Source organism: Pseudomonas sp. P1_F1_2 (assembly GCF_056405815.1).
On record NZ_JBFUBK010000034.1, the window covers coordinates 1 to 55732 of the forward strand.

Consider the following 55732-nt stretch of genomic DNA (forward strand, 5'->3'; position numbering starts at 1 on the left):
TTGCTGACCTGGTGGAGCCGTTTGACTCAGCAACGCTTTTGGTAATCGACATCTCATCATCGTTTTAAACAAAAAAACCGGGGCTCAAGTCCCGGTTTTTTTTTGCTTCAGATCCGTGCAAATTCCTTCCTGAGGTGACGAAATCTCCTAAGCCGGCTGTCGACTTGCTCCTGCATCCGATTGATTGAAGGCTGGGTAGGGTGGTGTTCCAAATGATTGCAACGGATTGCACATGACCGACCACCCTGACCAAAACGATGCTGGCCCGAGCCCGTCGCCAATGTTACGAATGCGTGGCGAACTCGCCGCCGCCGTGAACATCGCACTGCCGCAAACCCCTGATCAATTTGGCGCACACTTGATCAAGGAAAAGTGGGGAGCGGACATTGATCCGCAGACAGCCTTGCTGGTTACGCTCGATTACAACTACAAGGGGCATCCTGCCCAGGACGGTATTCAACAGGGGCAAGTGGCGCATTCGCAGACGCTGTTACAGGCGCTGCTGTCCAATTATCAGACCGTGGGTGACGGACGTTTCGCGGAAACCGCGTTCGGCCTATACACACCACCGGACATCGGGCCGTCTGTCCGGATCGTGCAGAATGTCGATGAGTTCGCTGACCACGGCAGCGGCAATCACCAGACTTATGAAGGCATTTATCGCCAAACAAAGGCGCAAACCTATGGGCCGGCAACGCAAATCCGCTTAAAACCCGCCGACTTCAAACAGTGGGTTTGGGAGCTGGATTTGCCGGGTTTGTACAAGGCCTATCTCGATAAGGCCTGGCCGTCCGACGAGACGCTCTTTGCGCCGAAACCCTATGCGTTGAGGACATCGGTCAAAGCCGCATTTCTCATGTGCGCCTGGCTGCAGCGGCATGAACAACGCCTGAGTGAAAAAGGCCTGGCGCTCGCTTTTCAGGCCGCAGGTTTGCCGGTGGATCAGGCGTGGGAAACGCTGACAATCGAAGCGCTTCGAGCGCCGACCCGAATTCCACCTCGGGTCACGGCCAGCCGATTAACACTCTATCGCTACACCGCAATCGACATCTGGACCTTTCGTGTCGCCGCCAGCCCCCGGGTGTTGATGTACATCCCGGGCAACTCTTCACCCTTGCATGACTTCGCCGACGTTTCGCAGTTGCACCAATGGGTGGTGAAACAGAGCCATGCCGGTAACACGAAGCAGGCGCTGGCTGCCCATTTTGCCGACGATGACCGACAGGACGGCACGTTCCACGCCGGCGTACTGACGGCGCTGGACGGCATGGGGATTTACCCCCGAAAGCACTGGCTGACCAGCAATGCCGGGTTCTTCAACAATGATGGTTATTGGGATCCCGCCGAGTACATCGGTTTCGACGATCAGCCACCCGCGACCGATCCGTTTGCACAGCTGGTTTTGACCATGAAGCAGGCCGCCCGGGAAAGCGTCAAAACCATCCGGGACGACGCGCAAGTCAACCGCGACAATTTGAGCGCGGTTGTCGAACCGGTGGTGCAATGGATAAACCGGTTCGGGCCTTTGGCCCTGTTTGTGCCGGGGGGAGAGGGGTTACTGGCGCTGGCCGGGCTCATAGACGCCGGTTATGGGCTGGATCAGGCCGTGAACGGTGAGACGTCGAGCCAGCGCAAAGAGGGCATCACCCGCACGGTATTTGGCTTGCTCAATGCGCTGCCGCTGGCAGGCGCGGGGCGGGATGCCCGAGTTGAAGGCGCAGCGTCCGAGACGCTTTCACGAGGTGAACACATCGTCGTCACCTCGACGCAGGAAAGTGTGGCAGCGCCTTCCGGTCTGTCGCGGCTGGAACTGATCCGCGGCATCGGCCCCTCGGTGGCGTCATTCAGCGATGAAGTGCTGACGCAGATCGGCAAGGTCAGTGCGGTCGATGACGACCTGCTGCGCTTGATACACACCGGTCGGCCCCCGACGCCATTGCTGGCCGACACGATCAGTCGCTTCAAACTCGATCAGGAATTGGCTGGGGCCGGGAAAACCGGGTTATTCAGCAGTCGTTATGCCTCACTGCAGCAATCGGAGCATGAGTGGGTCCGGCTGTTTCAGCGGGAGTATCCAGGGCTGCCAAAAAGCGCCATTGAGCAAATGCTCGACCGCTACGGCGTAGATGTCCGCAAGGCGCCAGATGCTGTCGAGGTCAGGCAGGTGATCAAGCGTCTGGACAGCAAGGCCCGGCAGTATCAACAACATGTCCGGCTCAATCGTGCCTACGAAGGCTTTTACCTTCGCTCGTTCCACAATCCCGAGACAGACACGCTGGCACTGCATTCGCTCCAGCATCTGCCGGGATGGCCCAGAGATCTTCGAATAGACATTCTTGACCGTTCGCCTGCCGGCCAGGTGCTGGATCGCAGTGGTTCGCTCGATGACGCTCACTGTCGAAGCATCATCAGGGATGGAGATCGCTATCAGCAGCAAGGCAGGCAATCTGACCTCTATGAGGCGATCCTCGGAGCCCTGTCAGAAGACGAACGCTCGTCCCTGCACCTGATATCCGATGACCCCGCCAATGAGCTACGACTCAAGATCGGCGCGGTGGCGCTGCCTCGGTCGCAAACCCTGCTCGGGTTGCAACGCATGGACAGCGGGCTGTCGTTCGAGGCTCGGGGGCTGAGGGGTGGAGGTTATCCGTCGACCTCCCAAGGCACCGCCCTGACCCACGAGATGATGAGGTTGCAACTCATGGATATTTATCCCGACTTCACCGTTGCGCAGGCCGATGAAGCCCTGCAACGAGAGGGTAATGCTGCGCAAGCCTACATCGATGGGTTAAACCAGCAATYACAGCAACTCAACACGGATTTGAGCGGTTGGATAGATCAGGTTCCCCAGGATGTCGATGACATGGACCTTCCTTTTCTGGTTGCTGGCGATGAGGCGGCGCAGGGCTTTAGCCCTGCACAAATCTCGACCTACAACGTCCAGCTGCTGATGGACGAAATGGAGGACGAGCGAACCCTGAGGACGGAACTCTCTGAAGAACTGGTCGCCGTATGGCAAAAGCGTGGTGGCTCCCCAAATACCACGCTGGATATGAACTTTGAAAATTATCACCGATTGCCTGCGTTGAATGTGCGGTTCGACGACGTGACCGAGTTGTTGATGAAGGGCTTCCATCTGACCGAGGAAGACAGCTTGAACGGGTTTCTCGAGGGCTTTCCAAACCTTGAGATATTGAATCTGGAAAACGTGGACTTGCGTCACTACTTCGTGGCGGGAGATACAGGTCACTCGCTGCCGCCCGCCATCGAACAATTGAAACACCTTCGCTCGCTGAACCTGAGTGCTACACAGTTGGTTTTCAGTGAAAGCGCCGCGTCCCGGCTGCGTAACCTGACTCGCCTGCAATCGCTGGACTTGAGCGACAACCCGCTGGGTGTGCCCCCTTTGGTGTTGGGCTTGAACGATCTACGTCAGCTCAACCTGAGAAATACCTACATCAGCCGATGCCCGATCGGTATCAAGGATGAGCCTTATCTGACGTCCCTGGATTTACGTGACAACCAGATCACCCGAGTTCCTCCCGCGGTCATAAACCAGGCGGTTGCAGACGATCGCGTGCTGCTATGGGGGAATCCGCTGACCGACGAAGACACGCTTCGCCGGCTGATCAGTCATCGAGAGGCAACAGGAATCAATTTATGGCTGGGCGCGCCCGGTGCCGACTATGGATCGCCGACAGTATGGCTACGAGACTGTGACGCAGCGTTGCAACAGTCCCGGCTTGCGCTTTGGCAGCAACTGGCGGGCAAGCCTTCTGGCACTCGGTTTTTAGCCGTCATGGACAGATTGAGTCTGACGGCCGACTTTCAAATCAGTTACTTGTCGCTACAGACAAGGGTCTGGCGATTGTTGGAGGAGGCGGGTACTTCGGACGAAATGTGGAGTCGACTAAGTCGCAGCAGCGGGCGGTTCGATCATCCGATGGCAGCTTTCAACGCGCTGGAGGAGCGGGCCAGTCTTTGACTCATTACAGGAAGGAGCCTTGAACCCCTGAAAGGGGTTCAAGGTTTGACCATCAGCGGCGACGGAACAGCGGCAGCGGTTCGTCGGTGGCGGCCTGATAGGTCACCGAGAAGTCCTTGAGACCTTCAAGGGCTTCGTACGGATCTTTGTCGGGACGAATTGCAAACGCATCAAAACCGCAGCGATGCAGGTAGAACAACTGGTCGCGCAGTACATCACCAATCGCCCGCAGTTCGCCTTTGAAACCGTAACGGTCACGCAGCAGGCGGGCGTTGGAGTAGTTGCGGCCGTCGGTGAAGGCCGGGAAGTTCAAGGCGATGACCTTGAACTGCTCCACGTCTTCACCAATTTCTTCGGCTTCTTCATCGGCATCCAGCCAGACGCCCAGGCCGCCATCGCGGGCCTTGAGCATGCGGCTGTGTTCGCGCCACAGCTGCAGGGGGACGATGAGGTCGTCGCAGTTGCTGATCTCGTCGATGTTGAAATCCTTGGGCAGCAGGTGCCAGGTTTCGTCGACGACCTCGTTGTTCTTAATGATTCGCTGCATAGACGCGCTCCTTGAAGAGGTCGATGCCAATACGCTGATAGGTGTCGATGAAACGCTCGTCTTCGGTACGTTGTTCGATGTACACGTCGATCAGTTTTTCGATCACGTCAGGCATGGCTTCCTGGGCAAAGGACGGGCCAAGGATTTTACCCAGGCTGGCGTCACGGCTGGCACTGCCACCAAGGGACACCTGGTAGAACTCTTCGCCTTTCTTGTCCACCCCGAGGATGCCGATGTGGCCGACGTGGTGGTGACCACAGGCGTTCATGCAACCGGAGATGTTCAGGTCCAGTTCACCGATGTCGAACAGGTAGTCCAGGTCGTCGAAGCGGCGCTGGATCGATTCGGCAATCGGGATCGACTTGGCGTTGGCCAGCGAGCAGAAGTCGCCACCCGGGCAGCAGATGATGTCGGTCAGCAAGCCAATGTTCGGCGTGGCGAAACCTTGCTCGCGCAACTCGCCCCACATCGCGAACAGTCGGGACTGTTCCACGTCGGCCAGAATGATGTTTTGTTCGTGCGAGGTACGCAGCTGACCGAAGCTGTAACGGTCGGCCAGGTCGGCCACAGCGTCGAGCTGCTTGTCGGTGATGTCGCCCGGTGCAACACCGGTTGGCTTCAGGGACAGGGTCACGGCGACATAACCCGGCTTCTTGTGCGCCAGGGTGTTGCGGGTGCGCCAGCGTGCGAAACCAGGGTGCTGCTGGTCGAGTTCGGCCAGTTCGGCGGCCTGGTTGTCCAGGGCCTTGTAGTCCGGGTCGACGAAGTGTTTGGCAACACGATGTACTTCGGCTTCGGTCAGCGTGGTCTGGCCACCGCGAAGGTGTTCCATTTCCGCATCGACTTTCTGTGCGAAGACTTCAGGTGTCAGTGCCTTCACCAGAATCTTGATCCGCGCCTTGTACTTGTTGTCGCGACGGCCATAACGGTTGTAGACCCGCAGGATGGCGTCGAGGTAGCTCAACAGGTCTTGCCACGGCAGGAACTCATTGATGAACGCGCCCACCACCGGCGTACGGCCCAGGCCACCGCCGACCAGCACACGGAAACCCAGCTCGCCAGCGGCGTTGTGTACCGGCTCAAGGCCGATGTCATGGACTTCGATGGCGGCACGGTCGGACGTCGAACCGTTGACAGCGATCTTGAATTTACGCGGCAGGTAGGCAAATTCCGGGTGGAACGTGGTCCACTGACGGACGATCTCGCACCATGGACGCGGATCGATCAATTCATCGGCGGCAACACCGGCGAACTGGTCGGTGGTGACGTTGCGCAGGCAGTTGCCGCTGGTCTGGATCGCGTGCATCTGCACGGTCGCCAGTTCAGCCAGAATGTCCGGAATGTCTTCCACGGCCGGCCAGTTGAACTGAACGTTCTGCCGGGTACTGATGTGGGCATAGCCCTTGTCATAGTCGCGGGCAATCTTGGCCATCATGCGGATCTGACGCGAAGTCAGTTGGCCGTAAGGCACCGCCACTCGCAACATCGGCGCGAATCGCTGGATGTAAAGCCCATTTTGCAGGCGCAGGGGGCGGAACTCTTCTTCGCTCAGCTCGCCTGCCAGATAGCGTCGGGTCTGATCACGGAACTGCTTGACGCGGTCCTCGATGATCCGCTGATCGTATTCGTCGTATACGTACATATAGGTCCTGTTCTCAGGCTTGGGTCGCTCGGATACAGCTGCGTTTTTGTGCTTGCCGGAGTCCGAAAGAGCCTCTGCAATTCTGCGCGCACGGCCGCGCACTCCCCACGGAGCCGGGGCAAGATACCAGTTTGCAGTTATGCGCAAAAGTGATGTTTAAGTATATGTAAAGAACCAAATCGCCTAATGAGAATCGTTGTTGCAAAACCCTTATTTGTGGTGCGGGCAATCGTCGTCTTTACTGTGGTCGAGTCTTTGTGCAATCACCGATAAAACCGACAAGAGGCGATGCAATGAGCAACCCTACCAAAGCTACAAAGCCTGACAGTACGGTCGATGCTTGGGCGATCTTGTTTCTGATCATCCTGGTCGTGGGCACGGCGGTATTCTGGGTCAGTCATCAATAAACGACCCCGTCCGGGCCCCAACCCGACGATTGTCGGACAAAAGCCGTAATAAACCCCGTTTTACGGAACTTCACTGGCTATAATGCGCGGCGAATTTCCGGGGGCTCGGACGTTAAATGTTGAAGTTTTTTTACACCTTTCTGCTGGCGTTTGGCGCGATTTACGGTCCGACTGCGCGTGCAGAGTCGGTGCTGTTCCTGAGCCCCGGCACCACCCAGGAAGCCTTCTGGATCAGCTACGTTCAATTCATGCAAGCCGCCGCCAAAGACTTGGGCATTGACCTGAAAATTCTGTATGCCCAGCGCATGCCTGAACTCACGGTGGCGCAAGCCCGGCTGGCCCTCCAGGGGCCTGATCGCCCGGACTACCTGGTTTTCGCCAATGAACAGTACGTCGCCCCGCAAATCCTGYGCCTGGCCCAAGGCAGCGGGGTAAAGCTGTTCATGGTTAATGCGTCGCTGACGGCCAATCAGCAGAGCCTGCTGGGTGAGCGTGAGGACCAAGTGGGCAGTCTGGTGCCTAACGACGAGGAGGGCGGTTACCTGATGCTCAAGGAACTGATCCGCCAGCACCCGCGGGCAGTGCCCGGCCAGCCCATCGAGTTGCTGGCGTTCTCGGGGCTGAAAATTACCCCCTCGGCGCAACTGCGCGAGCAAGGGATGATGCGCGCCTTGGCCGAACACCCTGAAGTGCGTTTGCGCCAATTGGTTTACAGCGGCTGGAACCGGGAGCGGGCCTATGAGCAGGCGAAGCTGTTGTTCCGGCGTTACCCCAAGGTATCCCTGGTGTGGTCAGCCAATGACGAGATGGCGTTTGGCGCGATGCAGGCGTTCGAGGAAACCGGTGGAAAACCCGGCAAAGATGCGTTGTTCAGCGCAATCTCTGCGTCTCCCGTCGCGTTGCAGGCGATGATTGACGGTCGTCTGAGCGTGCTGTTGGGCGGTCACTTCACGTTGGGTGGCTGGGCGTTGGTGCAGTTGCATGATTATGACAGGGGCGTCGACCTCGACCGGTACGGCGGCCGTGACCGACAGATACCGTTGTTGCAACTGATCGACAAGGCGCAAGCCAAGCGAATGCTGGCCATGGGGGCAACGCCGGACTACGGCGTGAACTTCCGTCGACTCTCAGCCAAAGGGCGGCCGACGTCCTACCGCTACCCGTTCACCCTGCAAACACTGATGCGCTAGACCCCGGCCAGATGCACCACCAGTTGCACGATGCCGTACAGGATCAGCGCGAACACCGTTGTGAACAAAATCCCCAGAATCACGAAATGACTCGGTTTGCCGTGAGCGAAATCCCGGGCCCGGTTCTTCCCGCTCTGCACCCCGAACGCTGCTGCCATGACGCTGTGCAGCATTTGCCAGAAGGTTGGCGGCTTGTTGTCGACTGGATCGTCCATACATCCCCCGTCATTTATGTTTGAGCCATAAGCATAGACCTACGGCGGACACAAACAACTGTGGGAGCGAGCAGGCTCGCTCCCACAAGGGAATCACTGCTGGCCACAGTATTGTGGCCAGGTAGCTGACTTAGTTGTCGTAACCGAGGTTAGGTGCCAACCAGCGTTCGGTGACGCTCAATTCCTGGCCTTTGCGCGAGGTGTAGCTCTGCACCTGATCCTTGTCGATCTTGCCCACGGCAAAGTACTGCGCCTGCGGGTGAGCGAAGTACCAGCCACTGACCGCCGCTGCCGGGAACATCGCGTAGTGCTCGGTCAGGAACACACCGCTGCGACCGGCCTTCAGCTCTTCGGCTTCCGGGTCCAGCAGTTTGAACAACGTGGATTTTTCGGTGTGATCCGGGCAGGCCGGGTAGCCCGGAGCAGGGCGGATGCCGGTGTATTGCTCTTTGATCAGCGCCTCGTTGTCGAGCGTCTCGTCCTTGGCATAACCCCAATAGTCTTTACGGACCTGTTGGTGCAGCCATTCGGCGCAGGCCTCGGCCAACCGGTCGGCCAGTGCCTTGACCATGATCGAATTGTAATCGTCGCCCGCGTCTTGATAAGCCTTGGCCACTTCTTCGGCGCCAATGCCCGCGGTGGTGATGAAACCGCCCACGTAGTCGGTCACTTCATTGTCTTTGGGCGCGACAAAGTCGGCCAGCGAGAAGTTCGGTTTGCCGTCGGTCTTGATGATTTGCTGGCGCAGGTGATGCAGCTTGGCAATCGCCTTGCCGTCATCGCCGTAGACTTCAATGTCATCTTCACGCACCTGGTTGGCCGGCCAGAAGCCAAACACTGCGCGGGCACTGATCAGCTTTTCGTCAATCAACTTGGCGAGCATTTCCTGGGCATCGGCGTACAGCGAGGTAGCGGCTTCGCCAACCACTTCGTCTTCGAGAATGCGCGGGAATTTGCCGGCCAGGTCCCAGGAGATGAAGAACGGCGTCCAGTCGATGTATTCGGCCAGGACTTTGAGGTCGATATTGTCCAGCACTTTGGAGCCGGTGAACGTCGGTTTGACCGGCGCGTAAGTGCTCCAGTCGAACTGCGGCTTCTTGGCAATGGCTGCCGGGTAGCTCAGGCGTTCGGTGCGGGCACTGCGGTTGGCCGTGCGTTCGCGAACGTCGATGTATTCCAGGCGGGTTTTCTCGACGAATGCCGGTTTCAGTTCCTTGGACAGCAATTGTGTCGCCACGCCCACGGCGCGGGAGGCGTCCGTCACGTAGATCACCGCGTCGTTGCTGTACTTGGGTTCGATTTTTACCGCCGTGTGGGCTTTGGAGGTGGTCGCGCCACCGATCATCAACGGCAGGTAGAAGTCCTGGCGCTGCATTTCGCGCGCGACGTGGACCATTTCATCCAGCGAAGGCGTGATCAGGCCGGACAGGCCGATGATGTCGCACTTCTGCTCTTTGGCCACTTGCAGGATTTTTTCCGCTGGGACCATCACGCCGAGGTCGACGATGTCGTAGCCGTTACAGCCCAGCACCACGCCAACGATGTTCTTGCCGATGTCGTGCACGTCGCCTTTTACCGTGGCCATCAGGATCTTGCCCTTGGCTTCTGGCTTGTCGCCTTTTTCCAGTTCGATGAACGGGATCAAGTGCGCCACGGCCTGCTTCATGACACGGGCGGATTTCACCACCTGGGGCAGGAACATTTTGCCGGCGCCGAACAGGTCGCCGACGATGTTCATGCCGGACATCAGCGGGCCTTCGATCACTTCGATCGGACGGGCGAACGATTGGCGAGATTCTTCGGTGTCTTCCACGATGTGGGTAGTGATGCCCTTGACCAGCGCATGCTCCAGACGCTTGTTGACCGGCCAGCCGCGCCATTCTTCGGTCTCGGCTTCCTTGACGCTGCCGTCGCCTTTGTATTTGTCGGCGATGGCGAGGAGGGCGTCGGTGCCTTCCGGGGTGCGGTTGAGGATCACGTCTTCGACGGCATCGCGCAGCTCTTGCGGGATCTGGTCGTAGATCTCCAGCTGGCCGGCGTTGACGATACCCATGGTCAGGCCGTTGCGGATCGCATACAGCAGGAACACCGAGTGAATCGCCTCGCGCACCGGGTTGTTGCCACGGAACGAGAACGACACGTTGGACACGCCGCCCGAGGTCAGGGCATACGGCAGTTCGTCGCGGATGTAGGCGCAAGCATTGATGAAGTCCACAGCGTAGTTGTTGTGTTCTTCGATACCGGTGGCGACGGCGAAGATGTTCGGGTCGAAAATGATGTCTTCCGGCGGGAAGCCCACTTCGTTGACCAGAATGTCGTAGGAACGTTTGCAGATTTCCTTTTTACGCGCTTCGGTGTCGGCCTGGCCGGCTTCGTCGAACGCCATTACGACAACCGCGGCGCCGTAGCGCTTGCACAGCTTGGCGTGATGAATGAACTGCTCGACGCCTTCTTTCATGCTGATCGAGTTGACGATGCCCTTGCCCTGAATGCATTTCAGGCCGGCTTCGATCACTTCCCATTTGGAGGAGTCGATCATGATCGGTACGCGGGAGATGTCTGGCTCGCCGGCAATCAGATTGAGGAAGGTCACCATGGCCTTCTTCGAATCGAGCATCCCTTCGTCCATGTTGATGTCAATCACCTGCGCGCCGGCTTCGACCTGCTGCRGGGCAACTTCCAGGGCTTCGGTGTAGTTGTCTTCACGGATCAGGCGGGCGAACTTCGCGGAGCCGGTGATGTTGGTCCGCTCGCCGACGTTGACGAACAACGAGCTGCGATCGATGGTGAACGGTTCCAGGCCCGACAAACGGCAGGCCTTGGGGATTTCCGGGATTTGACGCGGTGCGTAACCGGCCACGGCTTTGGCGATGGCTTCGATGTGGCCCGGGGTGGTGCCGCAGCAGCCGCCGACGATATTCAGGAAGCCACTTTGAGCGAACTCTTCGATGACCTTGGCGGTGTCCACCGGCAACTCGTCGTACTCACCGAACTCGTTCGGCAGGCCGGCGTTCGGGTGCGCGGAAACGTGGGTGCTGGCCTTGTTCGACAGCTCTTCCAGGTACGGGCGCAGTTCGCGGGCGCCGAGGGCGCAGTTCAGACCGACCGAGATGGGCTTGGCGTGCGCCACGGAGTTCCAGAACGCTTCGGTGGTTTGCCCGGACAGGGTTCGGCCAGAAGCATCGGTAATGGTGCCGGAGATCATGATCGGCAACTCGATGCCCAACTCTTCGAACACACCTTGCACGGCGAAGATCGCGGCTTTGGCGTTCAGGGTGTCGAAGATGGTTTCGATCAGGATCAGGTCGGCGCCGCCTTCGATCAGGCCTTTGGTGGACTCGGTGTAGTTCACCACCAACTCATCAAAGGTCACGTTGCGGTAGCCAGGGTTGTTCACGTCTGGCGACAACGAACAGGTACGGCTGGTCGGGCCCAGTACGCCGGCGACGAAGCGCGGCTTGTCCGGGGTTTCGAGGGTCTTGGCGTCGGCCACCTTGCGGGCCAGGCGTGCGCCTTCTACGTTTAATTCGTACGCCAGGCCCTGCATGCCGTAGTCGGCCAGGGAAATCTGGGTGGCATTGAAGGTGTTGGTTTCCAGGATGTCGGCGCCGGCGTCCAGATAGGCTTTCTCGATGCCACCAATCACATCCGGGCGAGTCAGCACCAGAAGGTCGTTGTTGCCTTTGACATCGCTTGGCCAGTCAGCAAAACGTTTGCCACGGTAATCCTGCTCTTCGAGCTTGTAGCTCTGGATCATCGTGCCCATGCCGCCATCGAGAATCAGGATGCGCTCTTTGAGGGCGTGCTTGAGAGCTTGAAGGCGAACACTGCGATCGGACATTTGGACTACTCGGAAAGACCATGACGAAGGGGCCGGATCATAGCAAACCTGTGCGCTTTTAGAGCATGCCCCAATTTTGCATGAATATCGTTCATGTTGGACAGGGTGCCTGCCCGGTAGAATCGCGGCGATTTTTCAAGATTGGGACCAGGGATATGTCGTATCGCGTCATCACCAGCATTTTTATGCTGCTTCTAAGCTGGGACGCCGCGGCGCAAGGTCCGGCCATTTCCACCGCTATTTCCTACAGCCGGGACATTCAACCGATCTTTACTGAAAAGTGCGTGGCCTGCCATGCCTGCAACGATGCCGCCTGTCAGCTCAATCTGGGCAGTGGCGAAGGGGCGGCACGTGGCGCGACCAAAGTGCCGGTCTACGATGGCGATCGCCGAACGGCCGCAGCACCGACCCGCCTGTTTTACGATGCCTTTGGCAAGCATGCCTGGCAGCAGAAGGGCTTCTTCCCCGTGCTTGACGCTCAAGGCAGTCAGGCTGCGTTGATGGCGCGGATGCTTGAGCTGGGCCATAAAACCCCCTTGCAGCCCAATGCCAAATTGCCGGACGAGATCGTGCTGGGTCTGAACCGGGAAAACAGCTGCGCCATGCCAGCGGAGTTCGACGGCTATGCCCGTTCACATCCCAAAGAAGGCATGCCGCTGGCGGTCACCGGCCTGACCGACCAGCAATACCAGACGCTGCAGCGCTGGCTGGCCTCGGGTGCGCCGATTGATGAACAGGGGCTGGTGCCGAGCGCGAAAGAAGCGTTGCAGGTGGTGCAGTGGGAAAACCTGCTCAACGCCCCCGGCTCCCGGCAAAGTCTGGTGGCCCGCTGGTTGTTCGAGCACTGGTTTCTTGCCCATCTCTATTTCAAGGACGGCGAGCCAGGGCACTTTTTCCAGTGGGTGCGCTCGCGTACGCCCACCGGTCAGCCGATTGACCTGATCAACACACGCCGTCCGAATGATGACCCGGGTACTCAGGTGTATTACCGCTTGTGGCCGGTGCAGGGTGTGATTGTGCAGAAAACCCACATCACCTATCCGCTGAGTGCGGCGAAGATGGCGCGGGTCAAAAGCCTGTTCTATAGCGGCAACTGGCAGGTCAACGCCTTGCCAGGCTACGGGCCGGAACGGCGGGCCAATCCGTTCGATACCTTCGAAGCTATTCCGGCGCAGGCGCGCTACCAGTTCATGCTCGATAACGCCGAATACTTCGTGCGCACGTTCATTCGTGGCCCGGTTTGCCGTGGGCAGATCGCCACGGATGTGATTCGCGACAACTTCTGGGCGCTGTTCCAGGCCCCTGAGCACGACCTCTATATCACCGACCCGAATTACCGCGGCCAGGCCACACCGTTACTGGCCATGCCGGGTCAGAATGACGATGTCGGTAGCGTCTTGAGCCTGTGGCATGGCTACCGCGACAAGCGTAACGAATACGAAGCGCTGCGCCGGGACAATTACGCCGACGCACCGGCGCCTAGCTGGTCGACCTTGTGGGCGGGGAATGACAACGCGTTACTGACGATCTTCCGCCACTTCGACAGTGCGTCGGTGAACAAAGGCTTGATCGGCGATGTGCCGCAAACCATGTGGCTGTTCGATTTTCCGCTGCTGGAGCGCACCTACTACCAATTGGCGGTGAACTTCGACGTGTTCGGCAACGTTTCCCACCAGGCCCAGACCCGCCTGTACTTTGACCTGATCCGTAACGGCGCCGAACAGAACTTCCTGCGCCTGATGCCGGCCGACTCACGGGACGGCTACCTCGACGATTGGTACCAGAACAGCGGCAAGTTCAAGATGTGGCTGGACTATGAGTCCATCGATGACGACAAACCGACCGCGCTGAAACTCGACGAGAAAGACCCCAAGCGCGATTTCGCCATGCAGTTGCTGGCCCGTTACGGCGAACTCAATGCCAACCCCGATCCGATCAACCGGTGCAATGGTGCGTATTGCTCGCGGCCGAATATCGACCCGGACTTGCAGGACGCCGAACAAGTATTGAGTCGCCTGACTTCGCGCCCGGCAGCCGGCTTGAGGGTCATCGACCAGTTGCCGGAAGCAACGATGTTGCGTATCGAAACGACGAGCGGCAAACGCGTGGCCTACAGCCTGTTGCGCAACCGTGCGCACAGCAATGTGGCGTTCCTGCTCGGTGAATCTTTGCGCTACCAGCCGGGGCTCGACACGTTGACCATTTACCCGGGTGTACTCAGCAGTTACCCGAACTTTATGTTCAACATTCCGGCCGATCAGGTCCCGGCGTTCGTCGCTGCAATGGAAAACGCCAAAGACACGGATGATTTCGAGAAAGTCGTCGAACGGTGGGGGATTCGTCGCAGTCATCCGCAATTCTGGTTCTATTTCCACGACCTCAGCCGTTACGTCCACGAAACCGACCCGGTGGAAGAGGGCGTGCTGGATATGAATCGCTACGAAAACCTCTGAGCCACTGCAATTCCCTGTGGGAGCGGGCTTGCCCGCGAAGAGGTCGTCACATTCAGCATAAATGTTGAATGACCTGACGCGTTCGCGGGCAAGCCCGCTCCTGCAAGGGATCACCATTTCTTTCCTGACAAAAATACTAGGACTTTGTGCGGCGCGATGATTGGCGTAAACTGCGCCCAAGCCTGCGAGGAGTTTCCATGACCGCTATAACCATTACCGACGCCGCCCACGATTACCTGGCTGACCTGCTTTCCAAGCAGAACACCCCGGGTATCGGCATCCGCGTCTTTATCACCCAGCCTGGCACCCAGTACGCCGAAACCTGCATTGCCTACTGCAAGCCGGGCGAAGAAAAACTTGAAGACACGGCGCTGGGGCTCAAAAGCTTCACCGCTTACATCGATCACTTCAGTGAAGCCTTCCTGGACGATGCGGTGGTCGACTACGCCACCGACCGCATGGGCGGCCAACTGACCATCAAGGCGCCAAACGCCAAAGTGCCRATGGTCAATGCCGACAGCCCGGTTAACGAGCGTATCAATTACTACCTGCAAACCGAGATCAACCCGGGGCTGGCGAGCCACGGCGGTCAGGTCAGCCTGATCGATGTCGTTGAAGACGGTATCGCCGTTCTGAAATTCGGCGGTGGTTGCCAGGGCTGTGGCCAGGCGGACGTGACCCTGAAGGAAGGCATCGAGCGCACGTTGCTTGAGCGTATTCCTGAGCTCAAGGGTGTTCGTGACGTGACCGACCACACGCAGAAAGAAAACGCCTACTACTGAGTAAGGTGTTCACTGCGACATAAAAAAACGGCGCCCCGTGAGCGCCGTTTTTTTATGCCTGTGATCGTTCCCACGCTCCGCGTCCCAAAAGCGGACGCAGAGCGTCCAGTGAGGCATGCCCACCCGGAGTGTGGGAACAGTGCGATCATTCAGGGGCGATACAAATGCGCATGCCCCGCGCGATACAGCGACGAGGCGCTGAACTGGTCACTTCCCAATACTCGCCCGACCAAAATCAACGCCGTGCGCCGAAATCCCTTCGCTTCAACCTTCCCGGCAATGTCCTCAAGTGTCCCCACTACCCAATCCTGATCCGGCCAGGTCGCCCGGTGGATCACCGCGATCGGGCAGTCCGCGCCGTAATGCGGCAGCAGTTCAGCGAGGATTTTCTCCAGGTGATTGACGCCCAAATGAATGGCCATGGTCGCCCCATGTTGCGCCAGGCTGCCCAGTTCTTCGCCAGCCGGCATGGCTGTCTTGTCCGCGTAGCGGGTCAAAATTACGCTTTGCGAAATGTCCGGCAGGGTCAGTTCCGCCCCTAAAAGCGCCGCGCACGCCGCTGTCGCCGTTACGCCCGGTACGATTTCAAACGGAATGTCGAGCTCACGCAGGTAGCGAATCTGTTCGCCAATCGCGCCATACAGGCTCGGATCGCCGGAATGCACCCGTGCCACGTCCTGGCCGTTGGCGTGGGCGGTTTTGATCAGTTCGATGATCTGTTCCAGGTGTAATTCGGCGCTGTTGACCACCTGTTCGGCGCGATGGCCTTCCAGCACGGCCACGGGCACCAGGGAGCCGGCATAGATGATCACCGGGCAGCTGCGAATCAGCCGTTGGCCTTTGACCGTGATCAGTTCCGGGTCGCCGGGGCCTGCGCCAATGAAGTAGACGGTCATCGTCGGTTCCTGTGAGAAAAGGGGCAGGGCAACGGCTTCAGATGAAGATTGCTCATGATCGAATGCGCGATTACCAGGGATTTTACGCAGCGCCGGCCAATGCCAGGGTCGCCTGAGCGTATTTTTGTCGGGATATCAGCAACTTCGCCGGCGCCTGGGCCAATTGTTCGGCCAATGCCAGGGCAGCACTTTCCGCTACGCCATAACAGCCCGTGCGCTCGAAGGCGATGTCTGAATGATGGGTGAGTTTGGTGTGATAGCAGGCCAATTGTTCACTGCTGAAAAACAACAACGGCAACTCGAGTTGTGCGGCCAGCTCGACCAGACCCGACTCGTCGCGTTTCAGGTCGATGCTGGCCAGGGCCTTTATTTCGTGAAGTCCGACTTGATGAGCCTGTAACGCCTGATCAAGCAATGCCCGCAGCGTGCTGGCGGGGCAGCCGCGCTGGCAGCCCAGGCCGACCACTAACGTCGGCGCTGTGCGGGTCTCTGTCATGCGTGGTATTGGCCATCGTTTTTGCGTCGGAACAACCAGGCACTGATCAGGCCCAAGGCCAGCCAGAACGCCACGTTGGTCAGCTGCGAAGCGATTTTGAACTGCGCTTCCAGGGCTTCCGGCGCGAGCATCGAATGCACTTCCGGCTGAGGTGCGCCGATGACATGTGGAGTGGCCAGAATCGCCGCGCCCAGCACTTTCATCAGCCAATGACGGCTGAACACGATCAGGGCGATGCCGGCTGCTGTGGACGCCGCCGTGCCGATCCACCAGATCTGCCGCTGTGCCAGATCGGCTGCGGCAGTGCCCGGCAATTCAGGTGGCAGGCCGAGGGTCGGTGCGAGGACGAACGTCGCGTAACCGGCCAAGCCCCAGAGCAGACCTTGTACGGTGCTGTTTGGCGCCCGCAGGGTATAGAGACCGGCGAGCATCAGGGCAAAACCGACCGCGACCACCAGGTTGCCGCCGGTGGTCGACAGCACGCGCTGCCAGCCGTCTTCCGGCTCCCAGGCTTCGGCGTCGTGGGTATGAGCGGCCATGGCGCCGTCGGCGTGTTCATGGGGTTGAACCACTGCCGGCTCGGCTTYTTCGTAGGTTTCGGCTTGAAGGATCAGCGGTGCCACCCAGAAACTTTGCAGCAGGGTCAGCAACAGGGCGGCCAGCAGCCCGGTGAAACCTGCGGTTTGCGCAATACGCTTGATCATTTGGGCAGGTCTCAATGGCACGGGAACGCAGAGCTGTGACGGGTATCGTGCGCGGCGTTGTGCACCGCTTCTATGTGCGAGAAACCGGCGAAATAGACAAGACACGCGCCCAGGATCGACGCACACACGGCGGCGGTCAGGCGTTGGGTCAGGGTTGTGGTGCTGCTGGCGGTGCTGCTGGAGCCGGTGCTGGTGATGATCGACATGGCGCGCTTCCCTCTGGTCTGTCAGCGGGTGAATAGAGCGCATGGAAAACCCCTGCGATTCGGGCTCGCAGACGTTCAAACAGCGCCCGCCCACCGCGGGTTTGTTGTTCCGTGACCGTAAGGGTCACTGTGTGTTGCGGGCCGGTCTCCGGGCTCACGAGGGGCGTTGGCTTTCGCCGTGGCCTGCAAACATCACCTTCCCATGCCGAACTGCTGGCACAGTGGATTTGATGCTTCGCTCGCTTACCGTTGCGGGGGCAGCACCGGACTGACATGGCTTTGAGTAAAGCACATGATTCACCGGTTTCCCGTTTCACCCTGTGAAGGGCACCCGTAACAAAGCGTGTAGGAGAGCATGGGCGGGGGTTGGCCGTCAATTGGCAAGGGTTCTCAACACGCCATTGTGTCGACGCTATCGCGGGCAAGCCTTGCGCCTACAAGACCGCCCTAATCCTGTAGGAGCAAGGCTTGCCCGCGAAAGCGTCCTGATGGCCGCCACAAGACATTGACCCGCTCCCAAGCGATGCGTAGCCTTGCGCTTTCGAGGTTCTTCGGCGTTTGTCGAAGCTAAGAAGGGAACGCGGTCAATGCCGCGGCTGCCCCCGCAACTGTGAACGGTTCAGTTTCTGCCATGCCACTGCATGCGCCAGCCATGGCGCGAGCGGGAAGGCGCAGCAACCGCCAGTCAATCGACTGGCCAGCCGTCAGCCAGGAGACCTGCCTCGACACAGATTCTCACTTTCAACCGGGCGGGGTGATCCGGTGGCGAACTCTTCAGGCATGCGCGTGCGCGCTGCCGGTCGTCGTCCCGTATGCCCGCCACCAAAGCCAAAGGGCATCCGATGAAAACACTGGCCAAACTCCCCGTCACCATCGTTACCGGTTTCCTCGGCTCGGGCAAAACCACGCTGCTGCGGCACATGCTCGACAACGCTCAGGGCCGTCGCATCGCGGTGATCGTCAACGAGTTTGGCGAGCTGGGCATTGACGGCGAAATCCTCAAGCAATGCTCCATCGGCTGCACCGAAGAAGAAGCCAACGGTCGCGTTTATGAGTTGGCCAACGGCTGCCTGTGCTGCACGGTTCAGGAAGAATTCTTCCCGGTGATGCGCGAACTGGTTGCCCGTCGCGGCGACCTCGATCACATCCTCATCGAAACCTCGGGCCTGGCCCTGCCCAAACCGTTGGTTCAAGCCTTCCAATGGCCGGAAATCCGCAGTGCCTGCACCGTCGACGCGGTCATTACCGTCGTCGACAGCCCGGCCGTGGCCGCCGGCACCTTTGCCGCGTTCCCGGATCAGGTCGACGCCCAGCGTAAACTCGACCCGAACCTGGACCATGAATCGCCGCTGCACGAGCTGTTCGCCGACCAATTGGCCAGCGCCGACCTGGTGATCCTCAACAAGGCCGACCTGATCAGCCCTGAAGACCTGGCCCGCGTGCGCCTTGAAGTCGCTGAAGAATTGCCACCGGCGGTCAAAGTCATCGAAGCCAGCAGCGGTCGCCTACCGCTGGACGTGCTGATCGGCCTGGGTGCCGGTTCCGAAGAACACATCGACAGCCGTCACAGCCATCACGACCATCACCACGACGGTGATGACCATGACGACCACGATCACGATGCGTTTGACTCGATCTCCCTCGAACTGCCGCAAGCCGACGAAAGCCTGCTGCTGGATGCGCTGACCCAACTGGTGGTCAAGCACGGCATCCTGCGTGTGAAAGGCTTCGCCGCGATCCCCAACAAACCGATGCGTTTGCTGATTCAGGGCGTGGGCACGCGTTTCGACAAGCACTTTGACCGTCAGTGGGGCGCCGATGAGGCGCGGACCACGCGCTTGGTGTTGATCGGTCAAGACCTGGACGCCGCGCAACTCGAAGCGCAATTGCGCGCCGCGCTCAGCGTTTAAGCCATGCACCTGCTCAGGACCCAGCCCGGCGGTTTCGTGTCGGACGACAACATCGCCGACCTTGGACAAACCCCCGCCGAGCTGGTGATCCTGTGCAGCGGTGATTCCAGCCTGGCGCTGCTCGCAGAAGCCGCGCAGCAATTGCCCGATGATTATCCCAGCGTGCGCCTGGCCAACCCGATGCAGGTGCAAAACCATGCCTCGGTCGACCTGTATGTCGACGAAGTGCTGCGGCACGCCAAGGTGATTCTGATTTCGCTGCACGGCGGCATCGCCTATTGGCGTTACGGCATCGAGCGGCTGGTGGAGCTTTCCCAGCGGGGCGTGCAACTGATTCTGGTGCCGGGTGATGATCGCCCGGACCCGGAACTCAGCGACCTGAGCACCGTGGCGGCCGGCGATCGCGACCGGCTCTGGCAGTTTTTGCGTCAGGGCGGCATGGGCAATGCCCTGGATTTTTTCCGCTGCCTGGCCACTCAATGGCTTGGCCGCGATTACGCCTGGGCCGAGCCCCAAACCCTGCCGCGCACGGCGATTTACCATCCGAAAAAAAGCCCCGCAGCCCTGAAAGACTGGCAAGCCGATTGGCACGCCGATCAACCGGTGGCGGCGGTGTTGTTTTACCGCTCGCATTTGCAGGCGGCCAATACCGGATTTATCGATGTTTTCTGCCAGCGTTTGCAGGCGGCGGGGTTAAATCCCTTGCCGATTGCCGTGGCCAGTTTGAAAGAGCCCGGCTGCCTGACGGTGGTCGAGGATTGGCTGGATGAAGTCGAGGCGGGGGTGATTTTGAACACCACCGGTTTCGCCCAATCCAGCCCCGAAGCGCCGCACCTGCGCCCGTTTCGCCGCAACATCCCGGTGATTCAGGCGATTTGCGCTCAGGACAACGAGCCAGGATGGCGCGCCAGTGAGCAGGGCCTCGGTCCGCGTGACCTGGCGATGCACATCGCATTGCCGGAACTGGACGGCCGCATCATCAGCCGCCCGATCAGCTTCAAGGACTTGGCGTGGCGCAGCGAGCGCAGTCAGTCGGACGTCGTTTGCTATCGTCCTCAACCCGAACGCATGGATTTCGTCGCCGAACTGGCGCGGCGCTGGATCGATCTGGCGCGGCTGGCGAACAGCGAAAAACGTATCGCCCTGATTCTCGCCAACTACCCGACCCGGGATGGGCGCATCGGCAATGGCGTCGGCCTCGATACCCCGGCCGCCGCGTTGAATATCTTGCGTGCGCTGCAGGTCGAGGGTTATCCGCTGTCGGCCGAGTTACCGGACAGCGGAACGGCGTTGATCCAGCAATTACTCGGCGGGGTCAGCAACGACCTCGATACCCTGGATCAGCGTCCCTGCCATCAAAGCCTCACGCTGGACGAATACCGGCAGATGTTCGACGCCTTGCCCGAGGCCAACCGCCAAGCCGTGCTGGAACGCTGGGGCACGCCCGAAAGCGATCCGATGTGCCGTGGCGGACGAATGATGATCGCCGGCCTGCGCTTCGGCCTGACCTTCGTCGGCATTCAGCCGGCGCGTGGTTATCAGGTGGACCCGAGCGCGGTGTATCACGACCCGGACCTGGTGCCGCCGCACGGTTATCTGGCGTTCTACTTCTGGCTGCGCAACACCTACGGGGCCCACGGCGTGATTCACGTCGGCAAGCACGGCAACCTCGAATGGTTGCCGGGCAAAGGTGTCGGGCTCTCGGAAAACTGCTGGCCGGACGTATTGCTCGGGCCGCTGCCGAACATTTATCCGTTTATCGTCAATGACCCGGGCGAGGGCGCGCAGGCCAAGCGCCGCACTCAAGCGGTGATCATCGATCACCTGATGCCGCCGCTGACCCGCGCTGAAACTTACGGGCCATTGCGCAATCTCGAATTACTGGCCGACGAGTATTACGAAGCGCAACTGCTCGATCCGCGTCGTGCTCGGGAATTGCAGCGCGACATCCTGCAACTGGTGCGCGACACCCACATTGACCGTGAACTGCAACTGGACGAAAAACTCGACAGCGATGCCGACGCGGCGATCTGGTTGCCGCGTCTGGACACCTATCTCTGCGATTTGAAGGAATCGCAGATTCGCGATGGCCTGCACATCTTTGGCGAGTCACCGACCGGGCGCTTGCGCATCGACACCTTGCTGGCCTTGCTGCGGATTCCCCGTGGCGATGGTCGTGGTGCGCAATCCAGTTTGCTGCGAGCGTTGGCGAAGGCGTTCGAGCTGGGATTCGATCCTCTGGATTGTGCGTTGGCCGAGCCGTGGACCGGGCCTCGTCCAATTGAACTGCAACTGATGAACGATGAACTCTGGCGTACGGCGGGCGATACCCGTGAACGACTGGAATTGTTCGCCGCACAACTCATCTCGCAAACATTGAGCACCGAGCGCGGACTCTGTGGGAGCGAGCTTGCTCGCGATGCGGTTGAACATTCAACATTGATGTCGATTGACCCACCGCTATCGCGAGCAAGCTCGCTCCCACAGGTTCCGCGCTGGGCAGAAGTGCAAGCCATCCTCGACAGCCTGCGCGAAGTCGTCGCACCACGCCTTGACGCCTGCGGCCCAGCCGAAATGCGCGGTCTGCTCGACGCCCTGAAGGGCCGGTTCGTTCCCGCCGGCCCCAGCGGCGCACCCAGCCGCGGCCGTCTGGACGTGCTGCCTACCGGGCGCAACTTCTATTCGGTGGACGTGCGCAACCTGCCGACCACCACCGCGTGGCGCATCGGTTTCCAGTCGGCCAACCTGATCCTTGAACGACATCTGCAAGACCACGGCGATCATCTGCGCCAACTCGGTTTGTCCGTGTGGGGCACCGCGACCATGCGCACCGGCGGCGACGACATTGCCCAAGCCATGGCGCTGATGGGCGTGCGTCCGGTCTGGGCGACCGGCAGTCAGCGGGTCGACGATTTCGAGATTCTGCCGCTGAGCTTGCTCGACCGCCCGCGTGTGGACGTTACCTTGCGCGTCTCCGGTTTTTTCCGCGATGCCTTTGCCAACCTGATCCGCTTGTTCGACGCCGCGGTGCAAGCGGTCGCCGCGCTGGATGAACCCGACGACCTGAACCCGTTGGCGGCCAAAGTGCGTGCCGAACGTGAAGCGTTGATGCAATCGGGGCTGGATGAAGACGCTGCGAATCGTCAGGCCGGTTGGCGAATTTTCGGGGCCAAACCCGGTGCGTATGGTGCCGGCGTGCAGGGCGCCATCGACGGGCGTCTGTGGCAAAGCCGCGAAGATCTGGCCGAGGTATACCTGAACTGGGGCGGCTATGCTTATGGCGGCTCGGACGAAGGTACCGCCGCTCGCGAACAATTCGCCCAGCGCCTGAGCCAGGTGCAAGCGGTGCTGCAAAACCAGGACAATCGCGAGCACGACTTGCTCGATTCCAACGATTATTACCAGTTCCAGGGCGGCATGCTCGCCGCCGTAGAAAGCCTCAGCGGTGAAGCCGCGGCCAGTTACCACGGCGATCACAGTCAACCGGACTTGCCGAAAATCCGCACCTTGAAGGAAGAGCTGAACCGGGTGATTCGTTCCCGGGCGGCCAATCCAAAGTGGATCGACGGGGCCAAGCGTCACGGCTACAAAGGCGCGTTTGAACTGGCGGCGACGGTCGACAACCTGTTTGCGTTCGACGCCACTACGCAACTGATTGACGATCACCAGTACGCGTTACTGGCCGACGCTTATTTGCTCGATCCGGCGACTCGCGATTTCGTTCGCGAGCACAACCCGCATGCGTTGCGAGACATGACCGAACGGATGCTGGAAGCGCAGCGGCGAGGGATGTGGAAGGAACCGGGCGAGTATCGCGAGGCGCTGGAGAATTTGTTGTTGGATATAGAAGAAGATTCATGAGGGCATGATCGTTCCCACGCTCTGCGTGGGAATGCCTCAACGGACGCTCCGCGTTCGGCTCTGGGGACGCAGAGCGTCCCATGCTGCATTCCCACGCGGAGCGTGGGAACGATCACATCACCGACCACACACGAGACCCGACATGACCGACACCCCGCATTTCCCGTTATCCGCCGTGGTCGGCGCCGACGACTTGAAGCTCGCCCTGTACCTGACCGCCATCGACCCGAAAATCGGTGGCGTACTCATCGAAGGCCCTCGCGGCATGGCCAAATCGACCCTGGCCCGTGGTCTGGCAGATCTGCTCGCCAGCGGTCAATTCGTCACGCTGCCGCTGGGTGCAACCGAGGAACGACTGGTCGGCACCCTCGACCTGGATGCGGCGCTGAGCGATGGCCGTGCGCAATTTTCCCCCGGCGTACTGGCCAAGGCTGACGGCGGCGTGCTCTATGTCGATGAGGTCAATCTGCTGCCCGATCACCTCGTGGACCTGTTGCTTGACGTCGCCGCCAGCGGCACCAACCTGATCGAACGCGACGGCATTTCCCATCGGCATTCGGCGAAATTCGTACTGATCGGCACCATGAACCCGGAAGAGGGCGAGCTGCGTCCACAACTGCTCGATCGCTTTGGCCTGAACGTTGCGCTCAGCGGCCATACCGCACCGACCGAGCGTGGTCAGATCATCCGTCGACGACTGGATTTCGACAGCGATCCGCAACAGTTCTGCGCGCAGTGGGAACATCAACAGCAGGCGCTGCGCGAACGCTGCGAGAAGGCCCGTAGTCTGTTGGCGAGCATCCCCCTCGACGATCAAGCGCTCGCGCTGATTACGGAGCGCTGCTTTGCCGCCGGGGTCGATGGCTTGCGCGCCGACCTGGTCTGGCTGCGCGCCGCCCGCGCCCATGCCGCATGGCAAGGGGCGAACGCGATCACCGAGGACGATATCGACGCCGTCGCCGACTTCGCCTTGCGTCATCGTCGCCGCGAGCAAACACTGCCGGCACCGCAATCCAGTCAGTCACCGTCTGCGCAACCTCCCAACCCGAGCGAAGGCCAGGGCCAATGGGGAGACATGCCGGCCCAGGCGTTGCCGGTCGGCGCCCGCCGTGAAGTGCCGAGCTGGCCAAAAAAGCCTTAGGCATTCGCCCTCGATCTGATGCGGGGGCGAATGCCAGACCCCGCGCAGGACGGCTGGACAACGGCAAGCAAGGCAAGCGTCACGCTGCACGCAGCGGCTCGATCAATTGGCCCGGAACCTTGCTCAACGGCCGGCCACGTCAATGCAGCGATGTACTGTTCCATCTGCGCACGCGAAGCGCCCATGAATTGTGGCTGGTGATCGTCGATGCGTCGGCCTCGACGCGGCGTCATCAAGCATTAAGCGATGCCAAGGGTTTGCTGGCGCAATTGTTCGACGATGCCTATCGCCAACGTGCGCGACTGGCGTTGCTGACGGCCAGCGGCAATGTGCCGAAATGGCAGGTGCAAGGCTTGAAAGCCTCCAGCGGTTTGCGTACCTGGCTTGATGGGCTGGGTGCAAGCGGCGGCACGCCAGTGTTGGCGGCGCTGGAAGAGGCCGGGCGTTGGCTGGTGGCACGGAAAATACGCTTCCCAGCGGAGCAGCAGCGAGTGTTGCTGCTGACCGATGGACGATTGAAAGAGTGGTCAGTTCTGCCTGCTCTGGATTGTCCCATTTTGCTGGTGGATATCGAAAGAGGAGCGATTCGACTAAACCGGGCTAAACGGTTGGCAAGTGACTTGTGTGCCACTTATTTGCATATCGATATCCCGGAATCCCCCATTGTTTTCTGAGGGTAAATGTTCGGGGCGGCACCACTGATGGGCGATCAGTGGTGTGGGGACTCGCAGATCTAAATAAAGTTAATCAGCCCATCCAAAATGGAACCGGTAGCTTGGGTTTTGATGGTTACGGATTTTTTTACTACTTCGTTAGTGTAGTAGCAATTAACTCGGTGTCGATCGAGCAAGTCGATTACTTCGTTGTGTGGGTGTGGGTCATTCGAAGTGCCGAATTTTCGGTTGTTATGGCTGATAATTGCATGATCAGGTTTAATGGCGAGCATTGCGTTGTTGGAAATATTTTCTCTGCTGCCATGATGTGGGACTTTTAGAAACTTCGCAGATATGTCGGTTTTTTCTTCGATCAGTCGTTCAAATACCGAGTTGTCTGCATCACCTGTAAATAACCAGTCGCCGCTGTCGTGCTGGTGTTTGAATACAATGCTGGCTCGGTTGGAGTTCAACTTTACGTGCCGGGAGACGTAGTAATCTATATTGTTTTTTGAGGCGCCGGCGAGTGACTCACTGAGCGTGATGAAAAATAAATGCACGAATTTTCGCGCAAAGAACCCATACTCCAATTGGCTTTCGATGTGGCGGCGCAAAACCAGTGGTGAGACATAGTTAATTATTTCTTCTCTCGGAAGCTCTATTCCATATTCCGAAAGTATAGTAAGCGCTTGTTCGATGGACGTTTCGGAGGTTGGGAAGTCGTCGAAAATTTTTTCGGGGTGGCGAGGGGGGTTCAATATGGTCGCGTGGGTGCACAAAGTATCTCCCTGTGCGACCAACTGCGGGTGCAAGGTGCTGATCAACTTCCAGTTCGGCTGTTTAAGTTTTTCAGTGGTGTGTTTTTTTAGATAGCCGTATATTTTTGTTATTTCAGGAAGATAGTAGGGAATATAAGTGTGGGAAATTTCTATTTTTTTTGACTTTAATAGTCGCGGAACCCCACCGATATGATCTTCGTGTGAGTGGGTGATTAATAACCGATAAATACCTGGGCTCAGTATGTTTTCAATATTCGCCTTGGCGGGACCTGTGTCTATTAGAAGCGGTGGATCGCTTAAATCACAACCTTGTCCTGGATTCAGAATAAAGGCGTCGCCTTGACCTACGTTTATTACAGTTAGCATTGTGAACACTCGGCTTCCATGGCAAATGATGCGCCTCGTCTTCCGGATTGCGATATTGGGAGTGCAAAGTATCGTCCCGGGCGGGCAGAGAGACGATACTAATATGCCATCATCGTGTCTAGCTCAGGTTACTTACTCATCGCCTGACGATACTGGCGAGTCCGTCGGCTGATGTACAACTGGTCAAGAATCAATGCCCACAGCGCCGATACCTGCGGCTGAGGCTTACGCCCGCGGCTGAGTCGCTTGAGCTGAAACTTCACCACCGCCATGTTCGCCAGCGCGGCCAATGGTTTGCGTTTCCAGCGGATCGGCGGCAACTGCGGGTGACTGTTCTGACCTTGGCGCCACTGTTTGACCAATTGCGGTTCGACGGCCATCGCCGTGCCAATGCCGGCCATGGCGATGCCGCTGTCGAGCACCTGCTCCACGATAGCCAGACGCCGGATGCCGCCGGTTACCATCACCGGCATGTTCGCCACACTGGCCAGTTCACCGGCCATTTCCAGAAAGTAGGCTTCGCGCGCCAAGGTCCGGCCGTCGCGGGCTTCACCTTGCATCGCGGGGGCTTCGTAGCTGCCGCCGGAGAGTTCCAGCAGGTCGATGCGTTGCTCATTGAGCCACCGGATCACCTGACGGGCATCGTCGGCATCAAAACCGCCACGCTGGAAGTCGGCGGAATTGAGTTTCACTGCCACACAAAACTGCGGCGATACCGCCTCGCGAACGGCGCGGACCACGTCCAGCAGCAAACGCGCGCGATTTTCCAGTGATCCGCCCCAACGGTCGGTCCGCTGATTGGTCAGCGGCGAGAGGAACTGGCTGAGCAGGTAACCGTGCGCCGCATGGATCTGCACGCCAGTGAACCCGGCCTTTTCGGCGAGAGCTGCGCTGGTGGCGAAGCGGGTGATCACCTCGCTGATATTGGCCTCGGACATGGGTTTGGGCTCGGCAAACATCTTCGAAAAGCCCCCCAGGTCCAGCGCCACCGCCGACGGCGCCAAGGCTTGTTGGCCGAGGTTGGCCATGGTCTGGCGGCCGGGATGGTTCAATTGCACCCAGAAATGCGCACCACCGGCCCGGCCAATGGTTGCCCACTGACGGAACTGTTCGATATGCCGTTCGTCTTCCAGCACCACGCCACCGGGGCCGGTCATGGCGCGGCGATCGATCATGACATTGCCAGTCAGCAACAGGCCGGCTTCGCCCTCGGCCCAGGCCTGATACAGCTGAAACAAGGCGCGTGACGGCCCTTGGCCGGTATCGGCGAGGTTTTCTTCCATCGCGGCTTTGGCGATACGATTACCGACGGTCTGGCCGTTGGGCAGATTTAACGCTTGGAAGGGCGACATGCTTGACTCCTCATCAGTGAAGCGTAGAGGCTAAGCTTAAAGTTAACTTTAATGTCAAGCAGGCAAATGAGGCCGTGATGAAAATTGGTGAATTGGCGCAGTTAAGCGGCTTGAACGCTTCGCGAATCCGGTTTTACGAAGCTCAAGGGTTGATCAGTCAGGTGGCGCGCTCGGCCAATGGCTACCGGCGATACTCAGAGCAGGCCCTGCAAACACTGATGATTATTCAGTGTGCCCAACAGGCGGGGTTCAGCCTCGAAGAGCTGAAGCAGTTATTACCTGACACCGTAACGGGCGAGTTCAAGCGCGATGAACTGGTGGCGGGGCTTGTGCGAAAAGTCGAGCAGATCGAAGAAATGCAACTTCACCTGGCCCAGAGCAAGGCGAAGTTGCTGGGGGTGATCGAAAGCATCGAAGTGCGACCCGAAGGGATAGCCTGTGATGCGAATGCCGAGAGGGTGCTGGCGTCGCTCAAGCATCAGTTCTGATCGATGCATGAATCACCGTAAGCCTGGTAGCGCAGGACATGAGTGGCGCCCGTGGTGTCGACATAGGTCATCTCCCGTGGGCCGATGCCGCAATAATCGCCGTTGGTGATGTTGATGACCCTGGCAATGTTCAGCGATTTCGAATAGCTGTAGTCCTCGACGTTCGAGGGGCTGGCGTTGTCGGCAGAAGCAGCGGCGGCAGTGCCGCTCAGGGCAATCAGACACAGCGCGGACAGAAGGCTTTTCATGATGGGGCTCTCGTAGTGGCTACTGATCAATTTCAGTGGCAGTACGACGAACCCCGTACGGGTTTATTCCAGGCTCAGGGAGAAGTTTTTTTGCACCGGAATCGGATTGCGCATCAGCGTGCCCACCACCAAGGCACACAGCAGCGCCACCAGCCCGGCGACGCAGAGCAACAGACTGAAGCCGCCGACAAAGGCCTGACGCGCCAATGGCTCGACCACTGAGCGTGCAGTTTGCGGTAGCAGGTTCATGGCCGCCGCCATGTCACCGGCAACTACCCGCGAAGCAATGCCTTGTGCCTGGCTGAGCCACACCACGCCTTGAGTGGAAAGGCTGTCGCGCAACAACAGTTCGGTATGACTGGAGAGCAGCGCGCCGTAGACACCGATGGCCAGCACGATGGCGCTGAAACGCATGGTGGTGCTCATGCCCGACGCCATGCCAGTGCGCTCGCGGGGTACGCACGCCATGATGTTCTTTTGCGTGTCGCCATTGAGCAGCCCGGCACCCGCGCCGGTCACGGCAATCGCCAGGGCAAAGGGCAGGTAGCCGCCACTGCTGACCGCCCGGGCACTGAGCAAGTTGCCGCTGCCGACGAGCGTCAACCCGGCCGCCATCAAGGTGGCAGGCGAATAACGGCCGGCCAGTCGCGCTCCGATGCGTGGGCAGATCAGCATGGTCAACGCAAACGGCAGCATCCCCAGCCCCGACGCAATCGCCGAAAAGCCCAAGCCGTTTTGCAGGTAAAACGGCAGCAAGGTCATCATCACTTGAGCGCAACCGGCGTAGGCAAACATGCCGAGCAGTGCGCCGATAAAACGCGGATGCTTGAACAATTGCAGGTCGACCATCGGACGCTGTTGCATCCGCTCAATCACCACGAACAGCCCCAACAATAACGCGCCGCCGATGAGCCGGACGTAAGTGGTCGGGTTGTTCCAGCCAATCCGGTTAGCCTCGATCAACCCCCAGATCAGGCACAACAAACTCGCACTGAATGCCAGGCTGCCCCAGGGATCGAGGCGTGCGGATTGGGAGTCTCTGGATTCCGGCACGGTGCGCCAGACCATGACCATCAAGAACACGCCAATGGGCAGGTTGAGGTAAAAAATCCAGCGCCAGCCGATGTATTCGGTGATCAGTCCGCCGACCGTCGGCGCCGCGGTCATCGCCACCCCCATGCACGCCCCCCAGAACGCCCAGGCTTTGGCCCGCTCGACTTCATCGTGAAAGGTGTGGCCAATGGAGGCCAGTGCCGAGGTCAACAACAGTGCCGCGCCGACGCCTTTGATCGCCCGCGCAATATCGAGGAACAACGCGTTGGGCGCCGCACCGCACCCGAGGGACGCAAGAATGAAAATGCCCAGGCCCCAGAGCAGGGTTTTCTGCCGGCCAAAGCGGTCGGCAATGCTGCCCGCCGGCAGTAGCAGGGCGGCGAACGCCAGCATGTAGGCGCTGACGACCCATTCGATGTCGGCAAAGTTTGCGCCCAGGTCCCGTGCGATGGTCGGCAACGTGACCGCGACGATGTTGGTGTCCAGCACGATCAGCGAGCAGACACCTGAGGCTGTGAGTAACGTCAGTCGCGGGCTGACCTTGGGTTTGACGGGCATGACCGGAGCTCTTTACTGTGAGGGGCCATGCAGCTTATCGCCAGCAGGGGCTTGCTTTGTTAGGCATGGACCGTCAATTCATTACCTTTGGGCTAACGCACTAATGGAAATTCGCCATTTTCGCTATTTTCTGGCCGTTGCCCGGCAGCGCAATTTCACCCGCGCCGCCGAACATTTGGGCATCGCGCCGCCGACCTTGAGCCGACAGATCCAGGACATGGAAAGCGAACTGGGGGCTCGGTTGTTCTTGCGCCAGCAGCGTGACGTGAAGCTGACCGAGGCGGGCGTCGCGCTGGTGATCGAGGCCGAAGCCACCGTGCGCCAATTCGAATGTGCACAGCGCAACGCACAGCGGGCGGGGCGTGGCGACATTGGTCATATCGAACTGGGTTACGTGGCCTCGGCGGTGTTCGGCGGCGTGCTGCAAAAACAGGTGCAAGCCTTCAGCCGCGAATGCCCCGACGTGAGTCTGAATGTGCGGGAAAGCCCCATGGCCACGTTGCCGGCCATGGTGCTCGATGGTCGATTTGACATGGGTTACGTCCGTTCGCCCATGACGCTGCCAGAGGGGCTGGACGAGATCCGCCTCAACGCAGAAGGTTTTGTGCTCGCGGTCTCGGCCGAGTCCTGGCTGTGCCGTTTGCCGGACATCGGCCCGCAACATTTACAAAACGAGACGTTCATCCTGCCGGAACAAATCACCGGCACCTTGCAAGTGGCCGCCCAAGGCGGCTTTTCGCCGACCCTGGGGGCGCAACCGGGCGGGTTGGTGGCCGTGATTGCCTTGGTGTCGTTGGGGCAGGGCGTGGCAGTCGTGCCGGAATCGGTGGTCGGCCACGTCGGTTTGCCCGGCGTCCTGTATCGCAAGATAAGCTGCTGTGAAGCGACGTCCTGGCTGTCGCTGATTTATCGTCGCTTCGAGAAATCGGCGGCGGTGGTGAGGTACATCGAGCAGGTCAAACATTCCTGAGCACGACAATTTCGCGAGCAAGCTTGCACGCGATAGCGTCCTGTCAAACACCACTATTGCCAAGCCTTAACACCCGGCTCGACGATTCAACCGCTCAAAGGCCCGAGGCACGGTACACAATCTGCGCAACGTCTGGCGCAACCATGCCAGATCGTGACTCGGCGCCTGACGCACATATCGCGGCCTGAGCCTGCCGACGTGGTGGGCGAAATCCTGCTCCAGGGTCTCCTGAGAGCCAATGCCCTTGAGTTTCTTCCTCAATCTCCCGTCCTTGAAAAACAGCACCGTCGGCGTACCCGTAACGTTCGGATGCCGAGGTGATTCGCTGGTGTTCAACACGTAGATATTCGCGTGATGGCGATAGCGCTCGGCAACCTGGCGAAAGATCGGTTCCGCCCATTCGCAGGCCGGGCAGTGTTCGTTGCCGAAATACAGGATCACAGGACGCCAGGTTTTCAGTGCCTTGCGATACACCGGGGCCAGCGATGTCAGGTGGGTTGTCGAGCTCATTGAAATCTCCTTTTCACAACGACCATCGAGGGTTTGTCGACGGTAAAGGAGGGAAGTGGGGTGGGTCTACTGTCAGAAATTACAGGTGGGAAACTTCTTACGTTGTCTCGGAAGTTGCGCACGGTATTACACGATTCTCTCGACGGAGATCTCAGAAATCCAGATGCGTATGACGTGATACTTTTTGTGCAATCGAGAACAAGCACTGTTCAGGATCTGTAATGAGACACCCTTGCCTTGGGGGCGTGAAATTTCTCTCAAAAGGATGGAGCTCAGATGCGCTTTAGAGTGCTATTTTTAGCGTCTCTAAAAGCACTCATAGGAACAAATTCATGACACATATCGTGCTTTCGCAAGTCGTGGCGAGCATCTCCGAGCTGAAAAAAAACCCGATGGGTACGGTTGCTGCCGGTGGTGGTTTATCTGTTGCGATCCTCAACCGTAATGAGCCGGCTTTCTATTGCGTTCCCGCCAAGGAGTACGAAGCGATGATGAGTCGTTTGGAAGATTTGGAGTTAATCGCTCTTTGCAAAGAACGAGAGAACGATCCCACCATAAAGGTTTCAATTGATGACCTATGAGCTGGAATTCTCTGAAAAAGCGTGGAAAGAATGGCAAAAGCTGGGGGGCAACCTAAGGGAGCAATTCAAAAGGAAGCTTCAGGAGCGACTGCTTAATCCGCATGTTCCCGCAGACCGGCTAAGCGGGCTTGGAAATGCTTACAAGATCAAGCTACGTAGTGCTGGATACAAGATGGTTTATCGAGTGAAGGACGAGGTGTTGATAGTGACTGTCATCGCCGTGGGGAAACGAGAACGGGGCGATGTTTACAAAAATGCAGGCGATCGCTGACGGGAGCTGTCTGAAGGCTTATTCCGAAAGGGATGTGCGCCGACGGAGACTCTGTACTCGTAGATGCCAGATGCCCTGATTGATCGTGGAAGAAAATGTGGAGTTTAGGACACGCAATACTTTGCCCTTCTCGATTCCTCCAAGAAAGAATGCATTATTAGTCAGCACCGTCTTGGCTCATCGACATCCCAGATGTGAACCAGATACCCGCCAACTGTGGCCAACGGTAGCGCTCCCTTGATCGTGCGTTCCGTAACACTCTTGCCGTGCTTTCGCACATCCATTTGATTCAAAACACTTTTCAATCTCCCCAACATTCCCTCCACAACCTGTGGCACACTTTCTGCTGTCTATTCCGCTGTTACATACTCGTGTCCGGTATAGCGGAATAAACATCACTCTGGAGTGCTTGCCATGCATCGCCGACCTTCCTTGTTTAAAGCGTGTGTTTTCCTTTTCGCCGCGTCTGCCTCTGTCATGGGCATGGCCCAGGCAGCAGACAGCAAGCTCGATAGCGTGCTGGCCCGCGGGAAATTGATTGTGGGCACGGGCAGCACCAATGCGCCGTGGCACTTCCAGGGAGCGGATGGCAAGTTGCAGGGGTTCGATATCGATATCGGGCGGATGATTGCCAAGGGGTTGTTCAACGACCCGACCAAGGTCGAGTTCGTGGTGCAGTCGTCCGATGCGCGGATTCCCAATCTGCTGACCGACAAGGTCGACATCAGTTGCCAGTTCATTACCGTGACCGCCAGCCGTGCGCAGCAGGTGGCGTTCACCTTGCCGTACTACCGCGAAGGCGTCGGCCTGCTGTTGCCGGCGAACAGCAAGTACAAGGAAATCGAAGACCTCAAGGCCGCTGGCGACAGCGTGACCGTGGCGGTGTTGCAGAACGTGTACGCCGAGGAGTTGGTGCACCAGGCACTGCCCAAGGCCAAGGTCGATCAGTACGACAGTGTGGATTTGATGTACCAGGCCGTGAACTCCGGCCGTGCCGATGCCGCCGCCACCGATCAGTCGTCGGTCAAATACCTGATGGTGCAGAACCCTGGCCGCTATCGCAGCCCGACTTACGCCTGGAGCCCGCAAACCTACGCCTGCGCAGTCAAACGTGGCGATCAGGACTGGCTGAACTTCGTCAACACCACCTTGCATGAAGCCATGACCGGCGTGGAGTTCCCGACCTACGCGGCGTCGTTCAAACAGTGGTTCGGTGTCGAGCTGCCGTCGCCGGCCATCGGTTTCCCTGTCGAATTCAAATGATCCCGTGAGAGCGGGGCGCCTGTAACGCGCCCCGCTCAAGGTACTGCTGACCATGAACTATCAGTTGAATTTTGCCGCCGTGTGGCGCGATTTCGACACCTTGCTGGCGGGGCTCGGTCTGGGCCTCGAACTGGCACTGGTGTCGATCGCCATCGGCTGCGTGATCGGCCTGATGATGGCGTTTGCTTTGCTTTCGAAGCACCGCGCATTGCGGGTGCTGGCGTCGGTGTATGTGACGGTGATCCGCAATACGCCGATTCTGGTATTGATTCTGTTGATCTACTTTGCCTTGCCCAGCCTGGGCATTCGCCTGGACAAGATCCCGTCGTTCATCATCACGTTGTCGCTGTATGCCGGGGCGTATCTGACCGAAGTGTTCCGGGGTGGCTTGCTGAGTATTCCCAAGGGGCTACGCGAGGCCGGGTTGGCCATTGGCCTGGGCGAGTGGCAGGTCAAGGCGTACGTCACCGTACCGGTGATGTTGCGCAATGTGCTGCCGGCCTTGTCGAACAACTTCATCTCGCTGTTCAAGGACACCTCTCTGGCCGCGGCGATTGCCGTGCCGGAGCTGACCTATTACGCGCGCAAGATCAATGTCGAGAGCTACCGGGTGATTGAAACCTGGCTGGTGACCACGGCGCTCTATGTTGCGGCCTGCTACCTCATTGCCATGATGCTGCGTTACCTCGAACAGCGTCTGGCGATCCGCCGATAGGAGGCCCCATGTACGAATCCCCCAGTTGGTTGAATGAGTTATGGGTGGCCCGCGAAGTGTTGTGGCAAGGCTTTTTGACCAGCGTGCAGGTGTCGGCACTGGCCATTTTGCTGGGCACGATGGTCGGCATTGTCGCCGGCCTGGTGCTGACCTACGGCAAGTTCTGGATGCGCGCGCCGTTTCGTTTTTATGTCGACCTGATTCGCGGGACGCCGGTATTTGTGTTGGTGCTGGCCTGCTTCTATATGGCGCCGGCACTGGGTTGGCAGATCAGCGCGTTTCAGGCCGGTGCCTTGGGTCTGACGCTGTTTTGCGGCTCCCACGTCGCCGAAATCGTGCGCGGTGCGTTGCAGGCATTACCCAGCGGGCAGATGGAAGCGAGCAAAGCCATCGGCCTGACGTTTTATCAGGCCCTCGGGTATGTGCTGTTGCCTCAGGCGCTGCGGCAAATCCTGCCGACCTGGGTCAACTCATCGACCGAGATCGTCAAGGCGTCGACCCTGTTGTCGGTGATCGGTGTGGCCGAGTTGCTGCTCAGCACGCAGCAGATCATCGCCCGGACCTTCATGACCCTGGAGTTTTACCTGTTCGCCGGATTTCTGTTTTTCGTCATCAACTACGGCATCGAATTACTCGGCCGGCACATTGAAAAGCGGGTGGCCTTGCCATGACTCAAACTTCCAACATACAAAACGGCCAGGCCCTGCTGGACATTCGCGRGCTGCACAAACAGTACGGCAAGCTCGAAGTGCTCAAGGGCGTAGACCTGAGCATGCAGCGCGGCAACGTCGTCACACTGATCGGCTCCAGCGGCTCGGGCAAAACCACACTGTTGCGTTGCGTGAACATGCTCGAAGAGTTTCAGGGTGGGCAGATCATGCTCGATGGCGAGTCCATCGGTTATGACGAGGTCAACGGCAAGCGTGTGCGCCATGCGGAAAAAGTCATCGCCCGTCATCGTGCAATGACCGGCATGGCGTTCCAGCAGTTCAACCTGTTCCCGCACCTTACGGCGTTGCAGAACGTCACGCTGGGTTTGCTCAAGGTCAAGAAGCTGCACAAGGACGAAGCGGTCGCGCTGGCGGAAAAATGGCTGGAGCGCGTCGGTTTGCTGGAGCGCCGTGATCACTATCCCGGTCAGTTGTCCGGCGGTCAGCAACAGCGCGTGGCGATTGCCCGGGCGATTGCGATGAACCCGAGCCTGATGCTGTTTGATGAAGTCACCTCGGCGCTCGACCCTGAGCTGGTCGGCGAGGTGCTGAACGTGATCAAGGGCCTGGCCGACGAAGGCATGACCATGTTGCTGGTCACCCACGAAATGCGTTTTGCATTCGAAGTTTCGGACAAGATCGTTTTCATGAATCAGGGGCGCATTGAAGAGCAGGGGCCACCCAAGGAGCTGTTCGAACGCCCGCAATCGCCGCGTCTGGCGGAATTTCTCAAGAACACGCGTTTCTGATTTTTTTCAGAAGCATTTTCACTTCTCAATCAGGAGAAACACTCATGAGCATTACTCGTTACGGCACCGGCAGCACCGCCGGTGGCGGCCAGCCCCGTCCTTTTGCACGCGCCGTTGAAGCCGATGGCTGGCTGCATGTGTCTGGCCAGGTGCCGGCGCTGGATGGCGAAATCATTGTGGGTGGCATTGTCGAGCAGACTCACCAGACCATGAAAAACCTGATCGCGATTCTCGAAGAGGCCGGTTATGGCCTGGAAGACGTGGTGCGCACGGGCGTATGGCTGGAAGACCCACGGGATTTCTGGAGCTTCAACAAAGTGTTTTCCGAGTACTTCAGCCCCGAGCACGCCCCGGCGCGCGCGTGTGTGCAGGCGAACATGATGGTCGACTGCAAGGTTGAGATCGACTGCATCGCGTACAAGAAAAAGGCCTGAACCGAGGTGACTACATCGCGGGCAAGCCACGCTCCCACATTGGATCTCCAGTGTTCACACAATCCCTGTGGGAGCTGGCTTGCCAGCGATGGCGGCCTAACGGTAACCGCGGGACTCTGGGTAAACTCCCCGGCGAATTTGAATGGGAACCACTGACATGACCGAAGACACCATCAAGCGCCGGGCACGCGGGCTGGACCGGGCGTTCGATATCCTCGACTTCCTCAAGGAAATCGGCAAACCCCTGCGCCCGAACGAAATCGCCAGCGGCATCGGCAGTCCGAAATCCACGGTCTACGAACTGGTGGCCTCGCTGCTGGAACGTCGGGTTCTGGAGGCCGTGGGCAAGGACGGTCACGTTTACCTCGGCCGTCAGCTGTACTTCCTGGGACAGGCGCATTTGCGTCATTTCGACCTGACCCGCGAGGCTGATCATGCCTTGCAGGAGATCGTCAGCCAGACCCATGAAACCGCCCAGATGTGCCTGCTCAACGGGCGCAAATACACGGTGGCGCTGATGAAGGAAGGCGAGCGGCATTTCCGCATTTCTTCGGACATCGGCGAGAACGCGCCGATTCCGTGGACGGCGTCCGGGCGCCTTCTGCTGACGCACTTGAGTGACCAGGAAATCGTCGACTTGATCGACCACGACGACTTCATCCTGCCCAACGGCGAGCGTCTGGCGCTGGAGCAGTTTCTCCAGGAGATCCGTCAGGCCGGTATCGAGGGCTTCTTCTCTTTCGATAGTGTCGCCGACACCTTTACCCACTGCTTCGCCGCTCCGGTCAAAGACCCGACGGGCGTGGCCATCGCGACCCTGTGCATCGTCGCCCCACGGGACGATGCCAAGAACAATTACGACGCTTATCGCCGGGTGCTGATCGACAGCGCCAACAGCCTGGCCCGGCGTATCAACGAATAACAGCGGCTGCATGTGGCCGCGAATGTGAGGAGCTCGACCATGTCTACTGCCCAAAATACTGCCGCCGTGGAAAAGGGCTTTGCCCAGACCGGCGCCAATCTGGTACGCGACGTCAGCCTGCCGGCGCTGGTGCTGCACCGCGAAGCGCTGGAGCACAACATTCGGTGGATGCAGACGTTTGTCAGCAACAGCGGTGCCGAACTCGCGCCCCACGGTAAAACCAGCATGACCCCGGCACTGTTTCGCCGCCAACTGGACGCCGGTGCCTGGGGCATCACCCTGGCGAGCGCTACGCAAACTCGCGCGGCTTACGCCCACGGTGTGCGTCGGGTGCTGATGGCCAACCAGTTGGTGGGCACGCCGAACATGGCGCTGATCGCCGATCTGCTGGCAGACCCGACCTTTGATTTCCATTGCATGGTCGATCACCCGGACAACGTCGCCGACCTCGGGGCGTTCTTTGCCTCGCGCGGTGTGCGCCTGAACGTGATGATCGAATACGGCGTGGTGGGTGGTCGTTGCGGTTGCCGCACGGAAGACGAAGTTCTCGCACTGGCCAAAGCGATCAACGCACAACCGGCGTTGGCACTGACCGGTATCGAAGGCTACGAAGGCGTGATCCATGGTGATCATGCGGTCACCGGCATTCGTGATTTCGCCGGGTCATTGGTGCGCTTGGCCGTGCAGTTGCAGGACAGTGGCGCATTTGCGATTACCAAGCCGATCATCACCGCTTCGGGATCGGCTTGGTATGACTTGATTGCCGAGGAGTTCGAAGCGCAAAACGCCGGCGGCCGTTTCCTCAGCGTGCTGCGTCCCGGCAGCTACGTGGCGCACGATCATGGCATCTACAAAGAAGCGCAGTGCTGCGTGCTCGACCGTCGCAGCGACCTGCACGAAGGCCTGCGCCCGGCACTGGAAGTCTGGGCGCACGTGCAGTCGATGCCGGAACCGGGTTTTGCGGTGATTGCCCTGGGCAAGCGCGATGTGGCCTACGACGCCGGTTTGCCGGTGCCGCTGCTGCGTTACAAGGCCGGGGTGATCCCGGCCAACGGCGATGACGTCAGCGCCTGCAAGGTGACAGCGGTGATGGATCAACACGCGTTCATGACCGTCGCGCCGGGGGTTGAATTGCGGGTGGGCGACATCATTTCGTTCGGCACCTCGCACCCGTGCCTGACGTTCGACAAGTGGCGTACCGGGTGTCTGGTGGATGAACAGCTGAATGTCATCGAAACCATGGAAACCTGTTTCTAAGGCTTGATACCGAGGTGCGGCAATCGCGGGCAAGCCCGGCTCCTACAGGGGTTAGACGATCCCTGTAGGAGCGGAGCTTGCTCGCGATGAGGCCCGCCCAGACAACAAAGAAACACCAGAGACCCCACACAATGCACACCATCAACACCCTGGGGCCAGATGCCCCACGCATCGCCCTGATCGGCGAATGCATGATCGAGCTGCAACATCGCGCCGACGGCAGCCTCCAACAAAGCTTCGGCGGCGATACCCTGAACACCGCCGTCTACCTGGCCCGTGAACTGGGCGAGCGCGGTATCGTCGACTACGTCACGGCCCTGGGCGACGACAGTTTCAGCGATGCGATGTGCCAGCACTGGGCCAGCGAAGACATCGGCTTGGGCATGGTCCAGCGTTTGCCCGGTCGCTTGCCCGGTTTGTATTGCATCCAGACCGATGCCGCCGGTGAGCGCCGTTTCCTCTACTGGCGCAACGAAGCCGCCGTGCGCGATTGCTTCACCACGCCAGCGGCCGCGCCGATCCTGGCGGCGCTGCCGGATTACGATGTGCTGTATTTCAGCGGCATTACCCTGGCGGTGCTCGGTGTGCAAGGTCGGGAAAAGTTGCTGGAAACGTTGATTGAGGCCCGTCAGCGAGATGCGCGGATCGTCTTCGACAACAATTATCGGCCACGGCTGTGGACTTCAGTCGAAGAAGCTCGCGCGGCGTATCGCAGTGTTTTGCCGTATGTGGACCTGGCGTTGCTGACCCTTGAGGACGAGCAGGCGCTGTTTCATTTCTCCAGCGGCGAGGCGGTGTTCGAGGCTTACGAGCAGATCGGTACGCCGGAAGTGGTGCTCAAGCGTGGCGCCGAGGCCTGTTTGATTCGTTGCGACGGCGAGATGTTCGAGGTGCCGGCGCAGAAGGTCGAGCGCGTTGTAGACACCACGGCGGCGGGGGATTCGTTCAGTGCGGCGTATCTGGCCAGCCGACTCAAGGGCGGGAGCCCGGCCGAGGCGGCGGAGGCGGGGCATCGATTGGCAAGCCGGGTGATTCAGGTGCCGGGGGCGTTGATCCCAAGATAGCGGTGGATGGCCACTGGCTGCGCCATCGGTTCGCGAGCAGGCTCGCTCCGACAGTGGATCTTCGGTGTTCACAAAACCTGTGGGAGCGGGCTTGCCCGCGATGGGGCCCAACAGCCAACCGATCAATCCCGGTAAAACACCTGCACCAGGTGATACCCGAACTTGCTCTTGATTGGCCCATGCACCACCCGCAGCGGTTTCTTGAAAATCACCGCATCAATGACCCCGACCATCTGCCCCGGCCGAACTTCACCCAGGTCGCCGCCGCGCTTGCCGGACGGGCAGGTGGAGTACTTTTTGGCCAGCACATCGAAGGCTTCGCCCTTGGCGATGCGTTGTTTGAGCTGCTCGGCTTCTTCCGAGGTTTTCACCAGAATATGGCGGGCTTGAGCTTTCATTGGGGCATACCTTGCAACGGTGGTGGCTATGTTGGTACCAGCGGGGCGCGCGATTATGCCTTAACTCAGTCCGGTTGGCCGATCATCGTGCGAATCTTGTTGGCCAGCAGATCAATGGAAAAAGGCTTGGCGACCATGTCCATGCCTTCTTCGAGGAACCCCTGGCGTTCGGCGGCTGTTTCCGCGTAACCGGTCATGAACAGCACTTTCAGTCCCGGGCGATGCTGGCGGGCGATCTCTGCCAGCTGCCGTCCGTTCATGCCCGGCAGCCCGACATCGGTCACCAGCAGGTCGACGCGCAAATCAGATTCCAGCAAGGGCAGGGCCGTTGTCGCATCTTCGGCTTCGTAAGCGTGGTAACCCAGCTCTTTGAGCAGATCGAGCACCAGCATGCGCACCGCCGGATCATCTTCCACCAACACCACGGTTTCCCCGGCAATCGCTGCGGGTGCCTCGCCCGTCACCGGCGTCAGCACGTCCTGCGGTTCCATGGCGTGCAGGCGTGGCAAATACAGGCGCACGCTGGTGCCCTGGCCCGGCAAGCTGAACAGGCTGACATGCCCGCCCGATTGCTGGGCGAAGCCGTAAATCATCGACAACCCCAGGCCGGTGCCCTGGCCGATGGGCTTGGTGGTGAAGAACGGGTCGAACGCCTTGGCCAATACCGACGGTGTCATGCCGGTGCCGTTGTCGCTGACGGCGATCATCACGTAGTCCCCGGCCTTGACCGGTTCCACCGTGGTGATGTCGCTGCCGTCGAGGTAAACATTCGCCGTTTCGATCAGCAGTTCGCCGCCACCGGGCATCGCATCGCGGGCGTTGATCACCAGGTTGAGCAGGGCATTTTCCAGTTGGCTGACGTCGGTGCTGATCGACCAGACTTCATCGGCCAGTTGCAGTTTGAGCTCGATGTGGTCGCCCTTGGTCCGGCTGAGCAAATCCTCCAGCGAACGCACCAGCTCGTTGGCATTGAGCGGCTTGCGATCCAGTGACTGGCGACGGGAGAACGCCAGCAGGCGATGGGTCAGCGCGGCGGCGCGGTTGGCCGAGGACACGGCGGCTTCGGTAAAACGGCCAATCTCGGCAGTACGCCCGTCGGCGATGTAGCGCTGCATCAGGTCGAGACTGCCGATGATCCCGGTGAGCATGTTGTTGAAGTCATGGGCGATACCGCCGGTGAGTTGGCCGACGGCCTCCATTTTCTGTGCATGACGCAAGGCGTCCTCGGCACGCTCGCGTTCGACCATCTCGTTCTGCAGACGCTGGTTGGYTTCGGCCAACTGCTGTGTGCGGGCGGCGACGCGCTCTTCCAGGGTTTCGTTGAGGTTGCGCAAGGCTTCCTCGGTCTGCTTGCGCTCGGTTTCGTCGATTACAAAAATGTAGAAACCATTCACCGCGCCGTCCGCACCGTGGCGCGGCAGGTAATTCATCAGCGCCTGGCGCAGGCTGCCGTCACGGTGTGGCGTGCTGATACTGAAACTGCAGGGCTTGCCCTTCAGGGCTTCGCCGATGTATTCGGCGCGCAACGCATAGGCCTCGTCACCCAGCACTTCACGAATGGTTTTGCCAAAGAGCTCTTGGGGCGTCAGGCCGTACCAGTCCAGGTAGGCGGAATTGTTCAGGCGAAAACGCTCTTCACTGTCGACGTAGCTGATCAGGATCGGCATGGCATTGATGATCAGTTGCAGCTCGGTCTGGCTTTGGCGCAGCGCCTGTTCGGTGTGTTTGCGCTCGGTAAGGTCCAGCGCCGCCCCGAGAAAACGCATCGGCCGGCCATGGTGATCCTTATAGCAACGACCCCGGGCAAACACCCAGCGCAACTGGCCGTCGGGTTGCAGCAGGCGATACTCCTCGGCGTACTCGGTGCCATGGGTGATGCAGTGCTTGATGCTGCGCGCGATCATCGCCCGGTCTTCGGGGTGCACGCCGTGCAAGTACTCGCTGATGGGTAACTGCCCGGCCAGTTCCGGGTTGACGCCGTGCAGTTGGGCGAAATGGGCATCGGCGAGGAAACGGTCTTCGCCGATGTCCCAATCCCAGGTGCCGACCGCGTCGGTGGCGGCCAAAGCCAGTTGCAGGCGTTGCTCGGTTTCGCGCTGGGCCTTGAGGCTCGCGGCTGAGCGCTGTTCAAGCTCCAGCGCGATACGGCGGCGTTCGTTGGTTTCAATGGCGGTGACCAGGATTCCGGCGACCTCGGCGCTTTCATCGCGGATCGGGCTGTAGGTCAAATCCAGCCAGAAGTCGGAATCCGCACCGTCACGCTGCAAGGTAAAGCGCTGTTCGCTGTAGGTGCGTACCTGGCCCTGTAGGACAGCGCTGTAAATCGGGTCGGTAAAGTCCTGGAGATCTGGCCAGATTTGATGCGTCGGCTGTCCGAAAGCGTGTGGATGCTTGCTGCCGGCGAGGAGGGCGAAGCCATCGTTGTAAATCTGTGTCAGTTGCGGACCCCACAGCAACAGCATTGGCATCGGTGAGTGGATCACGATATCCACGGCGGTGCGCAGGCTCTGTGGCCAGGTGCCGGCCGCGCCCAATGGGGTGCGTGTCCAGTCCAGCCTGGCAATCAAGGCCTGGGCATCGCTGCCGATGGGGAATGCGTTCATCAAGTCGTCCTGCGTTTAAACCGGTGTGGCGGCGTCTGCTTTTCTCGTAGAGGGGTAGACGCTGGATGGCCCGTTTGGGGTCATTATTTTTGCATTGAATGCTTTGCGGGCGCTTTTTGCCATGGAAATCGATGCGCTGTCAGCCCCGCGGGCCAACTGTAATGACGCTGACCCACAGGGAAACATTTTCAATCCTGCAGTTCGGGGCGGTTTCGGAACTGTTCCAGCGCCTCGGGATTGGCCAGTGCATCGGTGTTTTTGACCTTTTGCCCATGCACCACATTGCGTACCGCCAACTCGACGACCTTGCCGCTGATGGTCCGTGGAATATCGGTCACCGCGACGATCTTCGCTGGCACATGCCGGGGCGTGGTGTTGTCTCGAATGACCTGACGAATCTGCTGTTGCAGCGCTTCATCGAGTTCAACGCCCTCACGCACGCGCACAAACAGCACCACCCGCACGTCTCCCTGCCATTGTTGACCAATGGCCACGCTGTCCAGCACTTGCGGGACTTTTTCCACCTGGCGGTAAATCTCCGCCGTACCGATGCGCACGCCGCCAGGGTTAAGCACCGCGTCCGAACGGCCATGGATCATCATCGCGCCGTGCGGCAGTTGTTCGGCGTAATCGCCTTGGGCCCAGACACCCGGGAACTGGCTGAAATACGAGGTGTGAAGCTTCTCCTGCTGCGGGTCATTCCAGAAACCGATGGGCATCGCCGGAAAGTGCCGGGTGCACACCAATTCACCTTTTTCGCCAATCACAGGCTTGCCGTCGTCGTTCCAGACTTCGACCGCCATGCCCAGGCTTTTGCCCTGAATCTCGCCACGGCATACCGGTTGAAACGGATTGCTGTTCACGAAGCACGAAACGATGTCGGTACCTCCGGACATCGAGGCCAGGCACAGGTCAGTCTTGAAGTCGCGATAGACGTAATCGTAACTCTGCGGTGACAGCGCGGAGCCGGTGCAGAGCAGGGTTTTCAGGCTGCTCAGGTCGTGACTTTCGCGCGGTTTGACGCCGTTGCTTTCCAGGGTCGCGAGGTACTTGGGGCTGGTGCCGAAGACGCTGATGCACTCGTCGTCGATCAGGTCGATCAAGCGTTGCGGGTCCGGATGGAAGGGTGAGCCGTCGTACAGGACAACGGCGCTACCCACCGCCAGCGCCGAGACCAGCCAATTCCACATCATCCAGCCGCAAGTTGTGTAGTAGAACAGGCGGTCGCCGGCGCCCAGATCACAATGCAAGCCGTGTTCCTTGACGTGTTGCAGCAGTACGCCACCGGTGCTGTGGACGATGCATTTCGGCACGCCAGTGGTGCCGCTGGAATAGAGGATGTACAGCGGATGAGCGAAGGGTACGGGGACGAAATCCGGTTCACCGCCGACGTCGTAGAAATCCTCCCAGAGCGTGACATTGGCCGGGGTGTGGAAGTCCACGATGTGTGCCTGCGGCTTTGCAAAAGGCACCACGATCAACTGCTGCAACGACGGCAGGCGTTCCAGGATTTCATTGATTTTGCCGGTCTGGTCGATGTCCTTGCCGGCATAGTGGTAACCGGCGCAGGTGACCAGTACTTTCGGTTCGATCTGGCCGAAACGGTCGATCACGCCCTGGGTGCCAAAATCCGGCGACGAACAGGACCAGATCGCCCCCAGGCTCGTGGTGCCGAGCATGGCCACCAGCGTTTGCCAGGTGTTGGGCATGCACGCCGTTACGCGATCACCGAGGCCGACACCCGCAGCGATCAGGCTGTGTTGGAACCCGGCAACGTGCTCGGCGAGTTCCGCCCACGTCAGGTGTTCGCGCTGGCCATTCTCGCCAATGGCAATCACCGCGATGGCATCGTCGCGACGGCGTAGCAGGTGTTCGGCAAAATTCAGGGTGGCGCCGGGGAACCACTGGGCGCTGGGCATTTGCGTGCCCTCGACCAACACCGCATCCGGCTGATCGTGAAAACGGACGTCGAAGAAATCGACGATGGCTTGCCAGAAGTCTTCGCGATGATCGATGGACCATTGGTGCAGGGCGGGGTAGTCATCGATATGGATGTGGTGTCGCTGACTGATGGAACGCCGAAAGGCGTCCATGCGCGTCTTGGCGATTCGCTCGGCGCTGGGTTGCCAGAGGATGTCGGACATGATTTGCCTCTTCTTCTCTCGTTCCCACGCTCCGCGTGGGAATGCCTCAACGGACGCTCCGCGTTCGGCACTTGGGACGCAGAGCGTCCCGGGCTGCATTCCCACGCAGAGCGTGGGAACGATCAGGGTGGGTTACTGCGCCAACCACCCGCCATCAATATTCCACGCCGCGCCACGTACCTGGCTGCCGGCTTCGCTGCACAAAAACAGCACCAGTTCACCCAGTTGCGGCGGCGTCACGAACTCCAGCGACGGCTGCTTCTCGGCCAGTAAATCATGCTGCGCCTGTTGCGGATCAACCCCGGTCGCGGCGCGGTCATCAATCTGCTTCTGCACCAGCGGCGTCAGCACCCATCCCGGGCAAATCGCGTTACAGGTGACGTGGGTCGTCGCGGTTTCCAGGCCGACCACTTTGGTCAAGCCGATCACTCCATGCTTGGCGGCGACGTAGGCAGCCTTGCCCGTCGACCCGACCTGGCCATGCACCGAGGCGATGTTGATGATCCGCCCCCAATTCTTGGCCCGCATGCGCGGCAGGCACAGGCGGGTGCTGTGAAACACCGACGACAGGTTGATCGCGATAATCGAATCCCAGCGTTCCACCGGAAACTCTTCCACCGGCGCCACATGCTGGATGCCAGCGTTGTTGACCAGAATGTCGATGCCACCGAACTCACGGTCGGCATAAGCGACCATGTCGGCAATCTGCGCCGGGTCGCTGACGTCGGCCGGATGATGACCGACCTTGCCGCCGAACTGCTGGACTTCGGCAATCACCTTGGAGGCGTCGCCGAAACCATTGAGCACCACGTTCGCGCCAGCCTTGGCCAGGCTGAGCGCGATGCCCAGGCCGATGCCGCTGGTAGAACCGGTGACCAGCGCAGTTTTGCCTGTAAGAGTCGTCATGAATACCTCACACAATGCCAGTGGCGTAGAAAGTGCCGATGACCACGAAGACCGCCAGGGTCTTGATCAGCGTAATACAGAAAATGTCTTTGTAGGCCTCGCGGTGCGTCAGGCCGGTGACCGCCAGCAACGTGATCACGGCGCCGTTGTGCGGCAGGGTGTCCATGCCGCCACTGGCCATCGCGGCCACACGGTGCAGCACTTCCAGCGGAATGTTGGCTGCATGGGCAGCGGCGATGAAGTCATTGGCCATGGCCGCCAGCGCAATGCTCATGCCGCCCGACGCAGAACCGGTGATGCCGGCCAGCAAGGTCACGGTAATCGCTTCATTGACCAGCGGGTTGGGGATGCTCTTGAGCCAGTCGGCCAGCACCAGGAAGCCTGGCAACGAGGCGATCACCGCGCCGAAGCCGTATTCCGAAGCGGTGTTCATCGCCGCGAGCAACGAACCGCTGACTGCACTTCGGCTGCCTTCAGCCAACTTGCCGCGAATCGCCTGGAAGCCGAACACCAGCACCATGATGATGCCGACCAGCAAGGCTGCCTGAACCGCCCAAATCGCGGTGAGCTTGGAGATATCGGTGGTGACCGGCGCCGCCATACCCGGCAGCGCGAGGCTGTGGGTCTTGCCGTACCACTGCGGAATCCACTGGGTAAACAGCAGGTTCATGATGCCGACGGCCAGTAGCGGCGACAGGGCGATCCACGGGTTGGGCAGCTTGATGTCGGCAGCAGTTTCCGGCTCGTTGCGCAGTTCGGTGCCATAACCTTCACCGGCAAGCTGAGCCTTGTTGCGCTGGCGCTGAAGAAACAGCATGCCCGCGCAGAACACGAAGATCGCGCCGATCACACCCAACCACGGCGCCGCCCACGCGGTCGTGTTGAAGAAGGTGCTGGGGATGATGTTCTGTATTTGCGGAGTGCCGGGCAGGGCGTCCATGGTGAACGAGAATGCGCCGAGGGCGATGGTTGCCGGGATCAAACGCTTGGGGATGTTGCTCTGGCGGAACATTTCGGCGGCAAACGGATACACCGCGAAGACCACCACAAACAGCGACACGCCGCCGTATGTCAGCAGGGCGCAGACCAGCACAATCACCAGCATCGCCTGGCGCGTGCCGAGCAGGCGAATAGCAGCGGCGACGATGGAGCGCGAAAAACCGGACAACTCGATCAGTTTGCCGAACACCGCACCGAGCAGGAACACCGGGAAATACAGTTTGATGAAGCCGACCATTTTCTCCATGAACACCCCGGTAAAGGCTGGGGCGACGGCGGAAGGGTCAGTGAGCAGGACGGCGCCGAGGGCGGCAATCGGGGCAAAAAGGATAACGCTATAGCCACGGTAAGCAGCCAGCATCAACAGCGCGAGCGCTGCCAAGGCAATGATCACACTCATGGTGTGTCTCCTGGATTGTTATTTTTGTAGGGTAGATCTGTTGTGGAAAAGGCCTATAGCGAGATTCGTGCCAGAGGCTAGAGGCCTTGAAATACAAGGGGGTGTGCCGGAAATGGTGCGGGTATCTGGAGGGCGTGTCTCTACATTGAGACTTGTTTGGCAGTGATGGCCTCATCGCGGGCAAGCCCGCTCCCACAGTTTGACGGCGTTCTCCTGAAAAATAGCTGACCCTGTGGGAGCGGGCTTGCTCGCGAAGGTCTGTCTAATAATTGAGATTCGTGTCTCTTTATAGAGACTCGTCAATCCCGAGCGCCACCATCTTCTTGTACAACGTCGACCGACCCAACCCCAGCCGCGCCGCAGTTTCAATCACCTTGCCCCCGCATTGCGCGAGTGCGGACTCAATCAACTGCCGGTCAAACCGCTCCCGAGCCTGGCTAAACGTCTCGTGCGCAACCGGCTCAATCATCAGCGGTGCCGCTCGCTCCACCGGCGTGAAGGTGCCAATCGCCGCACGAATCTCGTCGGCAYCCAGCAGCAGATCATCACTGAGCAACGCCGCCCGCTCCAGGACGTTGCGCAGTTCTCGAATGTTCCCCGGCCATGCGTGCTGGCCCAACACCTCCAGCGCCTCGCGGTTCAGTTCATGCTGACTGCGCAGCTCCTCAAGAATCGCTTCGCTGAGTGCCGGCAGGTCATCGAGGCGTTCACGCAGCGGCGGCACGTGGATGGGCAGCACGTTGAGGCGGTAGTACAAATCCGCGCGAAACTCGCCGCGTTTGATCGCGGCCTCAAGGTCCGTGGAGGTCGCGGCAATCACCCGCACATCACTCTGGATCACTTCGTTGGAACCGACCGGCTCGAATTCCTTTTCCTGCAAAACCCGTAGCAATTTGCTTTGCAGCGGCAGCGGCATGTCGCCGATTTCATCGAGAAACAAGGTGCCGCCCTGGGCGATCTGCAATTTTCCGGCGCGGCCCTTGCGGTCGGCACCGGTGAAGGCGCCGGGGGCGGTGCCGAAGAATTCCGCTTCCAGCAACGATTCGGGAATCGCCGCGCTGTTGATGCTGACGAAGGCTTTATGTGCACGCGGCGAAGCACCATGGATCGCCTGCGCCAGCAGTTCCTTGCCGGTGCCGGTTTCTCCGAGCAGCAACACCGGCGAGTCGGCACTGGCGCTGCGCCGGGCCCGGCGTTTGACTTCCAGGCTGGCGGCGCTGGTGCCGATGAAGTGGGCGAAATTGTATTTGGTTTGCCGCGCCCGCAGCAGCGAGCGGGTGGACGCCAGTTCTTCCTGCATGCTCATGTAGCGCTTGAGCATCGGCGACAGGCTGCGCAATTCGTCGAACAGGGCAAAACCGATCGCGCCGATCACCACACCGGCATCGTCATGGATCGGCAGGCGCATGACCACCAGCGGCTCTTTCGGCGTGTCCTGCATGTCCAACAAAATCSGGCGCCCGGTGCGCACCACTTCACGCAAAAGACTGCCGGGGATCACGCTTTCGCAGGCCTTGCCGATGGCGCCTTGCGCCGATTCCAGACCGAAACGCCGGGCGTAACGCTCGTTCATCCACACGATGTTCGCATCGCGGTCGACAATCACCGTGCCTTCACTGGACTGCTCGATGATCTCGAACAGCGAACGGATCGCCAGCAGACGGACCCGTTGGTAATCCTTGAGGCTTTCGGTGGTGTTCATGGGTTTTATATCCAGAAAGTGTGGTGTCTGGGGCGGGCCTCATCGCGGGCAAGCCCGGCTCCCACAGGTCTAACGCCGTACAACCTGTAGGAGCCGAGCTTGCTCGCGATGCGGGCGACGCGGTCTCACTGCCTGTTGAAATGATGCCTACCGCGGATGCGCCGCCGCCAAAAGCTCTTTGGTGTACGGATGCTGCGGCGAATCGAACACATCATGGCTGGCGCCGCTTTCCACCACTTTGCCGTCCTTGATCACAATCATGTCATGGGCCAGGGCTCGCACCACCGCCAGGTCGTGACTGATGAACAGGTACGTCAGGCCATGTTTTTCCTGAAGCTGGCGGAGCAGGGCGACCACTTGTTTTTGTACCGTGCGGTCCAKCGCCGAGGTCGGTTCGTCCAGCAGGATCAGCGCCGGTTTGAGCACCAGCGCCCGGGCAATCGCGATGCGCTGACGTTGGCCGCCGGAAAATTCGTGCGGATAGCGATGGCGACTTTGCGGGTCGAGGCCGACTTCTTCCAGTGCCCGAATCACTTCGGCCTTGCACTGTTCGTCGGTCAACTGGCTGTGTACCTCAAGGCCTTCGCTGATGATCTGTGCCACCGACATGCGTGGGCTGAGGCTGCCATAAGGGTCCTGGAACACCACCTGCATTTTCTTGCGCCATGGTCGCATTTGTTTTTGCGTCAGGCCATCCAGTGCCTCGCCCTGAAAGCGAATGCTGCCTTGGGAGTCGAGCAAGCGCAGGATCGCCTGGCCTAGTGTCGACTTGCCCGAACCGGACTCACCGACGATGCCCAGCGTCTTGCCGCGCTGAATGTTGAGGCTGATGCCGTCCACGGCATTGAGGTAAGTCTTGCGCTGAAACAAACCACCGCCGAGAGCGAACTGCACGCGCAGGTTGTCCACTTCCAGTACGTTCTCGCGCTCATCACGGGGCAGGGCTTCACCCTCCGGCTCGGCATTGAGCAGGATGCGGCTGTAAGGGTGTTTTGGCTCGGTAAAAATCGTTTCGCACGTGGCCTGCTCGACGATTTCCCCGGCCTTCATCACGCAAACACGCTGGGCAATGCTGCGCACCAGGTTGAGGTCATGGCTGATCAGCAGCAGCGACATGCCGAGCCGGTGTTGCAGCGATTTGAGCAGGATCAGAATCTTGCGCTGCACTGTGACGTCCAGCGCCGTGGTCGGTTCGTCGGCAATCAGCAACTCAGGCTCACAGGCCAGGGCCATCGCAATCATCACGCGCTGACGCTGACCACCCGAGAGTTGATGGGGGTAAGCCTTGAGCCGCTCCTTGGGCTTTTGAATGCCGACAAGGTGCAGCAACTCAAGGATCCGCGCTTGCGCCGGTTTACCGGTCAGGCCTTTGTGCAGAAGCAGGGTTTCGCCGATCTGCTTTTCGATGCTGTGCAGCGGATTGAGCGACGTCATCGGCTCCTGGAAAATCATCGCGATCCGGTTGCCGCGCAGTTCCCGCAGCACTTTGGGCGTCGCGCCGAGCAATTCCCTGCCGCGATAACGAATGCTGCCGGTGGACTCGGTGCCGGTTTCGGGCAGCAGTTGCAGGATCGAATGGGCGGTCACCGATTTACCGGACCCCGACTCGCCGACCAGCGCCAGGCATTCACCGGGGCGGATGTCCAGGCACAGCTTGCTCACCACGGTTTCACCACTGAAGGCGACGCTGAGGTCACGGATTTCGATCAGGTTGGTACTCATATCAACAGTCCGCGTCAGGATCTCGGATCGAAAGCATCACGTAATGCCTCGCCGATAAACACCAGTAAAGAAAGAATCAATGCCAGGGTGAAAAACGCCGTCAATCCCAGCCACGGCGCCTGCAGGTTCTGCTTGCCCTGGCCGATCAATTCGCCCAGCGATGCGCTGCCCGCTGGCATGCCGAAACCCAGGAAATCCAGGGCCGTCAGGGTGGAAATCGCCCCGGTGAGAATGAACGGCAGGTAACTCAGGGTCGCGTTCATCGCGTTGGGCAGAATGTGCCGCACGATCACTTTGCGATCCGTCAGGCCCAACGCCCGGGCGGCTTTGACGTATTCCAGGTTGCGCCCTCGAAGGAATTCGGCGCGCACCACGTCGACCAGTGCCAGCCAGGAAAACAGCGCCATGATCCCCAGCAGCCACCAGAAATTCGGTTCGACAAACCCCGAGAGAATGATCAGCAGGTACAGCACCGGCAACCCGGACCAGACTTCCAGCAAGCGCTGGCCGATCAAGTCGACCCAGCCGCCGTAATAACCTTGAAGCGCCCCGGCGGCAATGCCGATCAGGGCGCTGACAAAGGTCAGCATCAACGCAAACAGGATTGACACTCGGGCGCCGAAAATCAACCGGGCCAATACGTCCCGGGCCTGATCGTCGGTGCCCAGCCAGTTCACATCCGAGGGTGGGCTCGGCGCGGGTTTGTTGAGGTCGTAATTGGGTGTGTCGTCACTGAACGGGATCGGCGGGAACAGCATCCAGCCGCCATCCTGTTTGATCAGCTTTTGCACATAGTCGCTGCGGTAATCCGCCTGGAACGGCAATTGCCCACCGAACTCCTGCTCGGTGTGGCGTTTGAACACCGGGAAATACCATTGCCCCTGATAGCTGACCACCAGCGGCTTGTCGTTGGCGATCAACTCGCCACCCAGCGTCAGCATAAAAAGACCGATGAACAACCACAGCGACCACCAGCCCCGGCGGTTTTTCTTGAAGCGCTCAAAACGGCGTCGACCCAACGGCGAGAGCTTGAACATCAGGCATTCCTCGCGGCGAAGTCGATACGCGGGTCGACCAGGGTGTAGCAGAGGTCGCCGACGAGTTTTATCAAGAGCCCGAACAAGGTGAAGATAAACAGCGAACCGAACACCACCGGATAGTCTCGGGAGACCGCGGCTTCATAGCTCATGCGGCCCAGGCCATCGAGTGAGAAAATCACTTCGATCAGCAAGGAACCGGCGAAAAACACACTGATGAATGCCTGCGGAATACCCGACACCACCAGCAGCATCGCATTGCGGAACACGTGCCCATAAAGCACCCGGCGCTCGCTCATGCCTTTGGCGCGGGCAGTGATCACGTACTGGCGGGTGATTTCATTGAGGAACGAGTTCTTGGTGAGGATGGTCAGCGTGGCAAATCCGCCAATGACCAGCGATGTGACTGGCAACACCAGGTGCCAGAAGTAGTCGGCGATTTTGCCCACGGTCGACAGGGACTCGAAATTGTCCGAGACCAGCCCGCGCACCGGGAACCAGTTCAGCGAAGTGCCTCCGGCAAACACCACGATCAGGAACATGGCGAACAGGAACGCCGGCATTGCGTAACCGATGATGATCGCGGTGCTGCTCCAGATATCGAAATGGCTGCCGTGGTGCACGGCCTTGCGGATGCCCAGGGGGATCGACACCAGATAAGTGATCAGCGTCGCCCACAGGCCGAGGGAGATGGTCACCGGCATTTTTTCCAGGATCAGGTCAGTGACCGTGGCGCCCCGGAAAAAGCTTTTACCGAAGTCCAGCCTGGCGTAACTGGTGAGCATCAGCCACAGGCGCTCATGGGCGGGTTTGTCGAAACCGTATTGCTTTTCGATGTCCTTGATCAGTTGCGGGTCGAGCCCGCGACTGGCGCGCGAAGTGCCGGTCATGCGTTCACCGGCGCCGCCGCCGACGGTCGCGCCGCCGATGCCTTGCAGGTGCGCAATCGCCTGTTCCACCGGACCGCCCGGCGCGGCTTGGACGATGATGAAGTTGACCAACAGGATGATCACCAGCGTCGGGATGATCAGCAGCAAGCGCCGCAGTGTGTAAGCCCACATCAATGCGGCCCTCCGGGTTTGCCACGACTGATTTGCTCAGCCGTCATTTGCTGGTTGGTCAGCGCGGTGGTGCTTATTTCCCACCAGCTCTCGATGGCTTCGTCATTGCTGGCCTGCACGTTGGGCCGGCCGAACCGGTTCCACCAGACGGTCGATGTGCCCGGTGGGTAATAGTTGGGAATCCAGTAGTAGTTCCATTGCAGTACCCGGTCGAGTGCGTGGGCGTAGCGCAGCATTTCCGGCTGGGTGGTGGCGCGGACCAGTCCGGTGATCAAGGTATCGACCGCCGGATTCTTCAGCACCATGTAGTTGTTGGCACCGGGGTCGTTGGCCGAGATCGAGCCGAAGTAATTGAACAACTCGCCGCCGGGTGAGGTGGTGACCGGGTAGCCGGTGACGATCATGTCGTAGTCGCGGCTCATCAGGCGATTCACGTATTGGGACGAATCGATCCGGCGGATGTTCAGGTCGATACCGATCTGTTTCAGAGTGCGCTTATAAGGCAGCAGCAAACGGTCCATGCCGTTCTGGCTGACCAGGAAAGTGAAGCTCAGCGGCTCGCCTTCGGCGTTGACCAGTTGATCGCCATCGGGTTTCCAGCCGGCCTGTCCGAGCAGGTCCAGTGCTTGTAATTGCTTGTCGCGAATCACACCGCTGCCATCGGTTTTCGGTGCTTCGAAGACCTTGGTGAACACCTCGTCCGGGATCTGGCCGCGCAACGGCTCAAGAATGGCCAGTTCCGCTTTATCAGGCAGTTGCCGCGCAGCCAGGTCGGTGTTGGAAAAGAAACTCTGCTGGCGAATGTACATGTCGCGCATCATCTGCCGGTTGCTCCATTCGAAATCCCAGAGCATGATCAGGGCCTGACGCACGCGGCGATCCTGGAACATCGGGTTTTGCAGGTTGAAGACAAACCCTTGGGCCGGTTGCGGCGCGTCGGTTGCCAGGTGCGCCTTTTGCAGGCGACCGTCGCTCAAGGCCGGGCTGTCGTAGCCGATGGAGTAGCCGGTGGCGGAGAATTCGCGGTTGTAGTCATAAGCACCGCCGCGCAACACCTGGCGCGCCACGTCGGTGTCGCCGAAGTACTCGATGCTGAAATGATCGAAGTTGTACAGGCCACGGCTGACCGGTAAGTCTTTGCCCCACCAATTGGCGTCGCGCTCGAAAGTGATGCTGCGACCGGAATCGACTTTGCTCACTTTATAAGGGCCGCTGCCCAAAGGGGCCTCGTAGCCGCCGCCATTGGCGAAGTCGCGGCTCTTCCACCAATGCTCGGGAAACACCGGCAGTGTTGCGATGTCGAGGGGCAGGGTGCGGTTTTCATTGCTTTTGAAGTCGAACCGGACGATCAGGGGTGACTCGACTTCCACGCCTTTGACGTCAGCGAATTGGGTGCGATAGCGCAGGCTGCCTTGGGTCATCAACAAGTCGAAGGTGTAGCGCACGTCTTCTGCCGTGATCGGTTTGCCATCGGCAAAGCGGGCCTTGGGGTTGAGATAGAAGCGCAGAAACAGGCCGTCGTCCGAGCGCTCCATCTTTTGTGCGACGAGGCCGTATACGGTGTAAGGCTCATCCAGCGAGCGCTGGGCCAGCGGCGAGTAGAGCAAACCGTCAATTTGCGTCACGCCGATACCCTTGTCGATGTACGGCAGCATATGGTCGAAATGACCGATTTCGATTGCCGAACGTCGCATCGTGCCGCCCTTGGGCGCCTGTGGGTTGGTGTAGGCAAAATGACTGAAGCCGGCGGGATACTTCGCGGGTTCGCCGTACACGGTCAACGCATGTTGCGGTGCAGCATTCACACCGGCGGCCAATAGCAGCGCCACGGCAGTGAACAATAATGTGGGGAAAGCCAGTCGCATTGTCAGCCTTAGAGCCGGAGGATCGAAAAGCACAATTTGTACGCTAGCGGCGCGTCCCTCGCCAGCCTAAAAACGTATCCGAAACAGAACGGCCCGCCAGTTGGCGGGCCGTTGCACGTAAAGCCTGGCGGATCGATCAGTCCTGACGACTGGTCACTTCCAGCAGGTGATAACCAAATTGGGTTTTCACCGGGCCTTGTACGACATTGATTGGAGCGCTGAACACGACGGAGTCGAATTCCTTGACCATCTGGCCTGGACCGAACGAACCCAGGTCGCCGCCCTGACGGCTGGACGGGCAGGTGGAGTTGGCTTTGGCGACTTCGGCGAAATCAGCGCCGCCTTCGATTTGGGCTTTGAGTTCGTTGCACTTGGCTTCCGAGGCAACCAGGATGTGACGGGCAGTGGCTTTGGCCATGGGAAATACTCCTTTCAATAATCTGCGTACAGTAAAGTGCGCAGACTACCGGATTCAGTGCTCCATTTCTTGTCAAAAGTTCCGTACGGTTCAAAGGCCGGCGTTTCTCAGGCGCTCGGCATGTTGGACATACAATGCCGCAGGGTCGATGCCTTTGCGACCAGGACTGGCGGTGTGACCCAGGCTGCTCAAATGATCCAGGGAATAGTCGGAGCGGATCACTTTTCCCAAATGTGAACTGTAGCGGCCGACCATGCCGTCATTTTGCTCCGCTTCAGTCGTGAAGTATTGGGAAAAGGCGCGGAGGAACCCGTGCAACGGATCGAGCGCATCCAGTCCCTCATCGAGCCTGTTTCCCTGCAACGTTCCGCTCCAGGAGTAGTACCGCACGCCGTTGACCAGTTCGCGCCCTTTGCCGCCCCAGGTCCTCGGCAACCCTTGAGGGAACTTGTCGTTGAAAGCGCCTACGCCTTCAGTGGTCAGAGCATTAAGCGCAGCGACAGCGTTTTGTGGCAGGTGCACGTTGCCGCTGAGTAACGACACAAAATCGGCGAACAGCGTCGCAATCGTTGCTGCGACATGTTCCGGCAGCCGCCCGGGCGTCAGCGCCTTGCGCAGGAAGTCGGCCAGTTCCGAGCCGTGGTTCGGTCCACTGACCGAGGTGACCGAAGCAATCAAATGGGGGGCTATGGCCGCCGCATAGCGTGCCGCCAATGCCCCTTGGCTGTGGCCGATCAAGTTGACCTTGCCGGCGCCGGTTCCTTCCAGGACCCGATTGATCTGTGCCAAGAGTTGGTCACCACGTGCTTCGTTGCTATGGGTAGCCGAGAGGTGAGGGATGAACACCCTGGCCCCCGCACTTCGCAGGGATTGCTTGACGTTATGGAAGAGTTCGTTTGTGCCGATCCGATCAAAGCCGAAGAGCCCATGGACCAGCAGGATAGGGTACTGGGTGGTAGCGTTCCGTAGCATGTTGATTCCTTTTTCGCAGTCGTTCAGAGGTGAGCAGATGGGCCCACTCTAAAGCACCCCAACGGTTCGGCGATGTATGAAGAATCCGCTGTAAGCTGATGAAAAARGTATAGAAAAAGTAGGAAAGTTCGAATGTGTTTGAGGTCTTGTTCGGAATATTTCGACATCTATTTATCTGTAACAACGCGTTGTTCCGCGATGGCCTACTCAGGAAACACCTTTACCTGTCAGCAATGTCCCTGTTTATGCCATAACGCAATCTGTAGCAGCTGGCGAAGCCTGCGTT

45 protein-coding genes and 2 riboswitches are annotated in these 55732 nt (G+C 59.5%); of the genes, 20 read left to right on the forward strand and 25 right to left on the reverse strand.

The annotated features are described in order from the left end of the window. Positions 1–232: 232 nt before the first annotated feature. Complete coding sequence (locus tag AC1D2P_RS12515; RefSeq protein WP_477811450.1) at positions 233–3985, forward strand: leucine-rich repeat domain-containing protein; 3753 nt, start codon at positions 233–235, stop codon at positions 3983–3985. A gap of 52 nt (positions 3986–4037) precedes the next feature. Here AC1D2P_RS12515 and AC1D2P_RS12520 read toward each other — a convergent pair whose 3' ends face one another. Together AC1D2P_RS12520 and AC1D2P_RS12525 are read right to left on the reverse strand one after the other, a co-directional pair. After that, on the reverse strand, positions 4038–4532 hold the full coding sequence (locus tag AC1D2P_RS12520; RefSeq protein ID WP_046027462.1) for a DUF934 domain-containing protein: 495 nt from the start codon (positions 4530–4532) through the stop codon (positions 4038–4040). Then, positions 4516–6174, reverse strand: coding sequence for a nitrite/sulfite reductase (locus AC1D2P_RS12525; protein WP_046027461.1), 1659 nt, complete (start codon positions 6172–6174; stop codon positions 4516–4518). The genes AC1D2P_RS12520 and AC1D2P_RS12525 overlap by 17 nt, the downstream gene beginning before the upstream one ends. 523 nt (positions 6175–6697) lie before the next feature. Here AC1D2P_RS12525 and AC1D2P_RS12530 point away from each other — a divergent pair. Further along, positions 6698–7771 (forward strand): ABC transporter substrate-binding protein, encoded by a 1074-nt coding sequence (locus AC1D2P_RS12530; RefSeq protein WP_477811451.1) that lies wholly within the window; start codon positions 6698–6700, stop codon positions 7769–7771. On the opposite strand, the gene AC1D2P_RS12535 is transcribed toward AC1D2P_RS12530, so the two are convergent. After that, entirely contained in the window at positions 7768–7986 is a 219-nt protein-coding gene (locus AC1D2P_RS12535; protein ID WP_477757525.1) for a DUF2970 domain-containing protein, read from the reverse strand. The two genes, AC1D2P_RS12530 and AC1D2P_RS12535, sit on opposite strands and share 4 nt — an antisense overlap. 130 nt (positions 7987–8116) lie before the next feature. Continuing rightward, positions 8117–11827, reverse strand: a complete 3711-nt coding sequence (gene metH, locus AC1D2P_RS12540; protein WP_477811452.1) for a methionine synthase — start codon at positions 11825–11827, stop codon at positions 8117–8119. Positions 11828–11982: 155 nt separating this feature from the next. Here metH and AC1D2P_RS12545 point away from each other — a divergent pair, with 155 nt between their 5' ends. Both AC1D2P_RS12545 and nfuA read left to right on the forward strand, forming a co-directional pair. Continuing rightward, entirely contained in the window at positions 11983–14280 is a 2298-nt protein-coding gene (locus AC1D2P_RS12545; RefSeq protein ID WP_258668045.1) for a fatty acid cis/trans isomerase, read from the forward strand. A gap of 197 nt (positions 14281–14477) precedes the next feature. After that, positions 14478–15062 carry a Fe-S biogenesis protein NfuA gene (nfuA, locus tag AC1D2P_RS12550; RefSeq protein ID WP_046027456.1) on the forward strand — a complete coding sequence of 195 codons (585 nt, stop codon included), beginning with the start codon at positions 14478–14480 and terminating at the stop codon, positions 15060–15062. Positions 15063–15211: 149 nt separating this feature from the next. Here the strand turns inward: nfuA and cobM are convergent, their stop codons facing one another. From cobM to AC1D2P_RS12570, 4 genes are all read right to left on the reverse strand, one after another. Beyond that, positions 15212–15958 (reverse strand): precorrin-4 C(11)-methyltransferase, encoded by a 747-nt coding sequence (gene cobM, locus AC1D2P_RS12555; RefSeq protein ID WP_046027455.1) that lies wholly within the window; start codon positions 15956–15958, stop codon positions 15212–15214. An 82-nt stretch (positions 15959–16040) separates the two neighbouring features. Then, positions 16041–16454 (reverse strand): cobalamin biosynthesis protein, encoded by a 414-nt coding sequence (locus tag AC1D2P_RS12560; RefSeq protein ID WP_046027454.1) that lies wholly within the window; start codon positions 16452–16454, stop codon positions 16041–16043. After that, complete coding sequence (locus AC1D2P_RS12565) at positions 16451–17158, reverse strand: CbtA family protein (protein ID WP_477811453.1); 708 nt, start codon at positions 17156–17158, stop codon at positions 16451–16453. The genes AC1D2P_RS12560 and AC1D2P_RS12565 overlap by 4 nt, the downstream gene beginning before the upstream one ends. An 11-nt stretch (positions 17159–17169) precedes the next feature. Beyond that, positions 17170–17364, reverse strand: a complete 195-nt coding sequence (locus AC1D2P_RS12570; RefSeq protein WP_223524753.1) for a CbtB domain-containing protein — start codon at positions 17362–17364, stop codon at positions 17170–17172. Positions 17365–17486: 122 nt separating this feature from the next. After that, positions 17487–17714: riboswitch (cobalamin riboswitch) on the reverse strand. A gap of 177 nt (positions 17715–17891) precedes the next feature. Then, positions 17892–18103: riboswitch (cobalamin riboswitch) on the forward strand. 103 nt (positions 18104–18206) lie between these two features. Here AC1D2P_RS12570 and cobW point away from each other — a divergent pair. From cobW to AC1D2P_RS12590, 4 genes are all read left to right on the forward strand, one after another. After that, positions 18207–19274 (forward strand): cobalamin biosynthesis protein CobW, encoded by a 1068-nt coding sequence (cobW, locus tag AC1D2P_RS12575; protein WP_046027450.1) that lies wholly within the window; start codon positions 18207–18209, stop codon positions 19272–19274. A gap of 3 nt (positions 19275–19277) precedes the next feature. After that, positions 19278–23135: a cobaltochelatase subunit CobN gene (gene cobN, locus AC1D2P_RS12580; RefSeq protein ID WP_477757528.1), complete on the forward strand. Its 3858-nt coding sequence runs from the start codon at positions 19278–19280 to the stop codon at positions 23133–23135. Positions 23136–23277: 142 nt separating this feature from the next. Further along, the gene (locus AC1D2P_RS12585) at positions 23278–24276 is read left to right on the forward strand and encodes a magnesium chelatase ATPase subunit I (RefSeq protein ID WP_477757529.1); all 999 of its coding nucleotides are present in this window, start codon (positions 23278–23280) and stop codon (positions 24274–24276) included. Further along, on the forward strand, positions 24258–24950 hold the full coding sequence (locus AC1D2P_RS12590) for a vWA domain-containing protein (RefSeq protein ID WP_477757564.1): 693 nt from the start codon (positions 24258–24260) through the stop codon (positions 24948–24950). The genes AC1D2P_RS12585 and AC1D2P_RS12590 overlap by 19 nt, the downstream gene beginning before the upstream one ends. A 59-nt stretch (positions 24951–25009) precedes the next feature. On the opposite strand, the gene AC1D2P_RS12595 is transcribed toward AC1D2P_RS12590, so the two are convergent. Both AC1D2P_RS12595 and AC1D2P_RS12600 read right to left on the reverse strand, forming a co-directional pair. After that, complete coding sequence (locus AC1D2P_RS12595; protein ID WP_046027865.1) at positions 25010–26074, reverse strand: ComEC/Rec2 family competence protein; 1065 nt, start codon at positions 26072–26074, stop codon at positions 25010–25012. A 128-nt stretch (positions 26075–26202) separates the two neighbouring features. Beyond that, positions 26203–27426 carry an NADH:flavin oxidoreductase/NADH oxidase family protein gene (locus tag AC1D2P_RS12600; RefSeq protein ID WP_077430248.1) on the reverse strand — a complete coding sequence of 408 codons (1224 nt, stop codon included), beginning with the start codon at positions 27424–27426 and terminating at the stop codon, positions 26203–26205. A gap of 77 nt (positions 27427–27503) precedes the next feature. On the opposite strand from AC1D2P_RS12600, the gene AC1D2P_RS12605 reads away from it, so the two are divergent. Further along, on the forward strand, positions 27504–27914 hold the full coding sequence (locus AC1D2P_RS12605) for a MerR family transcriptional regulator (RefSeq protein WP_046027445.1): 411 nt from the start codon (positions 27504–27506) through the stop codon (positions 27912–27914). Here AC1D2P_RS12605 and AC1D2P_RS12610 read toward each other — a convergent pair. Together AC1D2P_RS12610 and AC1D2P_RS12615 are read right to left on the reverse strand one after the other, a co-directional pair. After that, a complete protein-coding gene (locus AC1D2P_RS12610; protein ID WP_046027444.1) occupies positions 27905–28162 on the reverse strand; it encodes a DUF2790 domain-containing protein in 258 nt (85 codons plus the stop codon). The genes AC1D2P_RS12605 and AC1D2P_RS12610 overlap by 10 nt on opposite strands. Before the next feature lie 63 nt (positions 28163–28225). After that, positions 28226–29773 (reverse strand): MFS transporter, encoded by a 1548-nt coding sequence (locus tag AC1D2P_RS12615; protein WP_477757530.1) that lies wholly within the window; start codon positions 29771–29773, stop codon positions 28226–28228. Positions 29774–29876: 103 nt separating this feature from the next. Here AC1D2P_RS12615 and AC1D2P_RS12620 point away from each other — a divergent pair, with 103 nt between their 5' ends. Further along, positions 29877–30743 carry a LysR family transcriptional regulator gene (locus AC1D2P_RS12620; RefSeq protein WP_477757531.1) on the forward strand — a complete coding sequence of 289 codons (867 nt, stop codon included), beginning with the start codon at positions 29877–29879 and terminating at the stop codon, positions 30741–30743. Positions 30744–30809: 66 nt separating this feature from the next. On the opposite strand, the gene AC1D2P_RS12625 is transcribed toward AC1D2P_RS12620, so the two are convergent. Next, the gene (locus AC1D2P_RS12625) at positions 30810–31253 is read right to left on the reverse strand and encodes a thioredoxin family protein (RefSeq protein ID WP_109784713.1); all 444 of its coding nucleotides are present in this window, start codon (positions 31251–31253) and stop codon (positions 30810–30812) included. 332 nt (positions 31254–31585) lie between these two features. Between AC1D2P_RS12625 and AC1D2P_RS12630 the strand changes: the two genes are divergently transcribed. The 10 genes from AC1D2P_RS12630 to AC1D2P_RS12675 all read left to right on the forward strand — a co-directional run bounded on the left by AC1D2P_RS12630 (position 31586) and on the right by AC1D2P_RS12675 (position 39219). Then, on the forward strand, positions 31586–31834 hold the full coding sequence (locus tag AC1D2P_RS12630) for a type II toxin-antitoxin system Phd/YefM family antitoxin (RefSeq protein WP_046027440.1): 249 nt from the start codon (positions 31586–31588) through the stop codon (positions 31832–31834). Then, on the forward strand, positions 31824–32105 hold the full coding sequence (locus AC1D2P_RS12635) for a type II toxin-antitoxin system RelE family toxin (RefSeq protein WP_477757532.1): 282 nt from the start codon (positions 31824–31826) through the stop codon (positions 32103–32105). The genes AC1D2P_RS12630 and AC1D2P_RS12635 overlap by 11 nt, the downstream gene beginning before the upstream one ends. Positions 32106–32519: 414 nt before the next feature. Then, on the forward strand, positions 32520–33368 hold the full coding sequence (locus AC1D2P_RS12640; RefSeq protein WP_077430243.1) for a transporter substrate-binding domain-containing protein: 849 nt from the start codon (positions 32520–32522) through the stop codon (positions 33366–33368). Between the two features lie 52 nt (positions 33369–33420). Then, a complete protein-coding gene (locus tag AC1D2P_RS12645; RefSeq protein WP_109784714.1) occupies positions 33421–34083 on the forward strand; it encodes an amino acid ABC transporter permease in 663 nt (220 codons plus the stop codon). 8 nt (positions 34084–34091) lie between these two features. Beyond that, the gene (locus tag AC1D2P_RS12650) at positions 34092–34754 is read left to right on the forward strand and encodes an amino acid ABC transporter permease (RefSeq protein WP_109784715.1); all 663 of its coding nucleotides are present in this window, start codon (positions 34092–34094) and stop codon (positions 34752–34754) included. Beyond that, positions 34751–35542, forward strand: coding sequence for an amino acid ABC transporter ATP-binding protein (locus AC1D2P_RS12655; protein WP_477811454.1), 792 nt, complete (start codon positions 34751–34753; stop codon positions 35540–35542). The genes AC1D2P_RS12650 and AC1D2P_RS12655 overlap by 4 nt, the downstream gene beginning before the upstream one ends. 44 nt (positions 35543–35586) lie before the next feature. Further along, complete coding sequence (locus AC1D2P_RS12660; RefSeq protein WP_046027435.1) at positions 35587–35976, forward strand: RidA family protein; 390 nt, start codon at positions 35587–35589, stop codon at positions 35974–35976. Positions 35977–36133: 157 nt separating this feature from the next. Further along, positions 36134–36898 (forward strand): IclR family transcriptional regulator, encoded by a 765-nt coding sequence (locus tag AC1D2P_RS12665; RefSeq protein WP_223524763.1) that lies wholly within the window; start codon positions 36134–36136, stop codon positions 36896–36898. A gap of 39 nt (positions 36899–36937) precedes the next feature. Further along, entirely contained in the window at positions 36938–38155 is a 1218-nt protein-coding gene (locus tag AC1D2P_RS12670) for an amino acid deaminase (RefSeq protein WP_223524766.1), read from the forward strand. Between the two features lie 131 nt (positions 38156–38286). Then, the gene (locus AC1D2P_RS12675; RefSeq protein WP_077430240.1) at positions 38287–39219 is read left to right on the forward strand and encodes a sugar kinase; all 933 of its coding nucleotides are present in this window, start codon (positions 38287–38289) and stop codon (positions 39217–39219) included. Positions 39220–39341: 122 nt separating this feature from the next. Here the strand turns inward: AC1D2P_RS12675 and AC1D2P_RS12680 are convergent, their stop codons facing one another. From AC1D2P_RS12680 to AC1D2P_RS12735, 12 genes are all read right to left on the reverse strand, one after another. Continuing rightward, complete coding sequence (locus tag AC1D2P_RS12680; RefSeq protein ID WP_007898282.1) at positions 39342–39617, reverse strand: peptidylprolyl isomerase; 276 nt, start codon at positions 39615–39617, stop codon at positions 39342–39344. A gap of 65 nt (positions 39618–39682) precedes the next feature. Continuing rightward, positions 39683–42220, reverse strand: coding sequence for a PAS domain-containing hybrid sensor histidine kinase/response regulator (locus tag AC1D2P_RS12685; protein ID WP_477811455.1), 2538 nt, complete (start codon positions 42218–42220; stop codon positions 39683–39685). A 188-nt stretch (positions 42221–42408) separates the two neighbouring features. Further along, positions 42409–44364 carry an acetoacetate--CoA ligase gene (locus AC1D2P_RS12690; RefSeq protein ID WP_258668050.1) on the reverse strand — a complete coding sequence of 652 codons (1956 nt, stop codon included), beginning with the start codon at positions 44362–44364 and terminating at the stop codon, positions 42409–42411. A 132-nt stretch (positions 44365–44496) separates the two neighbouring features. Beyond that, entirely contained in the window at positions 44497–45270 is a 774-nt protein-coding gene (hbdH, locus tag AC1D2P_RS12695; protein WP_223524772.1) for a 3-hydroxybutyrate dehydrogenase, read from the reverse strand. Between the two features lie 7 nt (positions 45271–45277). Next, positions 45278–46669, reverse strand: coding sequence for a GntP family permease (locus tag AC1D2P_RS12700; protein WP_477757533.1), 1392 nt, complete (start codon positions 46667–46669; stop codon positions 45278–45280). A 286-nt stretch (positions 46670–46955) separates the two neighbouring features. Beyond that, the gene (locus AC1D2P_RS12705; protein WP_477811456.1) at positions 46956–48371 is read right to left on the reverse strand and encodes a sigma-54 interaction domain-containing protein; all 1416 of its coding nucleotides are present in this window, start codon (positions 48369–48371) and stop codon (positions 46956–46958) included. 147 nt (positions 48372–48518) lie between these two features. Beyond that, positions 48519–50093, reverse strand: a complete 1575-nt coding sequence (locus AC1D2P_RS12710) for an ABC transporter ATP-binding protein (RefSeq protein ID WP_477811457.1) — start codon at positions 50091–50093, stop codon at positions 48519–48521. A 14-nt stretch (positions 50094–50107) separates the two neighbouring features. After that, entirely contained in the window at positions 50108–51130 is a 1023-nt protein-coding gene (locus AC1D2P_RS12715; protein ID WP_477757535.1) for an ABC transporter permease, read from the reverse strand. Then, positions 51130–52191, reverse strand: a complete 1062-nt coding sequence (locus tag AC1D2P_RS12720; RefSeq protein WP_109784720.1) for a microcin C ABC transporter permease YejB — start codon at positions 52189–52191, stop codon at positions 51130–51132. The genes AC1D2P_RS12715 and AC1D2P_RS12720 overlap by 1 nt, the downstream gene beginning before the upstream one ends. After that, entirely contained in the window at positions 52191–54056 is a 1866-nt protein-coding gene (locus AC1D2P_RS12725) for an extracellular solute-binding protein (protein ID WP_477757536.1), read from the reverse strand. The genes AC1D2P_RS12720 and AC1D2P_RS12725 overlap by 1 nt, the downstream gene beginning before the upstream one ends. Positions 54057–54192: 136 nt before the next feature. After that, positions 54193–54474 (reverse strand): peptidylprolyl isomerase, encoded by a 282-nt coding sequence (locus AC1D2P_RS12730; protein ID WP_046027422.1) that lies wholly within the window; start codon positions 54472–54474, stop codon positions 54193–54195. Between the two features lie 90 nt (positions 54475–54564). Further along, on the reverse strand, positions 54565–55446 hold the full coding sequence (locus tag AC1D2P_RS12735; protein ID WP_477757537.1) for a lipase family alpha/beta hydrolase: 882 nt from the start codon (positions 55444–55446) through the stop codon (positions 54565–54567). Positions 55447–55732 lie beyond the last annotated feature (286 nt).

Bases quoted from the DNA above. Each gene is read 5' to 3' on its own strand.
- cobM (WP_046027455.1), bottom strand. From the start codon at position 15,958: ATGACCGTCTACTTCATTGGCGCAGGCCCCGGCGACCCGGAACTGATC.
- AC1D2P_RS12730 (WP_046027422.1), bottom strand. From the start codon at position 54,474: ATGGCCAAAGCCACTGCCCGTCACATCCTGGTTGCCTCGGAAGCCAAG.
- AC1D2P_RS12625 (WP_109784713.1), bottom strand. From the start codon at position 31,253: ATGAGCTCGACAACCCACCTGACATCGCTGGCCCCGGTGTATCGCAAG.
- AC1D2P_RS12680 (WP_007898282.1), bottom strand. From the start codon at position 39,617: ATGAAAGCTCAAGCCCGCCATATTCTGGTGAAAACCTCGGAAGAAGCC.
- AC1D2P_RS12570 (WP_223524753.1), bottom strand. From the start codon at position 17,364: ATGTCGATCATCACCAGCACCGGCTCCAGCAGCACCGCCAGCAGCACC.
- AC1D2P_RS12635 (WP_477757532.1), top strand. From the start codon at position 31,824: ATGACCTATGAGCTGGAATTCTCTGAAAAAGCGTGGAAAGAATGGCAA.
- cobW (WP_046027450.1), top strand. From the start codon at position 18,207: ATGAAAACACTGGCCAAACTCCCCGTCACCATCGTTACCGGTTTCCTC.
- AC1D2P_RS12645 (WP_109784714.1), top strand. From the start codon at position 33,421: ATGAACTATCAGTTGAATTTTGCCGCCGTGTGGCGCGATTTCGACACC.
- AC1D2P_RS12735 (WP_477757537.1), bottom strand. From the start codon at position 55,446: ATGCTACGGAACGCTACCACCCAGTACCCTATCCTGCTGGTCCATGGG.
- AC1D2P_RS12595 (WP_046027865.1), bottom strand. From the start codon at position 26,074: ATGCTAACTGTAATAAACGTAGGTCAAGGCGACGCCTTTATTCTGAAT.
- AC1D2P_RS12525 (WP_046027461.1), bottom strand. From the start codon at position 6,174: ATGTACGTATACGACGAATACGATCAGCGGATCATCGAGGACCGCGTC.
- AC1D2P_RS12665 (WP_223524763.1), top strand. From the start codon at position 36,134: ATGACCGAAGACACCATCAAGCGCCGGGCACGCGGGCTGGACCGGGCG.
- AC1D2P_RS12675 (WP_077430240.1), top strand. From the start codon at position 38,287: ATGCACACCATCAACACCCTGGGGCCAGATGCCCCACGCATCGCCCTG.
- AC1D2P_RS12640 (WP_077430243.1), top strand. From the start codon at position 32,520: ATGCATCGCCGACCTTCCTTGTTTAAAGCGTGTGTTTTCCTTTTCGCC.
- AC1D2P_RS12600 (WP_077430248.1), bottom strand. From the start codon at position 27,426: ATGTCGCCCTTCCAAGCGTTAAATCTGCCCAACGGCCAGACCGTCGGT.
- AC1D2P_RS12585 (WP_477757529.1), top strand. From the start codon at position 23,278: ATGACCGACACCCCGCATTTCCCGTTATCCGCCGTGGTCGGCGCCGAC.
- AC1D2P_RS12660 (WP_046027435.1), top strand. From the start codon at position 35,587: ATGAGCATTACTCGTTACGGCACCGGCAGCACCGCCGGTGGCGGCCAG.
- AC1D2P_RS12520 (WP_046027462.1), bottom strand. From the start codon at position 4,532: ATGCAGCGAATCATTAAGAACAACGAGGTCGTCGACGAAACCTGGCAC.
- AC1D2P_RS12650 (WP_109784715.1), top strand. From the start codon at position 34,092: ATGTACGAATCCCCCAGTTGGTTGAATGAGTTATGGGTGGCCCGCGAA.
- hbdH (WP_223524772.1), bottom strand. From the start codon at position 45,270: ATGACGACTCTTACAGGCAAAACTGCGCTGGTCACCGGTTCTACCAGC.
- AC1D2P_RS12630 (WP_046027440.1), top strand. From the start codon at position 31,586: ATGACACATATCGTGCTTTCGCAAGTCGTGGCGAGCATCTCCGAGCTG.
- AC1D2P_RS12560 (WP_046027454.1), bottom strand. From the start codon at position 16,454: ATGACAGAGACCCGCACAGCGCCGACGTTAGTGGTCGGCCTGGGCTGC.
- AC1D2P_RS12615 (WP_477757530.1), bottom strand. From the start codon at position 29,773: ATGCCCGTCAAACCCAAGGTCAGCCCGCGACTGACGTTACTCACAGCC.
- AC1D2P_RS12720 (WP_109784720.1), bottom strand. From the start codon at position 52,191: ATGTGGGCTTACACACTGCGGCGCTTGCTGCTGATCATCCCGACGCTG.
- AC1D2P_RS12725 (WP_477757536.1), bottom strand. From the start codon at position 54,056: ATGCGACTGGCTTTCCCCACATTATTGTTCACTGCCGTGGCGCTGCTA.
- AC1D2P_RS12535 (WP_477757525.1), bottom strand. From the start codon at position 7,986: ATGGACGATCCAGTCGACAACAAGCCGCCAACCTTCTGGCAAATGCTG.
- AC1D2P_RS12700 (WP_477757533.1), bottom strand. From the start codon at position 46,669: ATGAGTGTGATCATTGCCTTGGCAGCGCTCGCGCTGTTGATGCTGGCT.
- AC1D2P_RS12715 (WP_477757535.1), bottom strand. From the start codon at position 51,130: ATGTTCAAGCTCTCGCCGTTGGGTCGACGCCGTTTTGAGCGCTTCAAG.
- AC1D2P_RS12670 (WP_223524766.1), top strand. From the start codon at position 36,938: ATGTCTACTGCCCAAAATACTGCCGCCGTGGAAAAGGGCTTTGCCCAG.
- AC1D2P_RS12545 (WP_258668045.1), top strand. From the start codon at position 11,983: ATGTCGTATCGCGTCATCACCAGCATTTTTATGCTGCTTCTAAGCTGG.
- AC1D2P_RS12605 (WP_046027445.1), top strand. From the start codon at position 27,504: ATGAAAATTGGTGAATTGGCGCAGTTAAGCGGCTTGAACGCTTCGCGA.
- AC1D2P_RS12690 (WP_258668050.1), bottom strand. From the start codon at position 44,364: ATGTCCGACATCCTCTGGCAACCCAGCGCCGAGCGAATCGCCAAGACG.
- cobN (WP_477757528.1), top strand. From the start codon at position 19,278: ATGCACCTGCTCAGGACCCAGCCCGGCGGTTTCGTGTCGGACGACAAC.
- AC1D2P_RS12620 (WP_477757531.1), top strand. From the start codon at position 29,877: ATGGAAATTCGCCATTTTCGCTATTTTCTGGCCGTTGCCCGGCAGCGC.
- AC1D2P_RS12610 (WP_046027444.1), bottom strand. From the start codon at position 28,162: ATGAAAAGCCTTCTGTCCGCGCTGTGTCTGATTGCCCTGAGCGGCACT.